The organism is Hydrocarboniphaga sp., assembly GCF_028291725.1.
Lineage (GTDB): Bacteria > Pseudomonadota > Gammaproteobacteria > Nevskiales > Nevskiaceae > Hydrocarboniphaga.
Genome location: NZ_JAQGNT010000025.1, coordinates 1 through 57671, shown reverse-complemented (window position 1 = coordinate 57671; position 57671 = coordinate 1). Strand labels below are relative to the sequence as shown.

At 65.1% G+C, this 57671-nt stretch carries 49 protein-coding genes and 1 pseudogene (1 of these 50 running past the window's edge); 25 read left to right on the top strand and 25 right to left on the bottom strand.

Annotation, left to right across the window (positions count from 1 at the left end; all coding sequences use genetic code 11):
- The 14 genes from JWQ90_RS06715 to JWQ90_RS06650 form a co-directional block, all read left to right on the top strand.
- Nucleotides 1–4735: the 3' portion of a type I polyketide synthase gene (locus tag JWQ90_RS06715; protein WP_299691095.1), read on the top strand. The gene continues 2651 nt to the left of window position 1, outside the view; the window shows 4735 of its 7386 coding nt (coding positions 2652–7386); the start codon falls outside the window, past its left edge; it ends in the stop codon at nt 4733–4735.
- Nucleotides 4736–4745: 10 nt separating this feature from the next.
- Entirely contained in the window at nt 4746–9143 is a 4398-nt protein-coding gene (locus JWQ90_RS06710; RefSeq protein WP_299691093.1) for a beta-ketoacyl synthase N-terminal-like domain-containing protein, read from the top strand.
- A gap of 16 nt (nt 9144–9159) precedes the next feature.
- Nucleotides 9160–9459, top strand: coding sequence for a phosphopantetheine-binding protein (locus JWQ90_RS06705; RefSeq protein ID WP_299691091.1), 300 nt, complete (start codon nt 9160–9162; stop codon nt 9457–9459).
- A 190-nt stretch (nt 9460–9649) separates the two neighbouring features.
- Nucleotides 9650–10831: a glycosyltransferase gene (locus tag JWQ90_RS06700; RefSeq protein ID WP_299691090.1), complete on the top strand. Its 1182-nt coding sequence runs from the start codon at nt 9650–9652 to the stop codon at nt 10829–10831.
- A gap of 4 nt (nt 10832–10835) precedes the next feature.
- Entirely contained in the window at nt 10836–11630 is a 795-nt protein-coding gene (locus JWQ90_RS06695; RefSeq protein WP_299691087.1) for an alpha/beta hydrolase, read from the top strand.
- Nucleotides 11627–12961, top strand: coding sequence for a hypothetical protein (locus JWQ90_RS06690; protein WP_299691083.1), 1335 nt, complete (start codon nt 11627–11629; stop codon nt 12959–12961). The genes JWQ90_RS06695 and JWQ90_RS06690 overlap by 4 nt, the downstream gene beginning before the upstream one ends.
- Nucleotides 12958–14172, top strand: coding sequence for an efflux RND transporter periplasmic adaptor subunit (locus tag JWQ90_RS06685; RefSeq protein WP_299691080.1), 1215 nt, complete (start codon nt 12958–12960; stop codon nt 14170–14172). The genes JWQ90_RS06690 and JWQ90_RS06685 overlap by 4 nt, the downstream gene beginning before the upstream one ends.
- Nucleotides 14169–14861, top strand: coding sequence for an ABC transporter ATP-binding protein (locus JWQ90_RS06680; protein WP_299691077.1), 693 nt, complete (start codon nt 14169–14171; stop codon nt 14859–14861). The genes JWQ90_RS06685 and JWQ90_RS06680 overlap by 4 nt, the downstream gene beginning before the upstream one ends.
- Nucleotides 14861–16027 (top strand): ABC transporter permease, encoded by a 1167-nt coding sequence (locus JWQ90_RS06675; RefSeq protein WP_299691074.1) that lies wholly within the window; start codon nt 14861–14863, stop codon nt 16025–16027. The genes JWQ90_RS06680 and JWQ90_RS06675 overlap by 1 nt, the downstream gene beginning before the upstream one ends.
- Nucleotides 16028–16184: 157 nt before the next feature.
- Nucleotides 16185–17357 carry an ABC transporter permease gene (locus JWQ90_RS06670; RefSeq protein WP_299691071.1) on the top strand — a complete coding sequence of 391 codons (1173 nt, stop codon included), beginning with the start codon at nt 16185–16187 and terminating at the stop codon, nt 17355–17357.
- Nucleotides 17338–18567: a hypothetical protein gene (locus tag JWQ90_RS06665; protein ID WP_299691069.1), complete on the top strand. Its 1230-nt coding sequence runs from the start codon at nt 17338–17340 to the stop codon at nt 18565–18567. The genes JWQ90_RS06670 and JWQ90_RS06665 overlap by 20 nt, the downstream gene beginning before the upstream one ends.
- A 26-nt stretch (nt 18568–18593) precedes the next feature.
- Nucleotides 18594–19988, top strand: a complete 1395-nt coding sequence (locus JWQ90_RS06660) for a TolC family protein (RefSeq protein ID WP_299691067.1) — start codon at nt 18594–18596, stop codon at nt 19986–19988.
- Nucleotides 19989–20168: 180 nt separating this feature from the next.
- On the top strand, nt 20169–21404 hold the full coding sequence (gene waaA, locus JWQ90_RS06655; RefSeq protein ID WP_299691064.1) for a lipid IV(A) 3-deoxy-D-manno-octulosonic acid transferase: 1236 nt from the start codon (nt 20169–20171) through the stop codon (nt 21402–21404).
- 13 nt (nt 21405–21417) lie between these two features.
- Complete coding sequence (locus tag JWQ90_RS06650) at nt 21418–22401, top strand: ligase-associated DNA damage response exonuclease (protein ID WP_299691061.1); 984 nt, start codon at nt 21418–21420, stop codon at nt 22399–22401.
- A gap of 71 nt (nt 22402–22472) precedes the next feature.
- Here the strand turns inward: JWQ90_RS06650 and rarD are convergent, their stop codons facing one another.
- Entirely contained in the window at nt 22473–23426 is a 954-nt protein-coding gene (gene rarD / locus JWQ90_RS06645) for an EamA family transporter RarD (RefSeq protein WP_299691058.1), read from the bottom strand.
- 161 nt (nt 23427–23587) lie between these two features.
- Here rarD and gcvA point away from each other — a divergent pair, with 161 nt between their 5' ends.
- The 4 genes from gcvA (at nt 23588) to JWQ90_RS06625 (ending at nt 27471) form a co-directional block, all read left to right on the top strand.
- The gene (gene gcvA, locus JWQ90_RS06640; protein WP_299691055.1) at nt 23588–24520 is read left to right on the top strand and encodes a transcriptional regulator GcvA; all 933 of its coding nucleotides are present in this window, start codon (nt 23588–23590) and stop codon (nt 24518–24520) included.
- Between the two features lie 97 nt (nt 24521–24617).
- Complete coding sequence (gene csrA, locus JWQ90_RS06635; protein ID WP_299691052.1) at nt 24618–24830, top strand: carbon storage regulator CsrA; 213 nt, start codon at nt 24618–24620, stop codon at nt 24828–24830.
- Between the two features lie 18 nt (nt 24831–24848).
- Nucleotides 24849–25841 carry an enoyl-CoA hydratase/isomerase family protein gene (locus tag JWQ90_RS06630; RefSeq protein ID WP_299691049.1) on the top strand — a complete coding sequence of 331 codons (993 nt, stop codon included), beginning with the start codon at nt 24849–24851 and terminating at the stop codon, nt 25839–25841.
- Nucleotides 25842–25947: 106 nt separating this feature from the next.
- Entirely contained in the window at nt 25948–27471 is a 1524-nt protein-coding gene (locus tag JWQ90_RS06625; protein ID WP_299691046.1) for an NAD(P)/FAD-dependent oxidoreductase, read from the top strand.
- Nucleotides 27472–27495: 24 nt separating this feature from the next.
- Here the strand turns inward: JWQ90_RS06625 and JWQ90_RS06620 are convergent, their stop codons facing one another.
- The 6 genes from JWQ90_RS06620 to JWQ90_RS06595 all read right to left on the bottom strand — a co-directional run bounded on the left by JWQ90_RS06620 (nt 27496) and on the right by JWQ90_RS06595 (nt 35356).
- Entirely contained in the window at nt 27496–28053 is a 558-nt protein-coding gene (locus JWQ90_RS06620) for an isoprenylcysteine carboxylmethyltransferase family protein (RefSeq protein ID WP_299691043.1), read from the bottom strand.
- A 14-nt stretch (nt 28054–28067) separates the two neighbouring features.
- Nucleotides 28068–29078 (bottom strand): hypothetical protein, encoded by a 1011-nt coding sequence (locus tag JWQ90_RS06615; RefSeq protein ID WP_299691040.1) that lies wholly within the window; start codon nt 29076–29078, stop codon nt 28068–28070.
- Nucleotides 29071–29685: a DJ-1/PfpI family protein gene (locus JWQ90_RS06610; RefSeq protein ID WP_299691037.1), complete on the bottom strand. Its 615-nt coding sequence runs from the start codon at nt 29683–29685 to the stop codon at nt 29071–29073. Before JWQ90_RS06610 ends, JWQ90_RS06615 begins: the two co-directional genes overlap by 8 nt.
- Nucleotides 29682–30326, bottom strand: coding sequence for a LysE family translocator (locus tag JWQ90_RS06605; protein WP_299691035.1), 645 nt, complete (start codon nt 30324–30326; stop codon nt 29682–29684). Before JWQ90_RS06605 ends, JWQ90_RS06610 begins: the two co-directional genes overlap by 4 nt.
- Nucleotides 30327–30670: 344 nt before the next feature.
- A complete protein-coding gene (locus JWQ90_RS06600; RefSeq protein ID WP_299691033.1) occupies nt 30671–33565 on the bottom strand; it encodes an FG-GAP-like repeat-containing protein in 2895 nt (964 codons plus the stop codon).
- Nucleotides 33566–33955: 390 nt separating this feature from the next.
- The gene (locus tag JWQ90_RS06595; protein WP_299691031.1) at nt 33956–35356 is read right to left on the bottom strand and encodes a glycerophosphodiester phosphodiesterase family protein; all 1401 of its coding nucleotides are present in this window, start codon (nt 35354–35356) and stop codon (nt 33956–33958) included.
- A gap of 130 nt (nt 35357–35486) precedes the next feature.
- On the opposite strand from JWQ90_RS06595, the gene JWQ90_RS06590 reads away from it, so the two are divergent.
- The gene (locus tag JWQ90_RS06590) at nt 35487–35909 is read left to right on the top strand and encodes an HIT domain-containing protein (RefSeq protein WP_299691029.1); all 423 of its coding nucleotides are present in this window, start codon (nt 35487–35489) and stop codon (nt 35907–35909) included.
- 27 nt (nt 35910–35936) lie between these two features.
- Here JWQ90_RS06590 and JWQ90_RS06585 read toward each other — a convergent pair whose 3' ends face one another.
- The 4 genes from JWQ90_RS06585 to JWQ90_RS06570 all read right to left on the bottom strand — a co-directional run bounded on the left by JWQ90_RS06585 (nt 35937) and on the right by JWQ90_RS06570 (nt 40431).
- Entirely contained in the window at nt 35937–37046 is a 1110-nt protein-coding gene (locus tag JWQ90_RS06585) for a metallophosphoesterase (protein WP_299691027.1), read from the bottom strand.
- A gap of 406 nt (nt 37047–37452) precedes the next feature.
- Complete coding sequence (locus JWQ90_RS06580; protein WP_299691025.1) at nt 37453–38907, bottom strand: M20/M25/M40 family metallo-hydrolase; 1455 nt, start codon at nt 38905–38907, stop codon at nt 37453–37455.
- 78 nt (nt 38908–38985) lie between these two features.
- The gene (locus JWQ90_RS06575; protein WP_299691022.1) at nt 38986–39255 is read right to left on the bottom strand and encodes a DUF2277 domain-containing protein; all 270 of its coding nucleotides are present in this window, start codon (nt 39253–39255) and stop codon (nt 38986–38988) included.
- 219 nt (nt 39256–39474) lie between these two features.
- Entirely contained in the window at nt 39475–40431 is a 957-nt protein-coding gene (locus tag JWQ90_RS06570; RefSeq protein ID WP_299691019.1) for a PHB depolymerase family esterase, read from the bottom strand.
- A gap of 274 nt (nt 40432–40705) precedes the next feature.
- On the opposite strand from JWQ90_RS06570, the gene JWQ90_RS06565 reads away from it, so the two are divergent.
- Nucleotides 40706–41686: a transglycosylase SLT domain-containing protein gene (locus JWQ90_RS06565; protein ID WP_299691017.1), complete on the top strand. Its 981-nt coding sequence runs from the start codon at nt 40706–40708 to the stop codon at nt 41684–41686.
- Between the two features lie 82 nt (nt 41687–41768).
- Here JWQ90_RS06565 and JWQ90_RS06560 read toward each other — a convergent pair whose 3' ends face one another.
- The 3 genes from JWQ90_RS06560 to JWQ90_RS06550 all read right to left on the bottom strand — a co-directional run bounded on the left by JWQ90_RS06560 (nt 41769) and on the right by JWQ90_RS06550 (nt 43425).
- Nucleotides 41769–42236 (bottom strand): N-acetyltransferase, encoded by a 468-nt coding sequence (locus tag JWQ90_RS06560; RefSeq protein WP_299691014.1) that lies wholly within the window; start codon nt 42234–42236, stop codon nt 41769–41771.
- A gap of 101 nt (nt 42237–42337) precedes the next feature.
- Nucleotides 42338–42571, bottom strand: coding sequence for a hypothetical protein (locus JWQ90_RS06555; RefSeq protein WP_299691011.1), 234 nt, complete (start codon nt 42569–42571; stop codon nt 42338–42340).
- 95 nt (nt 42572–42666) lie between these two features.
- The gene (locus JWQ90_RS06550) at nt 42667–43425 is read right to left on the bottom strand and encodes a VOC family protein (protein ID WP_299691009.1); all 759 of its coding nucleotides are present in this window, start codon (nt 43423–43425) and stop codon (nt 42667–42669) included.
- Between JWQ90_RS06550 and JWQ90_RS06545 the strand changes: the two genes are divergently transcribed.
- From JWQ90_RS06545 to JWQ90_RS06535, 3 genes are all read left to right on the top strand, one after another.
- Complete coding sequence (locus JWQ90_RS06545; RefSeq protein ID WP_299691006.1) at nt 43424–43606, top strand: hypothetical protein; 183 nt, start codon at nt 43424–43426, stop codon at nt 43604–43606. The genes JWQ90_RS06550 and JWQ90_RS06545 overlap by 2 nt on opposite strands.
- 121 nt (nt 43607–43727) lie before the next feature.
- Nucleotides 43728–46811 (top strand): ligand-binding sensor domain-containing diguanylate cyclase, encoded by a 3084-nt coding sequence (locus JWQ90_RS06540; RefSeq protein WP_299691003.1) that lies wholly within the window; start codon nt 43728–43730, stop codon nt 46809–46811.
- Between the two features lie 262 nt (nt 46812–47073).
- The gene (locus JWQ90_RS06535) at nt 47074–47631 is read left to right on the top strand and encodes a hypothetical protein (protein WP_299691000.1); all 558 of its coding nucleotides are present in this window, start codon (nt 47074–47076) and stop codon (nt 47629–47631) included.
- Nucleotides 47632–47726: 95 nt separating this feature from the next.
- Here JWQ90_RS06535 and JWQ90_RS06530 read toward each other — a convergent pair whose 3' ends face one another.
- The 3 genes from JWQ90_RS06530 to JWQ90_RS06525 form a co-directional block, all read right to left on the bottom strand.
- Nucleotides 47727–48119 (bottom strand): hypothetical protein, encoded by a 393-nt coding sequence (locus tag JWQ90_RS06530; protein ID WP_299690997.1) that lies wholly within the window; start codon nt 48117–48119, stop codon nt 47727–47729.
- An 84-nt stretch (nt 48120–48203) separates the two neighbouring features.
- On the bottom strand, nt 48204–48458 hold the full coding sequence (locus JWQ90_RS29135; protein WP_366919454.1) for a choice-of-anchor tandem repeat GloVer-containing protein: 255 nt from the start codon (nt 48456–48458) through the stop codon (nt 48204–48206).
- A 589-nt stretch (nt 48459–49047) separates the two neighbouring features.
- Complete coding sequence (locus tag JWQ90_RS06525) at nt 49048–49824, bottom strand: SHOCT domain-containing protein (protein WP_299690994.1); 777 nt, start codon at nt 49822–49824, stop codon at nt 49048–49050.
- A gap of 137 nt (nt 49825–49961) precedes the next feature.
- On the opposite strand from JWQ90_RS06525, the gene JWQ90_RS06520 reads away from it, so the two are divergent.
- Complete coding sequence (locus tag JWQ90_RS06520) at nt 49962–50786, top strand: HDOD domain-containing protein (protein ID WP_299690991.1); 825 nt, start codon at nt 49962–49964, stop codon at nt 50784–50786.
- A gap of 130 nt (nt 50787–50916) precedes the next feature.
- Here JWQ90_RS06520 and JWQ90_RS06515 read toward each other — a convergent pair whose 3' ends face one another.
- Entirely contained in the window at nt 50917–51105 is a 189-nt protein-coding gene (locus tag JWQ90_RS06515; protein WP_299690988.1) for a hypothetical protein, read from the bottom strand.
- A 333-nt stretch (nt 51106–51438) separates the two neighbouring features.
- Here JWQ90_RS06515 and JWQ90_RS06510 point away from each other — a divergent pair, with 333 nt between their 5' ends.
- Entirely contained in the window at nt 51439–52155 is a 717-nt protein-coding gene (locus tag JWQ90_RS06510) for a hypothetical protein (RefSeq protein ID WP_299690985.1), read from the top strand.
- Between the two features lie 324 nt (nt 52156–52479).
- On the opposite strand, the gene JWQ90_RS06505 is transcribed toward JWQ90_RS06510, so the two are convergent.
- The 7 genes and pseudogenes from JWQ90_RS06505 to JWQ90_RS06480 form a co-directional block, all read right to left on the bottom strand.
- The gene (locus tag JWQ90_RS06505) at nt 52480–52830 is read right to left on the bottom strand and encodes a HigA family addiction module antitoxin (RefSeq protein WP_299690982.1); all 351 of its coding nucleotides are present in this window, start codon (nt 52828–52830) and stop codon (nt 52480–52482) included.
- Nucleotides 52831–52841: 11 nt separating this feature from the next.
- Nucleotides 52842–52967, bottom strand: a pseudogene (locus JWQ90_RS29130) (type II toxin-antitoxin system RelE/ParE family toxin); the annotation flags it as partial.
- A gap of 150 nt (nt 52968–53117) precedes the next feature.
- Nucleotides 53118–53732: a PIN domain-containing protein gene (locus JWQ90_RS06500; RefSeq protein WP_299690979.1), complete on the bottom strand. Its 615-nt coding sequence runs from the start codon at nt 53730–53732 to the stop codon at nt 53118–53120.
- Nucleotides 53733–54290: 558 nt separating this feature from the next.
- On the bottom strand, nt 54291–54632 hold the full coding sequence (locus JWQ90_RS06495; RefSeq protein WP_299690976.1) for a hypothetical protein: 342 nt from the start codon (nt 54630–54632) through the stop codon (nt 54291–54293).
- Nucleotides 54633–54868: 236 nt separating this feature from the next.
- A complete protein-coding gene (locus tag JWQ90_RS06490) occupies nt 54869–55126 on the bottom strand; it encodes a helix-turn-helix transcriptional regulator (protein ID WP_299691119.1) in 258 nt (85 codons plus the stop codon).
- A gap of 92 nt (nt 55127–55218) precedes the next feature.
- Nucleotides 55219–55545: a type II toxin-antitoxin system RelE/ParE family toxin gene (locus JWQ90_RS06485; RefSeq protein WP_299690973.1), complete on the bottom strand. Its 327-nt coding sequence runs from the start codon at nt 55543–55545 to the stop codon at nt 55219–55221.
- 789 nt (nt 55546–56334) lie between these two features.
- Nucleotides 56335–57195 (bottom strand): GIY-YIG nuclease family protein, encoded by an 861-nt coding sequence (locus tag JWQ90_RS06480; RefSeq protein ID WP_299690970.1) that lies wholly within the window; start codon nt 57193–57195, stop codon nt 56335–56337.
- Nucleotides 57196–57671 lie beyond the last annotated feature (476 nt).

The following is a 57671-nucleotide window of genomic DNA, read 5'->3' as shown; positions in this document are numbered from 1 at the left end:
CGATTTTCTGATGTTCTCTTCGGTCGGCGCGCTGTCGCCGAGCGGCCGCTGCCGCTCTTTCGACAACAACGCCGACGGCATCGCGCTCGGTGAAGGCGTCGGCATCGTCGTGCTCAAGCGCCTGTCCGACGCCGAGCGTGACGGCGACCGCATCTACGCGCTGATCGACGGCGTCGCCGGCTCCAGCGACGGCAAGGCCCTGGGCCTGACCGCACCGCGCAAGGAAGGCCAGAAGCGCGCGCTCGATCGCACCTATTGGCAGGCGGGCGTGCTGCCGGCCGAGATCGGCCTGATCGAAGCGCATGGCACCGGCACCGTCGTTGGCGACCGCACCGAACTGAAGACGCTGACTGAAGTGTTCAACACTTACGGCGGCGTGCCGGGCCAGGCCGGCCTGGGCTCGGTCAAGAGCCAGATCGGCCACACCAAGTGCGCGGCCGGCGTCGCCGGCCTGATCAAGGCCGCGAAAGCCCTGCATCACCGCGTGCTGCCACCGACCGGCGCGATCACCGCGCCGAACGCCTGGTATCGCAGCGACACCAGCCCGTTCCAACTCAACCGCGCGCCGACGCCCTGGCTTGCGAATGGCAGCAAGGCACGCGCCGCGGTCAGCGCTTTTGGTTTCGGCGGTACCAACTTTCACGCGGTGATGTCGGCCTATCCGGCGCATCACAATGCGCTCGGCGCGCTCCAGTGGCCGGCCGAGCTGTTCGCGGTGCGCGGCAGCAACGCGGCCGAAGCCGAGACAACGCTGCGCAAGCTCGCGAGCTTCGCATCGAAATCCGACGCGCCGGTCGCGCTGCGCGATCTCGCCGCAGCGGCCTGGAACGCCGGCAGCGGGCCGGTACAATTCGCCTTCGTCGCCACCGACCGCGCGAGCCTGTCACAGCGCATCGCCGCCGCGCTGGAGCACCGTAGCGGCGCCGGCATCAGCTATCGCGCGGCCGATGCGGCAAGCGGCAAGCTCGCCTATCTGTTCTCCGGCCAGGGCAGCCAGTACACCGGCATGCTGCGCGAGCTGTTCGTCTACTTCCCGGCGCTGCAGTCGCTGCTCGCCAGCGGCAGCGAATACCTGCCCGTGATGTACCCGCCGACGGCCTACGACGAGACCACGCGCACGCGCCAGCAGCAGCGCCTGACCGACACCCGCAACACCCAGCCCGCGCTCGGCCTGGTCGAACTCGCCGCGTTCGAATGGCTGCGCGGTGTCGGCCTGCAGCCGGACATGGCTGCGGGCCACAGCTATGGCGAACTCGCCGCGCTGGCCACCGCCGGCGCTTTCGACGCGACGACGCTGATCGCGCTGTCGCGCGCGCGTGCCGAGGCGATTCTGGCTTCGGTCGGCGAAGACAGCGGCGCGATGGCCGCGGTGCGGCTCGACGTCGAAGCGCTCGGCCCGCTGCTGGCCGGCTTCCCGAGCGTGGTCATGGCCAACCAGAACAGCCCGGTGCAGACCGTGATCTCGGGGCCGACCCAGGACGTGCACGCGGCCTGCGCGCTGCTCAAGCAGCATGCGGTCGGCTACAAGCTGATCGACACCGACTGCGCGTTCCATTCACCGCTGATGGCCGCCGCCGAGCAGCGTTATGCGCAGGTGCTGGCTGATCAGTCCATCGGCGCGCTGCGCTGGCCGGTGTATTCCAACATCAGCGCTGCGCCGCATGTCGAGGACGCGGACACGCTACGCAGCAGTCTGGCGCGCCACATCGTCAGCCCGGTGCGCTTCGTCGCCGAGATCGAGCGCATGTACGCCGACGGCGCGCGCGTGTTCGTCGAGATCGGTCCGCGCAAGGTGCTGACCAGCCTGGCCGCGCGCATTCTCAAGGATCTGCCGCATACCGCGCTGGCGATCGATCCGGAAGAACGCGGCCTCGCCGGCCTGCTCGAAACCCTGGCGCAGCTGGCCGTGCTGATGCCGAACCTGGATATCGCTGCGCTGTTCGCGAACCGCAGCGAGACGCTGGACCTGGCCGCGCCGCGCATGCTGTCGGCAACCACCTGGTGGGTCAACGGCGGCCGCGCCTGGCCGCTGCGCGGCAAGGCGCCGACGCATGGCGCCGCAGTGGTACTCGAGCCCGTGGTCGATCTGACGGTCGCTGCGAAACCGATCGCCGCGTTGCCGGCGGCATCGCTGTCGGCCGGCGAACAGGCCATCGTCGGCTACCTGTCGAACATGCGCGAGATGGTCAACGCGCAGCGCGATGTGCTGCTCGGCTACTTCGGCGCGCCGGCCGCTACATACGCCGCTACATACAGTGAAGATCGGCGACGCCCCGCTGTGCTTCCCTCTCCCTCCGGGAGAGACCGCCGCAGCTTCATAGCAGCCGGCATGAGTCCCGGAACCGGCCAGCTCCTTCCCCCGCTTGCGGGGGAAGGTTGGGATGGGGGCGCGACGACAGCGCCGCGCCTTCCGCCCCCACCCCAGCCCTCCCCCGCAAGCGGGGGAGGGAGTGGTTCCTTGGAAGCACCGACGCCGGCCGGACCCGACGCACGCAGCGCGCTGCTGCAGATCGTCAGCGAGCGCACCGGCTATCCGGCCGACATGCTCGACCTCGATCTGGACCTGGAAGCCGATCTGTCGATCGACTCGATCAAGCGTCTGGAAATCATCGGCGAGCTGTCGCAGCAGTTGGCGATCCGCAACGCCATCGGTGCCGGCGCCGACGTGCTGCTCGAACAGCTCGCAGCGCAGAAAACCCTGCGCGCGATGCTCAGCTGGCTCGCCGACAAGCTGCCGTCGCAGCCGGTGCCGGTATTGGCTGCCGTGGCAGCACCAACCGCGGCACCGGCGCTGAATGTCGCCGAAGTGCTGCTCGACATCGTCAGCCAAAGCACCGGCTATCCGCCGGAAGCGCTGGATCTGGATCTCGATCTCGAAGCCGATCTGTCGATCGATTCGATCAAGCGTCTCGAAGTCGTCGGCCAGCTGGCCTCGCGCCTGGGCATCGATGGCGGCAGCGACAAGGACGCGATGCTGGAGCGCCTGTCCGGCCTGAAGACATTGCGCGAGATGATCAGCTGGCTGGTGTGCCGTCCCACAGATTCGCACCATCATTCGACGCGTCTTTTGTCGCCCGGCGGCGTTACTCCTTCTCGCCATAGCGACGGCTATGGCTCGTCGTCGCGCCTTGCCGGACACCAAAATCCGCTGTCGACTGATGGCGCGAACCTGTGGGACGGCACACTGCAGCGCGAACACGCGGCAGCCGCACCGGCCACGGCGAGCGCAGCCGTCGTCGAAGACCGGATTCCGCTGGAGCGCTACGTGCTGCGCCGCCAGCAGATTCGCGCGGCGATGCCGGGCGATATCGATCTCGCCGGCAAGCAGTTCCTGATCACCGACGACAAGCTCGGCCTGGCGCCGCTGGTGGCCGCGGCGCTGCAGGCGCGCGGTGCGCTGCCGCGTATCGTCGAGTTCTCCGGCAGCACCGTCGTCGCAGGCCTCGACCAAGTTGACGGCCTGATCCATCTGTGGAGCCTGAACCCCGACAGCCTGGTGATCGACGTCAAGCATTTCTTCGCGATGGTGCGCGAAGCCCTGCTGAAACGCGCGCGTCATCTGCTGGTCGCCAGCAGCCTCGGCGGTGATTTCGGCGTCGCCGGCGGCACCGGCACAGGCTCACAAGCCGGCCGCGGCGGCGGCTTCGCCGGCATGGTCAAGTCGGTCATCAAGGAATTCCCGGAGCTGCGCGCGCACTGGGTCGATCTCGATCTGAACGAGTCGCAGGAACTGCTGGCGCGCTGCATCGAGCAGGAGCTGGTCGCCACCAATCCGGTGCCCGAAGTCGCCTACCAGGCCGGCCTGCGCTATGCGCGTGAAGTGGTGCCGGTGGAATTGCAGCACAGCTCGCTAGCCGGCCTGGCGCTGACCGCCGACAGCGTCGTGCTGCTGACCGGCGGCGCGCGCGGCATCACCGCGCTGATCGCCACCGCACTGGCGCGGCGCTATCGCTGCCACATCGAAATGCTCGGCCGCTCGGCGCTGCCCGAAGGCGACGAGAGCGCGGTGACGCGCGGCATCGATGATCCACGGCGGCTGCGCCAGTTGCTGCTGCAGGCCGAGCCTACGCGCAAGCCGGCCGAGATCGAGCGCCTGGCGCGGCGCATCCTCGCCGAGCGCGAAGTCCGCGACACTTTCGCGCAGCTGCGCGCGGCTGGCAGCAGCTTCAACTACACCCAGCTCGACGTGCGCGACAGCGAGGGCTTCGCGCAATTCATCAAAGACGCCTACGCGCGGCGCGGCCGTATCGACGGCGTGATACACGGCGCCGGCGTGGTCGAGGACAAGCTGGTGCGCGACAAGACCGACGAGAGCTTCGGCCGCGTGTTCGACACCAAGGTGCATGGCGCGCTGATCCTCGACAAGCTGATTCGCGACGACGTCAAGTTCGTGGTGTTCTTCTCCAGCGTCGCCAGCGCTTTCGGCAACCGCGGCCAGGTCGACTACGCCTCCGCCAACGATGTGCTCGACAAGCTCGCGCACAGCTGGCAGACGCGCATCGCCGGCCGCGTGCTGTCGGTGAACTGGGGGCCGTGGGCCGACACCGGCATGGTCTCGGAGTCGCTGAAGAACGAGTACCAGCGCAAGGGCATCGGCCTGATTCCGCAGAACGAGGGTGTCGACGCGCTGTTGCGCGAGCTGTCGACCGGCGCCGGCGATTCGCAGGTGGTGCTGATGTGCGGCAAGCCCGACAGCTTCGGCGCCAGCTCCGGCAGCCGCCTTGCGGAAGCTTGAGGCTCTGACCATGCCCGAACCTGCAATGCGTACCGCGATCATCGGCCTGGCCTGCGTCTTCCCCGGCGCGCCGGATCTGCAGCGCTTCTGGCGCAATATCGTCGACGGCGTAGATGCGATCGGCGAAGTGCCGGCCGCGCGCTGGGACGCGAGTTTCTACGATCCGGATTCGAGCGCGATCGATCGCTTCTACTGCCGCCGCGGTGGTTTCGTCGACGACTACGCCGACTTCGATCCGCTGCCTTTCGGCATGATGCCCAAGGCCACCGAGGCCGGTGAACCCGATCAGCTGCTGACGCTGAAGATCGGCTACCAGGCGCTGCGCGACGCCGGCTACGAGCACAAGCCGTTCGCGCGCGAGCGCACCGGCGTGATCGTCGGCCGCGGCAACTACGTCAGCGCCGGCGTGCTGCGGCTGGAGCAGCATGTGCGGCTGCTGCCGCAGATGCTGCAGACGCTGCGCGACCTGTTTCCTGATCTGTCGGAAGCCGCGCTCGACGCCGCGCGCACGCGCCTGCAGCAGTCGTTCTCGTACTACGGCCCCGACGTCGCCGCCGGCCTGATTCCGAACCTGATCGCCTCGCGCCTCTCCAACCGGCTCGATCTGCACGGCCCGGCCTACACCGTGGATGCGGCCTGCGCCAGTTCGCTGATCGCGATCGAGCAGGCCTGCGCGGCGCTGCAGCGCCGCGAGACCGACATGATGCTGGTTGGCGGCGCACACCTGAGCCACGACCTGACGTTCTGGGCCACGTTCTGCCAGCTCGGCGCGCTGTCGCGCAGCGGCACCGTGCGACCGCTGTCGAAAGACGCCGACGGCATCCTCGCCGGCGAAGGCGTCGGCATGGCGGTGCTGAAGCGTCTCGACGACGCACTCGCCGACGGCGACCGCATCTACGCGGTGATCGAAGGCAGCGGCTCGTCCAGCGACGGCCGCAGCGCCAGCCTGGTCGCGCCCTCGGCCAGCGGCCAGCGCATCGCGCTGGAAAAAGCCTGGGCCAAGGCTGGCATCGATCGCGACGGTATCGGCCTGGTCGAAGCGCACGGCACCGGCACGCCGACCGGCGACGCAGTCGAACTCGAAACCCTGGGCGGCTTCTTCGGCGCGCATCAGGGCCAGCGCGCGCGCGCGGTGGTCGGCTCGGTGAAGTCGATGATCGGCCATGCGATGCCGGCCTCGGGCATGGCCAGCCTGATCAAAACGGCGCTGGCTATCTATCACGGCGTGCTGCCGCCGACGCTGCATTGCAGCGAGCCGCATCCGCTGCTCGCCGACACGCGCTTTCGCGTGATCGACCGCGCCGAAACCTGGCAGCAGCCGCCGGCGAAACGCATCGCCGCGGTCAATGCTTTCGGCTTCGGCGGCATCAACGCACATCTGGTGCTGCGCGGTGTGCCGCAGCCTGGGACGACGGCGGTCGCGGCATCGATACTGCCGCCGGTGCTGCTGCTCAGCGCCGACAGCATCGACGCGCTGCTGGCGCGGCTGGATCGCGGCGAACACGATGTGCGGCCGCAGCCGGGACGCTGCCGGCTGGTGCTGATCGCGCCCGACGTCAAGCGGCTCGCAGTCGCGCGCAAGGCCGTCGCATCGGGCAAGCCCTGGCAGGGCCGCCAGCGCATCTGGTTTTCGCCGGACGGCCTGCTCGGCAGCGGCGGCAAGCTCGCCTTCGTCTTCCCCGGCGTCGACAGCAGCTTTCAGCCGCAGGTGGCCGATCTCGCCGCCTACTTCGGTCGGCCGCAGCCGCTTTACTGCGAGCCGCTGGCCGCAGGCGAGTCACTGGCCAAGCAGGTCATCGGCCTGCTGGGCTTGAACCGCTTTCTGTTCGACATCCTGGTCGAACTCGGCATCGAGGCCGACGTTTACGCCGGCCACAGCGTCGGCGAATGGAGCGCGATGCTGTGCTCGGGAATGATGGACCAGGCGCTGTCGGACCGCACCAACCAGGGCCTGGATGTCGACGCGGTCGAGTTCCCCGACGTGCTGTTTCTCAGCGCTGCCTGCAGCGAAGAGCGTCTGCTGCAGGCGATGCAAGGCCTGGAGCGGATCACGCTGTCGCACGACAACTGCCCGCACCAGGTCATCGCCTGCGGCCAGCGTTCGTCGATCGAGACGCTGGCCGAACGCCTGCACGCGGCCGGCGTGTTCGCGCAGCTGCTGCCTTTCGTATCCGGCTTCCATTCGCCGCTGTTTGCCGAGCACATGGGCTGGTATCGCGACTTCTTCGGCAATGCCGAATTGCAGGAACCCAAAAAACCGGTGTGGTCGGCGACCAGCGCGCAGCTGTTCCCGGCCGCGATGGCCGAGAAGCGCCAGCTCGCCCTCGATCATCTGACGCAGCCGGTGCGCTTCCGCGCGCTGACCGAGGGGCTGTACGCGGAAGGCTACCGCGTGTTCGTGCAGGTCGGCACCGGCTCGCTCAACGGCTTCATCGACGACACGCTCAGCGGCAGGCCGCATCATGCGATCCAGAGCCACCACGGATCGCGCAGCGGCCTGGAACAGCTGCAGCAGCTGTGCGCGGCGCTGTGGGTGGAAGGCGCCGAGTTCGACACGCGGCTGCTGCAGCACGATCCGGCGCCGGCGATCGATTCTGTCGCCGCGCAGACGCAGCCGGACGCCGCCACCGCCAGTACGCGGCGGCTGTCGCTGGGCGTGCCGCTGCTGCGCGTGCATGAACCGCTGGCAGCGGAGCTGTTGCCGACGCGCTTCATCGGCGGCGGCGAACTGCCGGCCGTCGCGGCCAACGACGCGGTCGGCCTGCTGATGCGCGACACGCTGGCCGACATCGAACGCAGCGGCCGCGAAGTGCTGGCGCTGTGGCAGCGTCATCGCGCGGCGCCTGCTGCGCTGCCTAGCGCGCAGATCAGCAAGCCCGGCCAGGTCAGCCAGCGCGTGCAGCGCCGGCTCGATCTGGACAGCACCATCCCCTACGTGCGTGACCACGAGCTGTATCCGCAGCGCGAGCACTGGCCGATCGTCGCCGACCGCCATCCGGTGGTGCCGATGACGATGGAAGTCATGCTGGTGCGCGAGGCGGTCGAAGAAGTGCTGCCCGATCTCAAGGTGATTGAGGTCGCGCAAATCCAGGCCTACAACTGGCTGGTCGTCAGCGAGCCGCTGACGGTCGAGATCAATCTTCAATCGATCGACGACACCACGATCGAGGCCGAGATCGTCGGCTACTTCAAGGCGCGCGTCATCATTGCGGCGCAGTATCCGGCGGCCGAACTCGCGGCTATGCCGGCGCTGGCCGGTGCGCGCGATACCGAAGTCGATGCGGCTTCACTGTATCGCCAGCAGTGGATGTTTCATGGCCCGGCTTATCAGGGCGTCAGCGCGTTTCGCGGTATCGCCGACAACGGCATCGACGGCGAACTGCGTGTGCCCAGCGGCAAGGGCGCGCTGCTCGACAACATGGGCCAGCTCGCCGGCTACTGGGTCATGGAGCAGCCGCAGGACTGCCTGGCGATGCCGATCGGCGTCGACCGCATCCGCTTCTTCGCGCCCGATCCGCTGCCGGGCGAAACCCTGCAGGCGCAGGTCCGCATCCAGCTGCTCGATGCGCTGAATTGCGTCACCCATCATCAGCTGCGCGATGCCGACGGCCGCTTGCGCATCGCCATCGACGGCTGGCGCACGCGGCGCTACCAGATGGACAAGGCATTCTGGGTCGGCAGCCGGCTGCTGTCGCAACATGAAGTCTCGCAGCGCGTGCCGCCGAACGTCGCGCTGTTCGACGACCGCTACGACACCGCGATCCTGCGCGACTACATCAGCCGCCGTTATCTGACGGCCAGCGAACGCGCGGTCTACGACGGCCTGGCGCCGCGCCGCCGCCGCCAGTGGCTGGCCGGCCGCGTCGCCGCCAAGGACGCGGTCCGCGCCTGGCTGCGCGAACACCGCGGCATCGCGACGATCTATCCGCAGGAGCTGCGCATCGAGAACGATGCGGCCGGCGCGCCGAAAGTGTTCGCCAACGTCACAGCCACGCTGCCGCAAGGCCTGCACATCTCGCTGGCGCACAAGGGCTCGCTGGCGGTCGCGATCGTCGGCGAACAGCCGGTCGGCATCGACCTGGAAACCATAGAGCCGCGCGAAACCAGCTTTCTGGCACTGGTGTTCGACGACGCCGAGCGCGCGCTGCTCGACGGCGCCAATGCCGACGCCGAGTACGCGCGCGGCTGGGTGGTCAAGGAAGTCGCGGCCAAGATCGGCGGCACCGGTCTGCGCGGCCGCCTGCACGATTACCGCATCGAGGCGCGCGACGGCGACTGCTTCCGCGTCAACGGCCATTGGATCGTGACCCACCCGCTGCGCGACTGCATCGTCGGCTGGAGCCTGGTGCAGCAAGCCGCACAGCAGTCGGCGACGCAGTCGATGCCGCGCGCCGCCGTCATTCACTAATCCGCAAGAGAGACTCATGAGCAGCCGTAATGACGAAGTGCTGGACCTGGTGATCGCGAAGATCCGCAGCACCATCAACGAAGACTGGATCCAGGATTTCGAGATCGAACCCGAGACTCGTTTCAACGACGATCTCGAACTCGAGAGCATCGAGTTCGTGAAGATCGCCGACGCGATCCAGGCGCACTACGGCACCCAGCTCGACATCGTCGGCTGGCTGTCGGGCAAGAGCATCCAGGAGCTGATCAGCCTGTCGGTGGGCGAGCTGGCCGAGTTCATCAGTGGTGCGGTTGCCGGGAGCGGTGTCGATGCCTGATGCAAGGTTCGACGCGGAACCGGCCAGCTCCTTCCCCCGCACGCGGGGGAAGGTTGGGATGGGGGCGAGACGACAGCGCCGCGCCTTCACGCCCCCACCCGCGTTTGGCCCTCGGCCAGGAGTGACTCAATGTCACTCCTGGCTAAGCCAAACGCCCTCCCCCGCAGGCGGGGGAGGGAGAGCTTAAGACATGGCCCGCATCCTGTTCACCGTGCCGCCCTTAACCGGGCATCTGAACCCGGCGCTGGCCGTGGCCGATGCGCTCGAGCGCCAGGGGCACCAGATCGCCTGGGCGGTGCACGCGGCGCAGATCGGCTCCAAGCTGCCGGACGGCGCGCGCGTCTATGCGCTCGACGACGGCGAGCCGGCAGCGGACCTCGGCAGCAGCACGCCGCAGGTGCGCGGGCTCGAAAGCGTGCGCGTGTTCTTCGAGGACTACGCGCTGCCGCTGGCGCAGCGCATGCTGGCGCCGATGGAAGCGGCGGTGCGCGACTTTGTGCCGGAGGTGATCGTCGTCGACCACCAGATGCTCGGCGGCGCGCTGGTGGCGCGCAAGCTCGGCCTGCCCTGGGTCAGCCTGGTCACCACCACGGCCTCGATCCTGCGCATGTCGCCGGTGTTCGACGCCTGGGTCGCCGAGCAGTATCAGGCGCTGCAGCAGCGTTACCTGCCGGCGTCGCTGCACGTCGAGCGGCCGGATTTCTCGCCGTATCGCGTGCTGGTGTTCTCGGTGGACGTGCTGGTCGGCAACACGCATGCGCGTATAGCTGCGCCGTATGCCTTCGTCGGCCCGGCGCGTGGCGAAGGGCGTCGCGGTGTCGAGTTTCCCTGGGACTGGCTGCGCCCGGAGCGCCGCAGGATTCTGGTGTCACTGGGCACCGTCAGCCGCGACCGCGATACGCGCTTCTTCGAAGTGATGATGGCGGCGCTGCGCGAACTGCCGCAGCTGCAGGCGGTGATGGTGGCGCCCGCGCATCTGTCCGCGCAGGCGCCGGACAATGTGCTGGTGCGCGACTACGTGCCGCAGACCGAGCTGCTCGATCGTGTCGATGGCGTCGTCTGCCACGCCGGCCACAACACGGTCTGCGAAAGCCTGAGCCGCGGCCTGCCGATGATCGTGGCGCCGATCCGCGACGATCAGCCGGTGATCGCGCGCCAGGTCATCGACGCCGGCGCCGCGCTGTTCATGCGCCACGGCAAGGTCACGCCGCCGACCGCGCGCACGCTGATCGAAAAGCTGCTGGCAGACAGCACGCTGGCAGACAACGCGCGGCGTCTGTCGCGCGAACTGCTGGACGCGCCGGGCGCGGCCGGCGCTGCGCAGCTGATAGCGACGCTCGCGCTGGCACCGGCGCTGGCCGAGGTCGCCTGAACCCATGCACCACACCATCGCCGTGAACGGTGCACAGCTGTCATCGCTGGCTCTTGGCGCCGGCGACGGCACGCCGCTGGTGATGCTGCACGGACTGATCTCCGGCAACATGGCGAGCTGGTATTCGGCCTACGCGACGCCGCTGGCGCGCGCGCGCCGCGTACTGCTGTACGACCAGCGCGGACACGGCGACAGCAGTCTGCCGAGCGGCGGTTTCGATCTCGATGCGCAGGCCGCCGATCTGCTCGCGGTGCTGGCGCATCACGGCCATGCCGACACAGCGGTCGACATCGTCGGCCACAGCATGGGCGCGCTGATCGCGTTGCACTTCGCGCTGCGTCATCCGCGGCGCGTGCAGCGCCTGGTGTTGGTCGACGCGCCGATGCCGGCACGTGACCACGTCGCACCCAGCCTGCTGGGCGTGACGTCGCCCGAAGCGCTGGCCGCCTATGTCGACGCCGAGCTGCCGGCCAGCGGACGCCGCCGTGAGCGCCTGCTGAAACGTCTGAGCGCGCTGTTCTTCGGCTCCACGCTGATGCAGGACGTGCTGGCGATGAACGCCGAGCCCGACGCTGCGCTGGCCGCGCTGGATCTGCCGGTGCTGCTGGTCTACGGCCGCCGCTCGCCTTGCCTTGCGGCCGGGCACCGTCTGCAGCGCCTGCTGCCGCGCGCGCAGCTGGAACTGATCGACTGCGGCCATTACATCCCCGAAGAGGCGCCCGCGGCATTGCGTGCGCAACTCGATGCCTTTCTCTCCGTTGCGGTTCCCACCGCAGTTCCCGCCGAAGCCCTCGCATGAACGACTCGATCTCCCATTTCACGACCACGGTCACGGCCGCTGTCACGGCCACCGCGCCGGCGTCCGCGACCATCGATATCCCGAGTGACACACCGCCAAAGAAAGCCGCGCGCTATGTGCGGCCGGTATCGCCGCTGGAGCGCTACTCGCTGGTGCTCAACGAGGCCTACCGCTACCACGTCGACGGCATCGTCGAAGGCAGCGGCACGGTCAGCCGCGAGCAGCTGCAGCAGGCGGTCGACCGCGCCGCCGCAGCCAACCCGGCGATCCGCGTGCGGCTGCGCGGCTGGCTGCAGTATTCGCGCTGGGTCGACAGCGGCATTGCGCCGCAAGTGCGCCTGCTACCGACCAGCGAATGGGACGGCGGCAGCGAGCAGAACGCGCCGTTTCTGCTGGAACGCCTGCAGCCGATGCGCGGCGGCCCGGTGGCCGACGTGCTGATCGTGCCCGGCCGCGACGGCAAGACGCGGCTGGTGTTCCGCACGCTGCACGCGGCGATCGACGGCCGCGGCTTTCTGCACTGGGTCGCGGAGGTCTGCCGCGCGATGCGCGGCGAGCCGCTCGGAGGCTCGAACTCGGCACTGATCGACATCGACATCCAGCAGCAGCATGCGGACAAGGTGGCGCCGGAGCCGCCGGCAGCGCCGGCGCTATGCATCCCGGTGCTGGCGCCCTCGGTGGGCGGGCGGGCGCCGCTGGGCTATGTCTGGCGCCGCCTGGTCATCGACAACAGCGTTTCGCAGCTGCTGCCGAAAACCGCGGTGTTCCTCGCGCAATGGGCACGCCGGCGCGAACCCGGCGACGTCGGCTTCACGGTTCCGGTGGACTATCGCGGCCTGCGCACGCAGGAGATGGGTCTGGGCAATCTGACCGGCTACGTGCGCCTGACGGTGCCCGAGGATGCAACGCCGCGCAGCCTGATGCTGCAGTTCGGCCACAGCCTGCGCGCCTACGCCGACTGCCGCCAGATTCCCGGCATCCGCCTGCTGCTGAAGCTGCCGGTCTGGTACATGCTGCGCAAGGGGCGGCCGAACGTCGACAAGGCGCTGTACACGGTGACGCCGTCGGTGCCCAGCGGCGGCATCGTGTCGATGGGCAATGTCAGCGGCGACACTTATTCCTTCCCGGGCTTCGATGCGCGGATGATCTACGGCATTCCCGGCGCGGTCGGCAAGCTCAACGTGGTGTTCCTGAACTATCCGGACTTCACCGTGATCTCGTTTGCCGCGCCCGCCGCCTACAACCACGAAGGCCAGCTCGACGAGCTGATCGCTGCCTATTCCCGGCACTTTTCGAAGCAGTCGCCTGCGAACACGGAGCGTAGCGCTTGAACGAACTCGACCTGGGCAAGCTGCGCGTCGATCGCAGCGGCATCGCCCCCAAAGCCGGCAAGCGCCGCAAGTTCGACCGCCGCTATCTGTGGCTGCTCGGCGGCGCGCTGGTCGTCGGCTTTCTGGTACTGAAACCTTCGGTCACGCCGGTGCAGACCACGCAGGTCGTCAGCGCCTGGCCGTCGCAGCAATACCTGCTGCTGAACTCCACCGGCTACGTCGTCGCGCGGCGCAAGGCCGCGGTCGCGCCCAAGGGCACCGGCCGCGTCGAGTGGATCGGCGTCAGCGAAGGCGATCACGTAACCGCCGGCACCGTTGTCGCGCGGCTGGAGAGCCGCGACGTGCAGGCCAGCTACCAGGCCGCGACCGCCAACGCCGCGGTCGCGGCCGCCCAACGGCTAAATGCGCGCAACGATCTCGAAGATGCGCAGCGCAACCTCGACCGCGCCGACAAGCTGTTCGCCAAGCATCTGGTGTCGCTGCTGTACCTGCAGGAGGCCAAGTCGCGATACGCGCGCGCCTCGGCCGGCAGCGCCAGCGCCGCGGCGGCCGTCGACGCCGCACGCGCCAACGAGGCCTATGCGCGCAGCGGTGTCGATTACACGCAGATCAAGGCGCCGTTCGACGGCGTGGTGATCTCGCGCTCGGCCGACGTCGGCGACATCGTCACGCCGCTGTCGTCGGCGGCCGATGCCAAGGGCGCGGTGCTGGTGCTGGCCGACATGAGCCGGCTCGAAGTCGATGCCGAAGTCTCGGAATCCTCGCTGGCCTCGGTACATGTCGGCCAGCCCTGCGAGATCGTGCTCGACGCGTTTCCGGATCGGCGCTATCGCGGCGAAATCGCGGTGATCGTGCCCAAGGTCAACCGCGCCAGCGCTACCGTGACCACGCGCGTGCGCATCCTCGACAGCGATCCCGAAATCCTGCCGGACATGAGCGCGCGCGTCAGCTTCCTGTCGCAGCCGGCCGATGCACAGCAGCAGGCGGTGCTGGCGGTGAACCCGCAGGCGATCACCCAGAGCGACGGCCGCAGCTGGGTCTACGCGCTGGCCGACGGCGAGCGCGTGCGCGCGGTGCCGGTCACGGTCGGCGCGCTGCTGGGCGCGGTGCGCGCGGTCAGCGGCGAGCTGAAAGCCGGCGACGCCGTGGTGCTGGCGCCCGGCGCCAAGCTGCGCGACGGCGCGCGCATCAAGCGGACCGACGCGCCGTGACCGAGGCGCTGATCAGCATCCACAACCTGAGCAAGACTTATCGGCGCGGCAATCAGCCGGTGCCGGTGCTGCTCGGCATCGATCTGCAGATCGCGCAGGGCGACTACGTGTCGCTGATGGGGCCATCGGGCTCGGGCAAGAGCACGCTGCTGAACCTGATCGCCGGCATCGACAAACCCAGCGGCGGCACGCTGTTGATCGGCGGCGTCGACATCGCCGCGCTGGAGGAAGACGAGCTCGCGGCCTGGCGTGCCGGCAACGTCGGCTTCGTGTTCCAGTTCTACAACCTGATGCCGGTGCTCGACGCTTTCGAGAACGTCGAGTTGCCGCTGCTGCTGACCCATCTGAGCAAGGCCGAGCGCCGCGAACACGTCGAAATGGCGCTGGCGATGGTCGGCCTGCCCGACCGCATGGATCATCGCCCGAACGAGCTTTCCGGCGGCCAGCAGCAGCGCGTCGCGATCGCACGCGCGCTGGTCACCGATCCGACGCTGATCGTCGCCGACGAGCCCACCGGCGATCTCGACCGCAAGTCCGCCGACGACGTGCTCGATCTGCTCGACCGCCTCAACCGCGAACTCGGCAAGACCATCGTCATGGTCACGCACGATCCGCGCTGCGCGGCGCGCGCGCGCACCCGCATCCATCTGGAGAAAGGCGTGCTGCTGTCCCGCGGCGCCGAACACTGATGCAGGCCGTCTACGTGCTGCGCCTGGCGCGCAAGAACCTGTGGCGTCACCGCCTGCGCAGCCTGCTGACGATCGCCGGCATCGCGGTGGCGATCGTCTCGTTCGGGCTGCTGCGCACCGTGGTCGACTCCTGGTACGCCGGCGCCAGTCTCAGTTCGGCAGCGCGGCTGATCACGCGCAGCGAAGCCTCGTTGAGCTTTCCGCTGCCGGTCACGCACGCCGCGCGCATCCGCCGCGTCGCCGGCGTTGCCGCGGTGAGCTGGGCCAACTGGTTCGGCGGCGTCTATATCGACGACAAACATTTCTTCGCGCAGTACGCGGTCGACGCGGACAGCTACCTGGAGCTGTATCCCGAGTTCGTGCTGCCGCCCGAGCAGCGCTCGGCGTTCCAGCGCGACCGCCGCGGCGTGATCGCCGGGCGCAAGCTGGCGCGCAAGAACCACTGGCAGATCGGCGACACCATCGCGCTGAAGGGCACGGTCTACCCGGGCAACTGGAGCTTCATGCTGCGCGGCATCTACGACGGTGCCGACAGTAAAGTCGACGAGAACCAGTTCCTGCTGCACTGGGACTACGTCAACGAAACCATGCGCGCGCTGTTGCCCTCACTGGCCGACGGCGTCGGCGTGTTCGTGGTCAACATTCATGATCCCTCGCAGGCGGCCGAAGTGTCCGCGGCAATCGACAGCACGTTCCGCAACTCGCTGGCCGAAACCCGCACCGAGACACAGAAAGCCTTCCAGCTCGGCTTCATTTCGATGGTCGACACCATCCTGCTGGCGATCCAGACCGTGGCCTACGTGGTGGTGCTGATCATCATGGCGGTGATGGCCAACACCATGTCGATGGCGGCGCGCGAACGCACCCGCGAATACGCGACGCTGAAGGCGCTGGGCTTCGGCCACGGCTTCGTTTCGATGGTGATCCTCGGCGAATCGATGACGATGTCGCTGGTCGGCGGTGTGCTCGGCATTGCACTGACGTTTCCGGTCGCGCAGGCTTTTTTCAGCGCGACCCGCGACCTGTTCCTGGTGTTCCAGGTAGAGCCGCTGACGGTGCTGCTGCAGCTGGGCTCGGCGCTGCTGATCGGCCTGTGCTCGGCGATCGCACCGGTGGTCAACAGCCGGCGGTTGGTGATCGTCGATGGTTTGCGGGCGGTGGCATGAAGAAGCTGGCCCCGTGCTCACGAACCCTGAACCCCGGTAGGGCGGGAGGAGCGAAGCGTATCCCGCCTTTCGTGCCCGCCCCTGGCCGCGAAAGGCGGGATGCTCCCGCCCTACGTGGGGCGGAGAAGGGACTGGGCTGCTTGGTAGCGCCACTCGCATGAAGAAAGGTCTCTCACTCTCCTACGTCGCGCGCAACCTGGTCGCGCGCAAGCTGACCACGATCCTGACCGCGGCCGGCATGGCGCTGGTCGTGTTCGTGTTCGCAACCGTGCTGATGATGGCCGAAGGCCTGCGCCACACGCTCGGCGGCACCGGCTCGTACAACAACGTCGTCGTGATCCGCCAGGGTTCGCAGACCGAGGTGCAGAGCACGCTGACGCGCGAACAGGCGCGGCTGATCGAAACCCTGCCCGGCCTGGCCACCGGCGCGCACGGCGAGCCGCGCATCAGCCGCGAAATGCTGGTGCTGGTGAACCTGCCGCGCAAGAACTCGACCAGCCTCGCCAACGTCATCGTACGCGGCACCACGCCTACCGGCCTGGAGATGCGGCCGCAGGCCAGGATCGTGCAGGGCCGCGCGTTTCGCGCCGGCTCGTCCGAGATCGTCGTCGGCTCGGGCATGGCGCGCGGCAGCTTCGGCCTGCGTGTCGGCGACCGCATTGCCTTCGGCCTGCGCCAGTGGAACGTGGTCGGCGTGTTCGATGCCGGCGGCAGCGGTTTCGACTCCGAAATCTGGGGCGACGGCGAGCAGCTGATGCAGGCGTTCCGGCGCCAGGCCTATTCTTCGCTGATCGTCGGCCTGCGCGACAGCGGCAGCTTCGAGGCACTGGCCGAGGCGGTCGCGCGACAGCCCCAGCTCAAGGTCGACATCAAACGCGAGACGCAGTTCTACGCCGACCAGTCGGAGAACCTGGCCAACTTCATCGGCGTGCTCGGCAAGACCATCACCATCGTGTTTTCGATCGGCGCGATCATCGGCGCGATGATCACGATGTACGCCAGCGTCGCCAACCGCACGCGCGAGATCGGCACGCTGCGCGCGCTCGGCTTTCGCCGCGGCAACATCGTCTGGGCGTTTCTGCAGGAGGCGATGCTGCTGGGCCTGGCCGCTGGCCTCAGCGGCCTGGTCGCCGCGGCCTTCATGCAGCTGGTCGAGATTTCGACGACCAACCTGCAGACGTTTTCCGAAGTCGTGTTCAGCCTGATCCTGACGCCTCAGATCGCGCTCGACGTCCTGCTGTTCTCGGTATTCATGGGCGTGCTCGGCGGCGCGCTGCCCGCCTTCCGTGCTTCGCGACTGGAGATCGTCGATGCCCTCCGCTCAGTCTGAAATCCTGCCGGCATTGGCGCCGATCACGCAGATCGCGCGGCCACTGTCGACCGTCGAGTATTACCACAGCTGCGTCGGCCGGCATCCGCGCACACTGGAAGTGCAGCGCGAAATCTTCTTCGTGTTCGAAGGCGAAAACGATCTGCCGCCCGAGCGCTGGCAGCAGGCTCTCGATCTCGCGGCGGCGGCGAATCCCGGCACTCGCCTGCGCCTGCAGGGCGAGCGCCGCCGCGCTCGCTGGAGCAGCGACGGCCCGCCGCCGCGCCTGCGCGTGGTCGAGGCATGCCACTGGGACGCGCGCTCCTCGCAAGGCGCGGAGTTTCTGCGTGCGACGCCGCTGTCGCTGGAGGATGGCCCGAGTGTGGAGCTGATTCTGGCGCCGCGGGCTGGACTGAGCACGCTGCTGGTGCTGCGCACACCGCACGCGATCATGGACGGCCTCGGCGCGATGCATTTTCTGCAGGAGATGTTCCGCGCGCTGCGCGGCGAGCGTCTGCTGGGCAGCAACGCCGGCTACAGCGACGTCGAGCTGATGCGCAGCACCGGCGCGCGCGAATCGACGTCGAAACACTTTCGCACCTGCTGGCTCACCGGCGCGCCGCAGGGCACCGAGCAGGGCGACGACTGGCGCCGCATCGCGCTGGGCCGGCCGCAGAAAAGCCAGCTCGGCAAGCTGGCTGCGGCGTTCGCCGAGTTCGCTCATCGCCACAGCGATCTGCCGGCGCTGATCGCGGTGCCGGCGAGCCTGCGCCGGCACGCGCCGGGCCTGCTCTCGACCGGCAATTTCAGCAACATGATGCTGGTGCCGCTGGCCAAGGGCGATGGCGCAGACGCCTTCCGCACACGGCTTGAAGCGATGCTCGCACAGCGCATGGACGCGGTGTATCCGCCGATACTCGAAGCGGTGCGCTATCTGCCGCTGTCCTGGCTCGACCATCTGGTGTCGCGTACGCCGCGCAACTACCGCAAGCGCAGACCGATGGAGACCGTGGTGATCTCCAACCTCGGCCGCATCGATTCGGCCGACTACAGCGCGCCGGGCTTCCGCGCCGCAAGCCTGTGCGTGCTGCCGCTGGCCGGCAGTGCATTCGCCATTCTGACCTGCATGGACGGCCAGACCGAAATCACGCTCAATCTGCCGCGCGTGCTGTCCAGCGGCGGCCGCTTCGACGCGCTGGAAGCGCATCTGCGCGAACGTTTCGCCGACTGATCCTCAACCGAACTCAAACAACACTCATGCGTACCTTTCTTTACCTGATCTTCGTGTTGCTGCCGGTTGCGGCGCAGGCCGGCGACCTGCTGCGGCTGTACGACATGGCACAGCGCAACGACGCCGCGTTCAACACCGCGCAGCACGTCCGCGACGTGGCGCTGGAAAGCGAGCCCGCCGCGCGCGCGCTGCTGCTGCCGCAACTCGGCGCCAGCTACGACATGACCTTCAACGACTCCGATACCACGGTCAGCTATACCGATCCGACCCTCAACATCCCGGTGACGCTGAACCGGTCGAACCACGGCACCGACCGCAGCCTCAGCGTCAGCCTGAGCCAGCCGCTGTTCAACCTGGAAGCCTGGCGCCGGCTGCAGCAGGCCGGCGAGCAGACGGCGCTGGCGCAGCTGAGCTACCGCGCCAGCGAGCAGGCGCTGCTGCTGCGTGTGGCCAAGGCCTACTTCGCGCTGCTGTCGGCCAACGACGGCCTGCGTTCCGCAACGGCCGAGAAGGACGCGCTGCGGCGCCAGCTCGATCTGGCGCAGCAGAATCTCGAAATCGGCTCGTCCAGCTTCACCGATGTGCAGGACGTGCAAGTGCGCTACGACCTCAGCCTGGCCTCCGAACTCGACGCCGACCAGGCCCTGACCGAGGCCAGCGCCGCGCTGGAGGAGATCACCAAGGAGCCGCTCAGCCATATCGACGAAGAGCGTGTGCGCGTGGTGCCGCTGGCGGGCACCGAGCCGCCAGCGCCGCGGCTGGCCGCTCTGCGCGAGGACTTTCCGCTGCCGGCGCCGCAGCCGGCCGACGTCGAGCAATGGGTAGCGAACGCCACCATCGGCAACCTCGACGTGACCAGCGCACTGCTCAACTTCAACGTCGCCGCGCGCGGCATCGACGTGGCCAAGGCGCGCTATCTGCCCACGCTCGGCGCCAAGCTCGCCTATTCCGACTTCAAGACCGCCTCGGGCAGTTTTCCGACCGAGTCCAACGGCGCCGCGGTGACCGTCGGCCTCAGCGTGCCGCTGTACTCGGGCGGATCGGTACGCTCGGCAGTGCGCGCCGCCGAGGCGCTGCGCGATCAGCGGCTGTCGGAATACGACGGCGCCCAGCGGCTGGTGGAGCGCAATACCCGCAGCGCGTTCAAGGGCGTGCTCACCGGCGCGGCGCGAACCCGCGCCTACCAGCGCGCCGTCGCATCCAGCCGTTCGGCGCTCGAGGCCAGCCAGACCGGGCTGGAGATCGGCACGCGCAGCGCCATCGACGTGCTCGACGCCCAGCAGCAGCGCTACCGCGCCGAGCGCGACTACGAGCGTTCGCGCTACGACTACCTGCTTTCCATCCTGAAGCTCAAAGCGGCCGCCGGCTCGCTGAGCCAGCACGACCTGGCCGAAGTCGACGCGCTGCTGGTGTCACGCTGAGGAAGTCGCGGTAACTACGCATCATCCCGCCGGCGTGTAGGTTGGGGTGAGCGCAGCGAACCCCAACATTCGTCCGCGCTGATGTTGGGGTTCGCTGCGCTCACCCCAACCTACGCGGCTATCGCATATCGCGCGAGCGCGCTGCTTGCCGATTCCGGCGCGCCCTCGCATGCTGGCCGGATGCGTCTGCTCTACACCGCCCTGCTGTACCTGATCACGCCGCTGGTCCTGTTGCGTCTGCTGTGGCGCAGTCGCGATCTCGCCGACTACCGGCGGCGCTGGAACGAGCGCTTCGGCTTCGTTGCACCCGCGGACGAAGGCGTCGCGGTCTGGGTGCATGCCGTGTCCGTCGGCGAATCGCTGGCCGCGCTGCCGCTGATCCGCGAGCTGATCGCGCGGCACGGCGAGCGCTCGGTCTGGGTCACGACGACGACACCGACCGGATCGGCACGCGTGATCGCCGCGCTCGGCGAGCGCGTGCGCCATTCCTATGCACCCTACGATCTGCCCGGCGCCGTGTCGCGGTTCCTGCGCCGCACCGCGCCGCGCCAGGTCGTGGTCATGGAAACCGAGCTGTGGCCGAACCTGTTCCATCAGCTCGGCAAGCTCGGCATTCCGCTGATCGTGGCCAATGCGCGGCTGTCGCCGCGCTCGATGCGCGGCTATTCGAAAGTGCGCGGCTTCGCCGCCGCCACGCTGGCGCATTGCCGGGTCGCAGCGCAGAGCCCGGAGGACGCCGAGCGCTTCAAGGCGCTCGGCGCGCAGCGCGTATCGGTGATGGGCAACATCAAGTTCGACCAAGCGGTGCCCGACGCGCAGCTCGCCGCCGGCAGCGAGCTGCGGCGACGCATCGGGCCGCGCGCGGTGTGGATCGCGGCGAGCACCCACGAGGGAGAAGAAGAGGCGCTGCTGAAGGCCCATGTCGAGTTGCGCCGGCACCAGAGCGACGCGCTGCTGATTCTGGTGCCACGCCATCCGCAGCGCTTCGACGCGGCGGCGCGCAGCATCGAGCGCGCATCGCTGAGCTACGTGCGACGCAGCAGCAATGCCGATCCGGCAAACGCGGCGGTGCTGCTCGGCGACAGCATGGGCGAGATCTTTCTGTACTACGCGGCATCGGATGTTGCTTTCGTCGGCGGCAGCCTGATGCCGATCGGCGGGCACAATGTGCTGGAGCCGGCCGCGATCGGGCTGCCGGTGGTGTTCGGTCCGCACATGCACAACTTTCTGCCGGCACGCGACCTGTTGATCGAGCGTGACGCGGCGATTCAAGTGGAAGCCGAAACCGCCTTGGCGCCGACGATCCATCGGCTGCTCGGCGACACCGCGCTGCGGACACGCATGGGCGAAGCCGGCCGCGCGGCGATCTCCGCCAACCGCGGCGCCTTGCAGCGCCTGCTGCAACTGCTCGCGTAAAGCTCGACGCGAAATGGATCTGGTAGTCCCCACCGACAAGGGCCTGTACTGCCCCGCTGGCGACTTTCATATCGACCCTTCGCGGCCGGTGGAACGCGCGGTGATCACGCATGGCCATGGCGACCACGCGCGCTCGGGATCGAAGCGCTACTGGGGCGCGGCGCCGGGCCTGGGCCTGCTGCGCGAACGCATCGGCTACGGCGCCGGCATCGTGCCGCTCGCCTACGGACAGTGCGTCGACTTTGGTCCGACGCGCGTGTCGCTGCATCCCGCCGGGCATGTGCTCGGCTCGGCGCAGGTGCGCATCGAACACGACAACCGGGTCTGGGTCGTGTCCGGTGACTACAAGCGCGATCCCGACCCGAGCTGCGCGCCGTTCGAGGTCGTGCGCTGCGACGTGTTCGTCACCGAAGCGACTTTCGGCCTGCCGGTGTATCGCTGGCAGCCGACGTCGGAAATCGCGCAGGAGATTTTCGACTGGTGGCAGGACTGCAAGGCGCAGGGCCTGTGCGCGATCCTGCATTGCTACGCACTCGGCAAAGCGCAGCGCATCCTCGCCGAGCTGATGCGCCACAGCCATGAGACCGTGTATCTGCATGGCTCGATGACCAAGCTGGTCAAGCTCTATCGCGACGCCGGAGTCGCGATGCTGCCGACCGACGCGGTCGGCAACCAGCCGAAATTCTTCGACTGGAGGGGCCGCCTGCTGCTGGCGCCTCCGGGCGCCGGCGGCACGCCATGGATGCGGCGCTTCCGCCCGCATTCAACCGCGCTGGCATCGGGCTGGATGCAGGCGCAGAACTCGAGCCGTCGCCAGGCCTACGACCGCGGCTTCGCCTTGTCGGATCACGCCGACTGGCCGTCGCTGCTGCGCACCATCCAGGAAACCGGCGCCGCGCGCGTGCTGGCCATGCACGGCAATACCGAGGCACTGGTGGCCTGGTGCCACGAGCAGGGCATCGCGGCCGCGCCGCTGCAGACCCACGTCAACACGTAGGTCGGCAATCCCTTGCCGACGTGAGGCCGCGATTGCGCATCGGGCATTCAAGTCGGCAAAGGATTGCCGACCTACGAGCCTGCCTCGGCCGCGACGATGGCCGATAGCGGGCGCGGAGTCCGGCCGCGCCACAAACCGTCGATCGCGAAGATCACCAGGCCCAGCCAGATCAGGCTGAAGCCAATTGCCTGCACCTGCGTGAACGGCTCCTTGAACACCAGCAGCGCGGTCAGCAGCTGCAGGCTGGGCGCGAAGTACTGCAACAGGCCGATCGTGCTCAGCTGCACGCGGCGCACGCCGAACGCGAACAGCACCAGCGGCACCGCCGTCACCAGGCCGCTGGCGATCAGCAGCAGATCGAGTTGCAGACCATAGTGGCCGAACACCGAGGTGCCGCGCACATACTCGAAAACCAGCCAGGCGAGCGCGAACGGCAGAATCATCACGGTCTCGACGCCGAGCCCGGCCACCGCGTCGACGACCACTTTCTTGCGCACGAAACCGTAAAGACCGAAGGACAGCGCCAGCACCAGCGCGATCCACGGCGGGCGCCCGACCTGCCAGGTCAGCCAGGCCACGCCCAGTGCTGCGAAACCAACCGCGGTCCACTGCTGGCGGTTCAGGCGCTCGCCGAGGAAGAACACTCCCAGCAGCACCGACACCAGCGGATTGATGAAATACCCGAGGCTGGATTCGACGACGTGGCCAGTGCCGACCGCCCAGACGTAGGTCAGCCAGTTGATCGTGATCAGCAGCGCCGAGGCGAACAGACGCGTACGCGTGCCGGCATCGCTCAGCGCACGGCGTACCTGGTGCAGCTCGCCGCGGACACCCAGCCAGCCGAACACGAACAGGCAGCACCAGGCGACGCGGTGGGTCATGATCTGAAACACCGGTGCCTGGTGCAGCATCTTCAGATACAGCGGCAGCAGGCCCCACATCGCGAAGGCGCCGATAGCGGAGAACAAACCACGCCGATCGGTGGCAGTTATTGCAGTAGCGGTGACGGGCTGACTCTGGCTCATTGACATCGCCTCTGCCGCGATTCGCGGCGAGTATCGGAAAGCTGGCGGGGCTTTCCTGGGCGCGCATTGTGGATGGGCCGCAGCAAAAGCGGAATCGAAGCTTGCTGGCCTGCGCCGTGAGTGGAATTCACAGAACCCGAGCGCGCGCTATGCTTGGCGCCATGTCCCTGCGCCTTCCTCCCCTGCAGGCGCTGCAGGCTTTCGAAGCCGCGGCGCGCCACCAGAGCTACACCCGAGCGGCGGAAGAACTCGCGCTGACCCACGGCGCGATCAGCTACCAGATTTCGGCGCTGGAAGACCGCGTCGGCACCAAACTGTTCCGCCGCGAACGCAACCGCATGCTGATGACCGACGCCGGCCGCCTGCTGCTGGCGAACGTGCGCCAGGGCCTGATGCTGCTGGAGCGCGCCTTCGACACGCGCGTGCCCACCGAGCGCCGCGTGTCGCTGACGCTGAGCACGCTGCCGTCGCTGGCGCGCTGCTGGCTGGTGCCGCGGCTGCTGGACTTCCAGTGCGCGCATCCGGACATCGACCTGCTGGTCGACCCCAGCGGCGCGCTGGTCGACCTGGAACACGACGGCGTCGACATCGCGATCCGCTACGGTGGCGGCGGCTGGTCGGGCGTGCAGCAACAACTGCTGATGGACGAAGAACTGTTCCCGGTCTGCAGTCCGCGCTATCGCGGCGGGCATCTGCCGCAGACGCCGGCCGATCTCGCCGACTGCCATCTGATGCACAACCCCTGGCAGCCCTGGGAGCCCTGGTTCCATGCTGCGGGCCTGTCGCTGCGCGAGACCGCGCGCGGCGTCAGCTACACCGACTCGGCGCTGCTGCTGGACGCGGCCGCGGCCGGACAGGGCATCGTGCTGGCGCGCCGCGCACTGGCCTGGCGCGATCTGGCGGAAGGGCGGCTGGTGCGGCTGTTCGAGGTTTCGATTCCGGATACCAGTCGGTATTACCTGCTGTGGCGCCACGATCATCCGCGCCTGGCGGACGTGCTGCGCCTGCGCGATTGGCTGCTCGCACAAGCCACCGCCGCGGACCCGCCCCTGGCATCGGTTTCGTTATTTTTACCGGGCGCGCCGGCGACTTAGAGGTGCCATACTTGACCGGGGTGTGGCGTTCGTATTGAAACGCCGCCGGGGAAAGCGGCAACGGCGATAGACCGATGTCCGTCGACAGGAAAACAGTATGCTGATTCTGACCAGACGAGTGGGCGAGAGCGTCATCATTGGCGAGGACGTCGAGGTGTCCGTGCTCAGCGTCAAGGGCAGCCAGGTCCGTATCGGCATCAAGGCTCCCAAGGGCATCGCCGTGCATCGCCAGGAGATCCTGACGCGAGGCGTCACCGACCATGCGCTGCCCGCCGTTGCCGGCGACAAGGTCACGCCGAAAGGCAGCTAGTTTCCCTCGCCCGCCCTCATGCGCCTTATCGATCCGGATCAGGCCAGGGCCTTGATGGGCGATCCGGCGGCGATGCCGGGATCGCTGTCCGGTGCTCCCTACCTGCTGCTCGATCTGCGCCAGGCGGGAGCCGCCGCGCATTCCGAAATCGCCGACTGGCTGACGACGCTGCCCTGCCCGGTCATCGGCATCGGCGATCCGCTCGGGCAAGCCGCTTCGGAGTTGGCGAGCGCCTGCGATGTGACGCTGGAAAGCGAGCCCGAGGCGGCAACGCTGATCGGCAACATCCAGCGCTGGCCGCTGGCCTCCACGGTGCTGGTGCAGGTGCTGCGCAGCATCCAGACGCTGCCGCTGGCCGCGGCACTGGCCGTCGAATCCCTGGCCTACGGCTGCCTGCAGCAGGGCGCCGAATTCCGCGGCTGGCTGGCCGCGCGATCACCGGTCGCGATGCCGGCCGCCGAGCCCGGGCCCGCCGTCGAGATCGATCGCGACGGCGGCGAAGTGCGACTGATCCTGAACCGTCCGCTTCATCACAACGCGATGTCGGTGGAGATGCGCGACGCGCTGGTCGAAGCGCTGCGATGGATACGCATGGACGACAGCGTGATCCGGGTCCGGCTGAGCGGCCGCGGCCGCTGTTTCAGCACCGGCGGCGAACTGGCGGAATTCGGCACGGCACCGGACCCGGCAACGGCGCACAGGGTCAGAAGCATCGCGCTGCCGGGCCGCGAACTGGCACTGTGCCGTGATCGCGTCAGCGTCGAGGTACACGGCGCCTGCATCGGCTCGGGCATCGAATTCCCGGCTTTTGCTGCAGACCTGCAGGCACGGAGCGACGCCTTCTTCCAACTCCCCGAACTGCGTTATGGGCTGATCCCGGGCGCTGGTGGCTGTGTCAGCATCAGCCGCCGCATCGGCCGCCAGCGCACCGCCTGGATGGCGCTGTCGGGGCGCCGCGTGTCGGCAAGGCAGGCCAAAGACTGGGGCCTGATCGACCGGCTGATCGGCTAGCTGCCGAGCCCGCCTGCGCTGTCGCTGCGATCTTGACATCAATCGTTGTCACAATTAGTGTGACATCAGACGTTGTCAGTTTCCGCACGGCCTGAAGGAACGCACCATGGGCATTTCCGAAACGCTTTCGAACCCGGCTCCGATCGGCTCCCAGCCCGACTACGAGACCGCGATTGTCGGCACCGGCTTTGGCGGCCTGGCCATGGCAATCAAGCTGCGCGAAGACGGCCAGAACAGCTTCGTGGTGATCGAGCGCGGTGCTTCGGTCGGCGGCACCTGGCGCGACAACCAGTACCCCGGCGCCGCCTGCGACGTGCCCTCGCACCTGTATTCGTTTTCGTTCGCGCCCAAGGCCGACTGGTCGCGCGTCTACCCGACGCAGCCCGAGCTGCACGCCTACCTGCGCAAGATCGCCGACGAGCATCGGCTGCTGCCGAACATCGCGTTCGACAGCACGCTGACCGGCGCCGCCTTCGACGAGGCCCGCCAGCTGTGGCGCGTCGAGGTGAGCTGCAACGGCGTCACGCGCCGCTTCACCGCGCGGGCGCTGGTGCTCGCCAACGGCAGCCTCGCCGAGCCCAAGCTGCCGGATGTGGCCGGCGTCGAGAAGTTTGCCGGCAAGACCTTCCATTCCTCGCGCTGGGATCACCACTACGATCTGGCCGGCAAGCGCGTCGCGGTGATCGGCTCCGGTGCCTCGGCGATCCAGTTCGTGCCGGAGATCGCGGACGGCGTCGGGCATCTGGACGTCTACCAGCGCACGCCGAACTGGATCATCCCGCGCCCCGACCGGCCTTACTCGGAGCGACTGAAAGCGCTGTTCGCGAAACTGCCGATGCTGCGGCGCGTGTATCGCAGCTTCATCTACTGGGCGCATGAGGCGCGCGTCTTCGGCCTGGTGCTGAACCCGCAGTTCATGAAGCTGTTCCAGAAAATCGCCCAGCGGCACATCAATCGCCAGGTCCGCGATCCGGCGCTGAAACGCAAAGTCACGCCGGACTATCTGATCGGCTGCCGCCGCATCCTGATCTCCAACGACTGGTATCCGGCGGTATCGCGTGCGAACGTCGACCTGGTGACCGAGGGCATCCGCGAAATCCGCGAGCACTCGATCATCACCACCGACGGCGTCGAGCGCGAAACCGATTGCATCATCTTCGGCACCGGTTTTTACGCCACCGAAAACCCGATCGGTGCCGTCATCCACGGCCGCGGCAATGCGACGCTGGCCAGCGAGTGGAGCAACGGCGAGGAGGCCTACCTCGGCACGCTGGTGAAGAAATTCCCCAACCTGTTCCTGATCGTCGGCCCCAACACCGGCGTCGGCCATACCTCGATGGTGTTCATCATCGAAAGCCAGGTCGCGATGATCCGCCGCCTGCTGGCCCGTCTGCGCCGCAGCGGCAGCGGCACGCTGGAAGTCCGCGCCGAAGTGCAGGACGAATTCAACCGCCGGCTGCAGGCGCAGCTGAGCAGATCGGTGTGGTCCACCGGCTGCAAGAGCTGGTACCAGCACCGCAGCGGCAAGATCACCGCGCTGTGGCCCGGCTTCACCTTCAGCTTCCGCCGCCGGACGCAAGCCGTCGGCGAACGCGACTATGTACTGGAGAAACCCGTCGCCATCGCGTAGGTCGGCAATCCCTTGCCGACGTGCTCACCAGATCCCGGGAATGAGCCTTCTGGTGCGAGCGGCATACCCAATGTAGGCCTCGCCCAGCGCCGATGTCAGCGCGGCTTCCTCGATCGCGATGCGGCGCAGAAACATCCCGGCAATCGGCAAGGTCACCAACGCCAGCGAAATCCAATTGCCGAGCGCGATGCCGTAGCCGACGAAGGCCAGCAGCGCACCGGAGTACGAGGGATGCCGGACCCAGCGATACGGCCCGCTGTCGATCACCCGGTGATCGGTGGCGATCGCGACATTCACCGTGAAGAAACGGCCCAGGTACAGGATCGCGTACCAGCGCAGCGCCAGACCGAGCGCGAACAGCCCGATGCCGAGCACATGCCAATGCAGCAGCAAGGGCGACTGCAGCCGCGGCGCTGAATATGCGACGGTGATGCCGGCGAATACACAGCTGCCGATTCCCGGCCACAGCCAGACCAGCGATTGCCGGTCCGCGTCGCGCGTGGAGCGCCCTGCCCGCTTGAAGATCAGCAGCCCGAGTTCGGACAGCCCGTAGATCATTCCCATCAGATCAAGAATGCGCACGGCGAGCCTCGTCGCTATCCCCGGCCCGTCGGGCGTGAAACCGGCAGCCGCGCCTGCATCCCCAAAGGCAGTCGGCGCAGCACGAACGCGCGACTGCGATGCCAGAACGCCGACAGCAGCAGCAGCGCCGAGCCGATCGCCAGCGCGGTCACCGCAAAACCCAGGCTGACCACGCCGTATTCCTTGAGCAGGGCGCTGAAGGTGTATAGCACGTAGGCCAGCGCGGAGACCATCAGCGCACGCCGATCGATCGCCAGCGACACCAGCGCGATGAACACGTACAGCGCCACGACCGCCACCGCCTGCACCAGCTGCGTATGCCCGCTGGCCACACCCAGCGCGGTGAACACCGGATGCACCAGCAGCGGCGCCGCCAGCAGATGCAGCCAGAACGCGACGTCGGAGCGCCGCGTCAGCCGCCGCGTGTCGGCCGCGTCCCAACGCATCGCCAGCGCGAACACCGCGATACCGGCGACGAACAGCAGCAGCGGCAACAGGCGCTCCGCGCCCGGCACCGTGAGCATCAGCGCGACGACCATGCCGGTCGCCACCGCGGCGGTGCCGGCGGCCACCGTGATCGGCACCTGGAAGCGCCACCAGTGCAGCAGTGTCGCGACCGCAGTCACCGCACTGGCGACGCCGAAGCTCATATTGTTCTGGCCGAGTACCGCCGGCACCGCGATGAAGATGCCGAACACGAACGCCAGCAGCAACACGATCGCCGGCAGTGCCATATGCCGTTTGCGCACGAAGAATTCGGCCAGCAGCCACGCGAGCACCGACATCGCCAGGCCGCCGAGTGCCGGCATGCCGATCGTTGCGGTGATCCACTTCACCGATGCCAGTAACAGCACGCAGGCAATCACGACGAAGATGTCATTGAAGCCAGTGACGAGCCGGAACTGCTCGTCGTCGGCCGCCGCCTCGACATTGCGCTGCGCCGCATGCGCCCGAAACGCGGCGGCGGTTTCGGCGCTGATCACACCCGCCTCGATCGCCGATGCCAGATCGTCTTCGCTATACATGGTGTGTGTCCGCCTCGGGTGATGGATTCTCAGTCCAGTCGAAATCCAGCTGCCGCGCGGTCCTGATAGCCAGTTCGCGGTTCGCCAGGCGCTCGACCAGATGCAGGCTCATGTCGATGCCGGCCGAGATGCCCGCAGAGCTGACGATACGGCCATGGTCGATCCAGCGTACCCCTTCCTGCACATCGAGATTCGGGAAAGCCGACCGCAGATCGGCAATGTCTTCCCAGTGCGTCGTCACCTGGCCACCGCCGAGCAGACCGGCTTTCGCCAGCAGGAAGGCACCGGTACACACCGAGGCCGTGATCCGAGTCATCCGATAACAGTCGGCGATCCAGCGAATGATCTCCGGCTTTTCCAACTCGGCGCTGACGACACCGCCGGGGATGATCAGCAGATCGATGGCCGGATGCGCGGACAGCGCATGGTCCGGACACACCAGCAGCCCGGCACGCGCGCGTACCGGCTCGTCGCTGGCGGCGATCGTGAACACCTCGAACAGCGGCGCTTTCGCGACTCGCGCGGCGGTGGTGAACACCTCGTAAGGCCCGGCGAAATCCAGGACCTCGACGTTCTCGAAAATAAAAATGCCGACGCGGATCGTCATCGCGGCGCCAGCGCGAGCTTGATACCGAAAGACACGAACAGCGCACCGATCAGGCGATTGATCGTCTGCGTAACGAAGGCGCTGACGCGGATGCGCTGGCTCGCCAGCGCGGTGAACACCGCCAGAAAGTGACACCACAGCATGCCATTGAAGTTGAAGATACAGCCGAGCACGACGAACGCGAGCGCCTTGTTCGGCGCATCGTGTTCGATGAACTGCGGCACGAACGCCAGAAAGAACAGCGCGACTTTCGGATTCAGCACATTGGTCAGAAAACCCTGCAGATAAATCCGGCGATACGGCAGCGGTGCCGGCGCCACTGCAGGCGTCGCGGTGCTGGCCGCGCTGCCACGCTTGCGGCTCAGCAACATGCCGAGCCCGACGTACAGCAAGTAGGCGGCGCCGATCATCTTGACCACGGTGAACGCGGTAGCCGAGGTCGCCAGCACCGCGGACAGACCCAGCGCCGCACCGATGATATGCACGAAAGTACCACTGCCGATGCCCAGCGCAGCAGCCGAGCCGGCACGCCAGCCCTGGCCCGCGCTGCGCGCCATGATCAGCAGCGAATCCGGCCCCGGCGCGATATTGAGCAGCAGCCCGGAGACGATGAACAGCGCAAGGTCATGGATGCCGAACATGGCGAAAGCTCTCGAGGGCAAGGCGGCAGTATGCCATCGAGCCCGGCAGCGGCAGGCGCAGGCGAACCGGACGGCGCTGGCGAGAACCTATCGATTCCAACAACGCAACAACACCGTCATTCCCGCGAAGGCGGGAATCCAGCGGCCCGATTACCGAACTGAGCCCCGTAGGCTGGGTTGCAGCGCAGCGGAAACCCAGCATCTGGTCGACATACCACCAGCCGGGTTTCGTTCCTCAACCCAGCCTACTCGCTCGACCCCTCACTCAACCCGATGCAAGTTGCTGACATTCGCACCAAGAGGACGCGAGGAAAGCAGAACACACCACGCTTCCCCGCCCCTGCTCAGGGTGCCGTCGTCACACTGAACGTCGCAGCAGTTCCTCCCACATTGACGGTGGTCGAAGTCGTGGTCGCCGGCGTCTTGGAAGACTTGACCCGGACCTGGATCTTGTCGCCCGGAGACATCGAGCCTGCAACATCGGTCCAGGCGCCGGCTACGCCGCCAGTAGTGATCCGATATTGACCGCCGGTGATTGACACCGACGCCGTTGCGGTGTAGCCGGTGGGCGTGACTGTGTTGGAAACTACTGAGGTGTTCAACGCCACGTTGGTTTTTGGCGGGAAGCTAAAAGCGTCAGGTGAAATGTCATCGTCGTCCAGGATCTTGCCGTTTGCGCTGCTATTGCTCAGCGCTGCTGTGCTGCCAGGGGCGTTTAGCAGGACGGAGACAGTGTTGCTGCTGTAGTTCGCGACCGCGAGATCGGGGTGACCGTCGCCATTGAAATCGGCGGCGGTGATAGACATCGGTGTGATACCGGCACCATAGTTCATAGTAGCGCCAAAGCTGCCACCACCAGTGTTGAGCAGTACCGAGAAATTGTCGGCTTGGTTCGCGATCGCAAGGTCAGGGCGGCCATCACCATTGAAGTCGGCAGCTGAAACAGACTCGGGGTTGCCGCCTGCCACGTAGCTCACGGCATCGGCGAAGCCGCTGCCAATGTTGAGTAAGACATAAACGTATTCGCCTGCCACCGCGAGATCAAGGTGACCGTCGCCATTAAAGTCGGCAGCGGAGCTGGACCGTGGATAAGGACCAGCGCCATAGTTCACTGCAGAGGCGAATTTGCCGTTACCCTTGTTGAGAAGGACAGAGACGTTAGCGCTGTAGTTGTTCGCTACGGCAAGATCAGGGTACCCATCACCATTAAAGTCTGCAGCGGTGACAGACTTAGGATTGGAGCCTACAGCGTAGTTCTTGGCAACGGCAAAGCTGCCACTGCCGGTATTCAATAGAACAGAGACATTGGCACTTTCGAGGTTCGCGACCGCTAGGTCCATCCGGCCGTCGCCGTCGAAATCGGCGGCAGTGACAGACTGAGGATTGGAGCCCGCGTTGTAAGCCACGGCTGCAGTAAAGCTGCCTTTTCCAGTATTGAGCAGGACGTAGACGACCTCGCCCGCGACCGCGAGGTCGGGGTAGCCGTCGCCGTCGAAGTCGGCGGCGGTAACGAAGATTGGGCTGAATCCCGCGCGGTAGGTCCCAGCCGGAGCGAAGCTGCCGCTCCCTGTGTTGCGCAGGACCGAGACGCTGCCGCTGGTCTGGTTTGCGACCACAAGGTCGGGGCAGCCATCGCCGTCGAAGTCGACGGCGGTGACAGAGTGAGGGCTAGAGCCCACAGGGTAGTTCACCGTGTCTGTGAAGCTACCATTACCAGTGCTGAGCAGGATCGAAACGTTGCTATTGCCATAGTCCGCAACCGAGAGGTCGAGGTGACCATCGCCGTCGAAATCGGCAGCGGTGACGGATCTGGGAAGGGGCCCGGTGTCGTAGTTCACGGCGACGGCGAAATCGCCGCTGCCTACGTTGAGCAAGACGGAGACGTTGTTGCCGTCATAGTTCGCGACCGAGAGGTCGGGATGTCCGTCGCCATTAAAGTCAGCGGCAACGACGGACTGGGGATTGGAGCCCGCACCGTAGTTGACGGCGGCGGCGAAGCTTCCGCTGCCTGTATTAAACAGGACGGAGATGTTTCCACCGGCGGCCGCCAGATCGGTGTAACCGTCCCCGTTGAAGTCGGCAGCGGTGACGGAGGAAGGGCTGGTGCCCGTGTCGTATTTCACGATGGAGGCGAACTTGCCGTTCCCCTTGTTCAGCAGGATGGAAACGTTGGCGCTGTCAGAGCCTCCGCTGTTCGCGACGGCAAGGTCGAGGTGTCCGTCGCCGTTAAAGTCAGCCGCGGTGACGGATTGAGGATGGGAGCCTGCGTCGTAGTTCACAGAAGCAGCAAATTTACCGCTACCCTTGTTGAGCAGGACGGAGACATTGGCGCTGTCGCTATTCGCGACCGCAAGGTCGGGGCGGCCATCATCGTTAAAGTCAGCCGCGGTGACGAACTGGGGATTGGAACCCACGCCGTAGTTGACGGCGGCGGCGAAGCTTCCGCTGCCTGTGTTGAGCAGGACGGAGACATTGTTGCCGTCATAGTTCGCGACCGCGAGGTCGGGATGTCCGTCGCCATTAAAGTCAGCGGCGATGACGGACTGGGGATTTGGGCCCGCACCGTAGTTGACGGCGGCGGCGAAGCTTCCGCTGCGTGTATTGAGCAGGACGGAGATGTTTCCACCGGCGACCGCGAGATCCGTGTAACTGTCCCCGTTGAAGTCAGCAGCGGTTGTGGAGATAGGGCCGGGGACACTATACATTGGCGCAGCCAGAAACTTCGCCTCCGGATCATAGGCCACAGGCTGGCCCAGTTTCAGCTTCACCGTTTCATCGGCTTCGAGGTCCGTATCGCCCTTCACCGGCACACTGACGATGCCCTGGATAAATCCGGCCGGGATTCTGAGGCTGGCGTTAGCGGGTGGTGCGGTGTAATCGGTACCCGGCGTCGCGGTGCCTGGCTTGATGGTGTATGGCACGACGATGTTGCTGCTGCTGTCGCCGCTGCGCACCACGGCGAAGTCGAGGTTGGTCGTACCGCTATTGCCCTCCTTCACGGAGGTATTGTTGACACTGAGTTGCGCTTCACCCGCCAGCACGCTCAGCGGCAACAACAAGCCCGCGGCGAAAGCCAGCAGGCTTCGGGCCTTTCGATTCGCTGACCTGTGAACAGTGCACGTCCGGCCCAAGACGAACATCAAGAGGGGACTCAGCCAAGTTGCACGTCGCGTCGGGGCTCCGGGCAATGCGGCTTTATCGACAACGATAGGCCAGCGACCACCATTGACGATAGACATCCGGCGCCCCATTTTTTCCTGCCAGCGCCAAAGATTGGCGCTCAAGGCAAGAAAGGTACGGGCTCGGCATTACATGGCGCAACTTTTTGTAACACTGTGATGCTTGATCTTTGTGGATTACCTCTCACTACCAGCTCGCTTTACCGGTTTGGCATTCGAAACCAAGGGCGAGCAAGTAACTGGTTCGTCTGCCAGTTGCGCGGCAGCGTCCACGTTGGATTTAGCAGTGTCGCGACCGAAGCCGACCGCGGAGGGGGCGTGAAGGCGCGGCGCTATCGTCCGCCCCCATCCCAGCCTTCCCCCGCAAGCGGGGGAAGGAGCAGAAAAATTGCATCGTCGTGTCGGAGTCAATGTGTCGCCGTATTGGGTAGGCGATGAACCGCTGCCGCTTTAGTTCCCGACTTCGTCCAGATACTCCGCTCGCGCCGCGAAGCCGGTGTTGGCGAAGTCGGTGAATACGCCGTCGATGCCGGCCTTGAAGAACTGGATGAACTCGGCTTTCGGGTCGCCCATGTACGCGCCCGGCAGATAGCGGGTCTCGTCGCGGAAGGTGTAGCTGTGCACGAACAGGCCGGCTGCATGCGCGTCCGCGATCAGGCGGGTCGGCGTCACCTTGTTGACGTCGGCGAGCGTGCAGTTGAATGGGGTGCCGTCGGCGCCGGTCGCCGGGAACGGCGAGATCGTCCAGGACATTACCTGCGGCTTCCAGGGGCCGATGCCGTCGGCATAGGTCTTGATCTCGGCCAGGCCCTCGGGCGTCAGCATCACGCCGAAATAGCGCGGGTCGCCGGCCAGCGTCCAGCTGTACGGACGGCCGTCGACGAAGTTGTAGACGTCGTCGGTCTGGTAAATCATCGCGCCGGTCTTGTAGTCGACCGCGTTGCCGTCGACCAGCTGCACCAGCCGCGTCTTCAAACCCGCCGAGCGCAGATACTTCAGGCTCGCCGGATCGAAGCTCTGCACCATGATCGGCGCATCGACGCTGTTCAGACCGTTGTCGTTGATGATCTTGACGATCGCGTCTTCGAACGGATGCGTGCTGCCGGCAGCGCCGCAGCCATTGGCCAGCGCCTGCTGGTTGTTCCAGTACGGATTCTTGCTCTCCGGATACACCGTAATCGTGCGCTTCAGCGAGCTGCTCTTGGCCTTGGCGATGTCGATGATCTCCTGGAAGCTCAGCACCGGGTAGACACCATTGAGTGCGGTCGGGCGCTCGGCGCGATCATCAAAGGTGGTGCCGTATACCCACTGCTTGAGTTCGGCCAGCGTGAAGTCGGTGATGGACCAGTCGCCGGTGTGATCCTCGCCGTCAACGATCAGCGATTTCAGCACGGATTTCGGATCGGCCGGATCGGTGAGGTCGCTCAGGTACTGCGCCGGGCCGCCGTACACCGCGACGTCATAAGTCACGTTGACCAGCACGCCGGGCACGGTGCGCTTGCGCGCGGCGACTTCGGGCACCGACTCCGCGACTTCGGCGATCGTGGTGTTGTCGCTGAGCCAGGGATTGTGGCGCGCGACCAGCACACAGTCCTTGCTCAGGTGCAGATCTTCTTCCAGCGAATCGGCACCGGCATCGGCCGCGTTCTCATAGGCCGGCTGCGTCTCTTCCGGATAGAGCCCGGGCAGGCCGCGGTGACCGATGACCAGCGGCACCGAGCCGTCGAGCGTCGGCAGCGGCGCGGTATCGTCGCCGCCGCTGCCGTTGTCGTGGCAGGCGGACAACAGGCTCACAGCAAGCAGCACGGCTGCGGTGCCGCACAACACAAAATGCTTTTTCTGAAGGCTCATGCGTCTTCCCTGGCATAGTTGGCCGGGGCACTCTACGAAGCACGCTTGACGGGCAGATGACGGCTGCGCATGGTGTCGACCGGCGTCGCCCGTCGCAATAAAAACTCCCCACCATCAGAGCTCGGACATCATGACCTACGACCCGCAGAACCCTTTCGCCAAAATTCTTCGCGGCGAGCTGCCCTGCTTCAAGCTGTACGAGGACGAGCAGACGCTGGCCTTCATGGACATCATGCCGCAGTCCGACGGCCATGCGCTGATCATCCCCAAGGAAGCGGCGGTGACGATCCTGGAGCTGTCCGAGGCCAGCACGATGGCCTGCATCAGGGTCACTCGACAGATCGCATTGGCGGTGCACAAGGCGCTGAACTGCGCCGGCATCCAGGTCATTCAAGCCAACGGCCCGGTGGCCGGCCAGACCGTGCCGCACCTGCACTTCCATGTGATCCCGCGCTACGAGAAGACACCGCTGGTGATGCACGCCGCGAAGATGGGCGATCCGGCAAAGATCAAAGCGCACGCCGAGAAAATCATCGCGGCGCTCCAGGCCTGAATCGAAGGCTGATTCGAACCGGCACGCCTACTGGCAGCTCGTCAGCGGGTCGGTGCAATAGGGCACGTTGGTCCAGCTGAAGACATCGGCGCTGCGCGGGTCGATGGTCAGCCGCAGCCATTCCGAGGGCGCCGTGGTGGAACCCTGCACGGTGATCCGCGTGAGGTTGGGCACCGGCTGCGTATCGTGGATCATGCCCGTGGTGCTGGTCGGATCGGCCAGCGGCTGGTCTTCCTCGTAGACGTGCGTGTCGCCATTGAGCAGCAGGACCGGGCGACCGAAGCTGACGCTGAGATCGGCCAACTCCTGCACGAACGGCGTGTACTGATCGAGCCCGGCGCCACCCGAGGCGGTGGCTTCGGGGTCCCACATATTCGCCTGCAGTATCACCACAACAGCGCTGGCATGGTCCGCAATCGCGCGATCGAAGCTGTACTGCAGCCAATGCATGTCGGCGGCGCTGCGCTCGGCGACTTCCTGCGACTGCGCGGCCGGATCGGCGAAGATGCCGGTCCACGGCACGGTGTCGTTGTTGGAGCCGCCCGGCATGTTGAACGTGGCGAACACCACGTCGTTGTCTTCCCACATCACATTCTCGACGTAGTGCGCGTCGCTGGGGTAGGCCGGGTCGTAGTGCTTGGCCTGGCTCAGCACCTGCTTCTCATGCTGGCCGAGCGTGCTGCCGGCCTTGGCGAAGAACAGGCTGCGCACGCTCGCCAATTCTTTGAGCGGCGCGCCGCTGCTGAACTGCTTGCTCTTGTGGCAGTCGGTCCACTCGTTGTCGCCGGGCGTGTAAACAAACGGATCGTTGAACTGCTGAAACTGGTAGTAGATCGTCTGGTTCCAGCCCGGGTTCGACGTCGTGATCGGCGGCAGGATGCCGGCGCTGGTGCAGGCCATGCTGCCGGAGTGAATGTCGCCGACATGGACGACCTGACTGACGGCTTTGTCGGAGTTGATCGAGTTGATCAGCAGCGGCGCGTTGTCGAGCAGCAGCTGGTTGTAGGGCCAGTCGCCGAACACCGCGATGGTGATCGGACGCTTGGAACGTGCCTCGTTCTGGGTGCCGGCGGGTTGTGCGGCGTACGCAGATGCGGCGCTGGCGAACAGCAGCACTGCGGTGAGTATTCTTTTCATGGGTGGCGCTCCCTTCGAGGTCGGCGCGCGACCGTAAGCCGGGCTTATTTCAATTCCGTGAAATCGGCGCAGCGATCTCCCGCGCGCGCCGCCATGACGCGGCGCGCCGGATCGAGAGGTGGCAAAAATTAATTTTTGGCAATGCAGCGAATCAGGCTGGCTGGCGATACGCCGCTGCGCAGCGGCGATTAAGGCTTAGGCGAGCCTTGTGATCCTTTTCGCTGCGTTCGATGCTGCCTCGAAGGGGCGGATGAGGGACTTGGAATCCGCGCAAACCTCAGCCCTCATCCCTCCATGAACCTTGCACAGACCGTAGGGCGGGTCGTGACCCGCCGTTTTGATGTCCCCGAGGAAAGCGGCGGGTCACGACCCGCCCTACGGTCTGCGCTTGCGCCGCGAGTTGCGCCTAACGCCCCTCGATCGGCGCGCGGTCCAGCGGCTGCGGCATTTCGGCGAGGTAATACGCGAGCACCGCCAGCACCGCGGTCTGCCGGCGCAGCGCCTGCGGGTCGATCTTGTCGAGCGTGTCGGCGGCGGTGTGGTGCAGATCGAAATAATGGCGGCCATCGACCAGCGGCGCAAAGCCCGGCACACCGGCGATCTGCAGCGGTGCGATGTCCGCGCCCGCTTCGCCGCCGCGCGTGTCCTGCACGCCGGCGCCGATACCGCGCAGCACCATGCCCACCGGTGCCAGCAGCTTCATCTGCGCATCGCTGATCGCGCCGCTGATGCCGAGCGGGCCGGCCAGGCCGAAGTCGCTTTCGATTGCGGCCGACTGCGTCGCGATGCTGTCCTTCACCGATTCGAAATAAGCCTTGCCGCCGCGCCCGCCGTTTTCCTCGTTCATCCACGCAATCGCCCGCACCGTGCGGCGCGGCGTGATGCCCAACGACTTCAAGACCTGCACCGCGCCCATCGCCGCGGCCACGCCCATGCCGTCGTCCATCGCGCCGGTGCCCAGATCCCAGGAGTCCAGATGGCCGGACACGATCACGACTTCATCGGGCCGCTCGCGGCCGGGCACGTCGGCGAGCACATTGTGGCTGTCGGCGTCGGGCAGCGTCTTCGGCGTCAGCAGCAGCTTCATCGTCACCGGGCCCTGTGCGGCGAGACGTTCGATCAGCATCGCATCCTCCGCGCTGAGCGCGGCGGCCGGGATCTGCTTGCCGCCGTCTTCCCACTTGGTCGCACCCGTATGCGGCAAGCGATAGTTGGCGCCGCCGACCGAACGCACCAGCGTCGCCGCGGCGCCGAAACCGGCCGCCACCGCCGGCCCGATGAAGCGCGGCTCGCCCGCCTGGCCATAGGCCTGGCCGGACTGGCCGTTGTCGGCGAGGTTTTGATCGAAGGCCACGCTGATCAGCACGATCCTGCCCTTGGCTTCTGCAGCGCGCGTCTTCAGCTCGGCGACGCTGTGCACGATCAACACCGGCGCGACCAGGCCTTTGGCGGGCGTCGCGGACGAGCCGCCGAGCGCGGTCAGATGCAGCGGCTGGGTGATGCCTTGCGGCCGGCCTGCGTATTCGACGAGTTCGGCGCGCTCTTCGCCGCGCACCCAGTGCGGCACCTTGACCGGCTGCAGTGTCACGGTGAGACCGGCCGCCTTCATCGCGTCGGATACCTGCGTGACGGCGGCCTCCGCACCCGCGGAACCCGACAGACGTGGGCCAACCTTGTCGGCAAGATTCGACAGCGTCTGCCAGGCGAAGTCGCTGCTCATCGCGGCGTCGCGGATGCGTTCCAGCGTCGCGATGTCGACGGCCGGCGCATCGGCAGCTGAGGTGGTTTGCGCGAGCGCCCCGCCCGAACCGGCGGCCAGCAAAACAGCAGCGACAGGCGACAGCAGACGATTCAGATGCATGCACTACTCGCAATGAGGTTCAAGAGGCGGAGTGTGTCGCAAGGCCCATACCCGGCCAAACGCAGCGGAGGCATCGCCTTAGCGTACAAATCGCTTCGCCGATTCCGCCGCGGCGCGGGCGCGCTCGATCTCGCGATCCTTGGGCGGCGCCAGCGTGATCAGCGAGCGGATCAGCGCTTCCGCCGCCGCGCTGACCTGGTCCACCGCGTGATTGAACGCGGCTTCGTTGAGCTTCGACGGCGCGTTGAAGCCGCTGAGCTTGCGCACGAACTGCAGCGATGCAGCGCGAATCTCGTCGTCCGTTGCCGGCGGCTCGAAGTTGAACAGGGTTCGGATGTTCCGGCACATAAAAATCTCCTGTAGACCAACACGCCGATGCTGGTTGTCGTGCCGACCGAAGCCTGCATCACGCGACGAATGCGAATGGCTCAACAAGGCAGTAGGTTGGGGTGAGCGCAGCGAACCCCAACATCGGCGCGGACTTCATGTTGGGGTTCGCTGCGCTCACCCCAACCTACACGCTACACGCCGGCGGGATGATGGGTAGATGCGCTGCTATGTCTGCCATCACTTCGGATGCGCCTGGAAAAACGCCCAGATCAGATCGGTCGCATTCAGGGACTGGCTGGGCGTGTCGCCGCGACGGCTGCCGGGCTGGCCTCCGGGCCAGGCGTGGCCGTTGTCCTTGACCAGGTAGAGCTCGACGGCCTTGCCGCCCGGGCACGTATACCGCCACTGCGTGGTCGTGGCCTGGTCGATCTGTTGCGGCGGCGAGGCGCAGGCATCGGCTGCTGCCCAGAACCTGGCTTGGTCGAGCATCGGTCGCGCCGGCATTCCATCCCAGGCGCTGGCGCCGCGCCCGCCGGGGGCGCCGCCGGCGTTCGGCACGTTTTGGTCGAGCGCCCCGTTGATCATCAGCGCCGACAGCGGACCGGCGGGCTGCGGCTCGTCGCCGAATACAGTCGCGACCACGGGCACGATCGCCGCCAGCCGGCCGGAGAGGGCGATGCCGAGGCGGTGCGTCATCATGCCGCCGTTGGACATGCCCGTCGCATAGATGCGCCCGGTGTCGATCGGGTAGCTCTGCGTGAGCTTGTCGATCAGCGCATTGATGAAGCCGACATCGTCGACCTGCTTTTCCATCGCGTAACCGCAGCAATGCACGGCGTTCCAGGTCAGCAGCCGGCCCTTCAGCCGGCCGCTGCCTTCGGGATAGGCGACGATGAAGCCCTCCTTCGAAGCCTTGGCGGTGAAGCCGGTCATGGTTTCGGCGTTGTCGGCATTGCCGCCGCCGCCGTGCAGTACCAACACCAGCGGTACGCGCCCTTTGTCCGGCCTCAGGTCGGCGGGCACGCGCAGCAGGTAGTGCCGCTCGATGCCGTCATGAACCAGGGTCTGTCGTCCCGCAGAGGCCTGCTCCGCCTGGCCTGCGGCCGGCGCCGCGGATGCGAAGTGCGGCAGCAGCGCCGCCGCGATTGCGATCAAAACCGGCATTCCGAGCCGTCGCATCCGGATCATGCTCATGTCGATGGACGTCCTATTCCACGCGGTTTTTGAACTTTACCTGGGTGCGGCACAAAAGTCGGGTGCTGGCACAGTGTTTGCGGCCGGCTGAACCCACAACTTATTGCTGCATCGATCGCCGCACCCAACGATGGGCGTGGCGAACACCCGGACGAAGGCGTCTGGCCCGAGGTTTTTCCTCGGACCAGACGCCTTTTTTGTTGCGCCGCCCGGACCGATCGCAGTGCTCCCCCGCTGTGTACGAGGGAGACATCGGGGCTTTAGGGAAGCGGATATGGACACGGAACCCAGTTACCCACCTATCCACCGGTCGATGGATCTCGAGGTGGACACGCGCGGGCGCTGGCTGGTGCGGTGGACCACGGTCGTGATCGTGTCTGGCAGCCTGCTGTGCACCCAAACCGTGCAGGATGCGCTGTCGCGCCTGGCGAACCTCGATTGGACTTGCCCCGGCGCGTCCTGCGCGCCGCCACCGGGCGTCGTGCACAGCAGCTTCCAGGGCGACGTGCGGCTCCTGCTGCCGCAGTACCGCGATCATTTTCGCGAAGCGGCCGAGCGCTCCGGCGTCGATTGGCAACTGCTCGCGGCGATCGGTTACCAGGAGTCGCGCTGGAACCCGCAGGCCGTCAGCCCCACCGGCGTACGCGGGCTGATGATGCTCACCAACGAAACTGCGGCCCTGCTGAAAGTGGACGATCGCGAAGACGCGGTGCAAAGCATCCACGGCGGCTCGCGCCTGCTGGCGCTGATCTTGCGCCGGTTGCCGCAGCAGATCCGCGGCCCGGACCGCATTGCGATGGCGCTCGCCGCATACAACCAGGGCCTCGGGCATCTGCTCGATGCGCGCACGCTGACCGCGATGCGCGGCGGCGATCCCGACCGCTGGGCCGACGTCCGCGACACGCTGCCGCTGCTCGCCGAGCCGCGGTGGTATTCACAGACGCGCTATGGCTACGCCCGCGGCGACGAGGCGGTCGGCTACGTCGCCGGCGTGCGCCAATACTACGAAGCCCTGCGTTCGGCGACCGATGAGCATGTGACGAAGCTCGCCAGCCCTGTTCTCGTGCAAACGCCGGCGAAACCGATCCCGATGCGACGCGCCGCCTCCCGCAACAAACTCAGCGCCTGCCTCGATCTGAGCCACATCGGCATCGCTCCCGCCCCGCGCACACCCGGGACCGATGGCAAATCGGCGGACCCGGCATCGTTCATCTGCAGAGTTCAAGTTGCCAGTGCGGAGCAGGCATCCCGATAAGCAGCGGCCAGAACGGCACTGCCTTGACGGGAACCGCTCGTAGGTCGGCATGCCTTTGCCGACGTGTACCTTCGACGCGTAGTCAGGGCCTGACGTCGGCAAGGGCATGCCGACCTACGGGCGTGAGCGCGGAAAGCTCCTTCTTCATGAAGAATCGCGAAAAACCTTCCGGGTAATTCGGCAGTTCGCCGAAGCAGACATAGCCGATACGTTCATAGAACGCGCGCGCCTGAAACTCGAAGGTGTCGAGCCATGCACCGTGGCAACCGCGGGCGGCGGCTTCGGCCTCCGCGAGCCGTATGATCTGCGTGCCGACTCCCTGGCCACGCAACTCTGTCGGAACGACAAGCAGCTGGGTGAAGAGCCAGCCATAAGCCGTGCTGCCCCACAAGCCGCCGATCGCAGCGTTCGCGGAGTCTCGAACCACAACGACGAGCGGACGGCCCTGGCTCGGGCCGGCCTGGCTTTCGTTGTAGGCGACCAGCGGCGCAACGATCGCCTTGCGAATGTCTTCATCCGCGACATCGGTAACAGCGAGTGAGTAATCCATGCGCTTTACTTGGGCAGGCTTTCAGGGGCAGGCGTCGATACATCATGTTCGCTCGTCCACAGCCGGCGGATCGGATGCCGCCACACTGCGGTGCCGACACACTACATGGTCGTTGACGCCACGGTGATGGCCACGAGTATCACACCGATCGCCACGGCGATGAGCACTCGGTACGACAACGGAACGGAATCGAATGCTGTCAGGGATGTTGCGGCCAGGCTGCCGGATTTTGTCGCGGTGTCGCGTTGGATCGTCATGTTGGTTCTGCCGAATCTGCTGAGGGGATGATGCCGATACTGGCGGTACCGGGCGCCGCCGGCATTGATCCAGATCATTTGATCATCCGCGCCGGCATGCTCGAACGAGTAACCGCGCTTTCAGAGACCAGCTGTAGGCCAACGGACGAAGCGTGCGGGCCGGCGGGGCCATCTCATTTCTCAACAGCAGCCAGGCCGAGATTGAACACGACACCATAGGGGTCCCGGATATAGCAACGCGGGACAGAGGCGTCTTCTTCGAGAACCGAGCAACCGGCAGACAGCAGCATGCGCTTCGCCGCTTGAACGTCATGCACGAGAAACTCGAACACCGGCCCATGCCGGTCTTCACCCTTTTCAAGGTAGAGGCAGAAAGCACCCGTCTCGAAGCCCATCAGCGCTTCGCCCCGATGCGTAATCGGAAGGCCTAGAACCGAAGCATAGAACTCCGTCGCCTGCTTCCAGGCATCAGTCCTGACAACAACATCGCGAGACGCTTTAAATGAAGCCGATAGCACCGCGGTTTTTTTTACCGCCGGCTTGATGAACTCCACGCGCCGGAAACGCAAAGCCGACCAGTCTTCATCGATGGCAACGGCCCGAACCGTATCGAAACCCGCGCGACGGATGACGCTCCATCCGGTGTCCCGGTTGAAGTCGCACTGGTAGTTCTTGGACGTCCCTTTCGGATAGGCAAACCAAAGCAGGGCATCGCCTTGAGCTTTGTCGGCAAGAGCCTGTGAGAGGCTGTCGACTTCCGTCTGCTTGACTGCGAACACCAGCGCGAAGTGCACCGCTTTTGCCTTCTTGAGATCACGCAGCACGCGGATCCCTTCGAGCGCCGTCAGCTCGGCCTCGAAGGAAGGCGGTGGGTTGACCACCACGATCTCGCAATGTTCTTTAAGGTTTAACTTCTCAAAGATTGAGCTCATGTCGTTCTCCGTTCAATGCGTCTGCCGCGGCATCGCCTGCTTCCCGATAAAGCTGCACATGTTCACCCTCGTCAACGAAGCGGCGATCGTCATCCCCAGTCCAGCACCAGCCGGCACCGCTGGTCAATTCCACGAGACCAATCCGCGGCTCCAATCGAAGGCTTTGCACCTCGGGACATAGCATGGGCGCGGACGCCGGCACGCTATGGCAGAGGCGTACGGTATTGAAGTTCCAGAGTCGGACGCCGCTATCGTGGAACGGCCCGAAGTTCTGAGGTCAGGTTCGCGCACGCTGGTTGCTCATGTCCGTCCCAAGACGCTGGTTTCACTGCTTGCTGACGGTGGTGTGGATATTCCCTGCCGCCGCCCTGGCCGCTCCCGCAGCGGACGCAGCGCCGTGGGCCGGGCTGTCGGACACCCTGTTCACCAACTACACGGTACCGGAGGCGGGGGCCGGCACCGCGCTGGCGCAGGACGGCAGCGGCTTCCTCTGGGTTGGCACCCAGGGCGGGTTGGCGCGCTGGGACGGTTATCACTTCCGCCGCTACACGGCCGACCCGCAGATGCCCGGCTCGCTGCCCGACAGCTTCATCCTGGCGCTGCACACTGACGATCGCGGACGCCTCTGGGTCGGCACCAGCGCCGGTGGCCTGGCGCGCTATGACGCCGAGCGCGATGCGTTCGTCGTCGTCGCCAGCCCCTCGGGACTGGGTGACGTCGCGGTGTGGGCGATTGCCGACGACGGCGGCGGCGGCTTGTGGGTCGGTACCGGCGCGGGCCTCGATCACGTCGATGCCAGCGGCGGCCGGCAGCGGACACCGGCCGGCGAGCCGCTGCCCCAGGGGCTGCCCGACGGCGGCGTGCAGGCGCTGCTGAACGATCGCGACGGCACGCTGTGGGCCGGCACACGCCACGGCCTGTGGCGGCGCGAGCGCGGCGCTCTGGCGTTCTCCGCGGTGCTGCTGGGGAGCGCGGAGGAAGCGGCGCCGGCCGTGGTCCAGCTGTACCAGGACAGCGCCGCGCGCATCTGGGTCGGCACCCGCCCCGGCGGCGCCTTCGTCATCCAAGCCGGCGATGTCCGTGCAGTGCGTGAAAGCGAACCGGTTTCGACTTTGCACAGCGATGGGGTGGTTTCGATCGTCGAGGCGGCACCCGGCCAAATGTGGCTGGGGACCGATGGTGGCGGCATCGTCACGGTCGATATCCAGAGCGGCACCACGCGGCGCATCCGCCACGCGCCGGACACACCGACGAGCTTGAGCGACGACGAAATCTGGGCGCTGTACCGCGATCGCAGCGGCCTGGTCTGGGTGGCCACCGGTACCGCCACCAGCCAGCACGATCCGCAGCAGCGCGCCGTCGCCACGCTGCTCGGCGGCCCCGGGCGAACCAAGGGCATCAGCAACGCGAATGTGTACGCGCTGCTGCCGCTGCCCGACGGCCGAGTCTGGCTGAGCGCGGGTGCCGGCATCGACATCGTCGACCCACTGCTCGGCCGCGTCGGGCAGCTGCGTCCCGACCCGGCGCACGCCGGCACCGCGCTGCCCAAGGGGCGCGTCCAGGCGCTGGCCAGCGACGGACTCGGCTCGGTCTACATCGCGACCCAGCAGGGCCTGTACCGCAGCGATAGCGCCGGCCAGCACCTGCTGCGCCTGAACGTGCCGGGGCGCAGCCCGACCGCGGGAGTCCGGGCGCTGTGCTTCGACGCGGGCGTGCTGTGGCTGGGCGGCGCGCTCGACGGCCTGTGGGCGCTGGACCTGCGCGCCGGCGACGGCAAACCGGTGCTTCTGCGTCATGAGGCGGGCACCGCGCTCGGCGATGCGCGCGTGACCAGCATCCAGCGCGGCAGGGACACGGCGCTGTGGGTGGGCACTCGCAGCGGGCTCGCCCGGCTCGACACCGCCTCCGGCGCGATCGAACGCCTGCCCGCCGATCCGGCCGATCCGAGCCGCCTGCCGAACGGCTTCGTGTCGTCGACCCTGGTGGATCGCCGCGGGCGTTTGTGGGTGTCCACGTTCGGCAGCGGCGTCCAGGTCGAGCAGCCGCGCGCCAGCGATGGCGGCTGGCGTTTCCGCCGGCTCGGCGTGCGCGATGGGCTGCCGCAGGCCGGCGTCGACAAGCTGCTGGAAGACGCGCATGGCGATATCTGGGCCAGCACCGACAATGGCCTGGCGCTGATCGACGCGGACAGCTTCACGATCCGCACTTTGCAACAGCCACAAGGTGTCGGGATGGGCTCGTTCTGGACCAACTCCGGCGCGGTGGGCGCCGCCGGCGAGCTGCTGTTCGGCGGCACCGGCGGCCTCGTCGTCGTGTGGCCGCAGCGCATGGCGCCGCAGGCGTATCGTCCGCCGGTGGTCATCACCGAAGCACGCAGCCGCACCGCGAGCTTGCCGGCCGGACGCTTCAACCAGACACGGAGTTCATCGGCTCCGCTCGAGATTGCGCCCGGCGACCGCGCGCTCAGTATCGAGTTCTCCGCGCTTGATTATTCGGCCCCGGCGCGCAACCGTTACGCCTACCGTCTGCGCGGTTTCGACGCCGACTGGGTCGCGACCGAACCGGACAGCCGGCTGGCCAGCTACACCAACCTGCCGCCGGGCAAGTACACCCTGGAGCTGCGCGGCTCCAATCGCGATGGTGAATGGTCGGAGCCACTGCGGATGCCGGTCCGCGTGTTGCCGGAGTGGTACCAGACCTGGTGGTTCCGCGCGGCTGCGGGCTTCTGCGGGCTCGGGCTGCTCGGCGCACTGGTGCAGGCGCGCACCTTCTACCTGTTGCGCCGCCAGCGCGAACTCCGGGTACTGGTGACAGAACGCACTGCCGAGCTGGAGCAGCGCAGCGAGGAGCTGCGCGAGAGCCAGCGCCAGCTGGAAAAGATCGCCTACGCCGACTGGCTGACCGGTCTGCCCAACCGGCGCAGCTTCGAGGAAGCCCTACGCCGGTGCGTTGCACAGGCTTTGAGTGACGGCAAGCCGTTCACGCTGCTGCTGATCGACCTGGACAGTTTCAAACAGATCAACGACACGCTCGGCCACGACGCCGGCGACGCCCTGCTGATGGCCACCGCGGCCCGGCTGAAGCTCGCGCTGCGCGAAGCCGACCACCTCGCGCGCATGGGCGGCGACGAATTCGCCTTGCTGCTGACGCGGGCCTGCGAACGCGAGACCGTCGACGTGGTCTGTCGCCGCATCGTGACCAGCCTGGCCGAACCGGTGCCGTTCAAAGGCGCGGTGATGCAGATCAGCGCCAGCATCGGCTGCGCGCAGTGCCCCAGCCAAGGCGCCGACGCTTACGCGCTGTACAAGGCCGCCGACATCGCGCTCTACGATGCCAAGAGCAGCGGCCGCAACACCTGGCGCTGCTACGGAGAGTCCGGGGCATGAGCCGCACGTAGGTCGGCAATCCCTTGCCGACGTGTACCCTTCGATGCGCACCCGGGGCCTCACGTCGGCAAGGGATTGCCGACCTACGACTTAGTCGTCCGAGGCCCGGACGGAATCCGAGCCGTTCGACCTTTTGCTAACCTCGTCCTCCGTGAAACCAAACAAGGTGGCACTGGTGCCTGATGCTCATTCGCCGGACGGGCCCGTTCGTAGCTGGCGCAGCTTTTTTTCCCATCTATTCATCACGACCGTTGGCCTGCTCATGGCATTGAGCCTCGACGGCATGGTCGAGTGGCACCAGCATCGCAGTCTGGTACGCGACGCCGAAGCCAGCTTGCGTGGAGAAATCACGCGCAATGCCCAGGGGATGGACCAGGCATTAGCCGATCTGCAGAAGACCCGGGAGTCGCTGGCGCGCGATGTCGGGATTCTCAAGACCGTGATCGCCACCGGGAAGCTGCCTGCCGACAGCAAGATGGAGATCGCCAGCGGAATCCGCGTGCTCGAAAACGTCAGCTGGAAGACCGCGCAATCGACCGGCGCGCTCTCATACATGACGTACGAACAAGCCAGAAAATACGCCAGCATCTACGCGACTCAGGACTTGCTGATCGACAGCGAACAGCAGGCCGCGCGCGACGCCATCATCAGCGTCGCCCCGTTCCTGAACACGCAGGACGGCGACGCCGATCCGAGCCCCGAGCAGGCCGACGCCATCAAACAGAAGATCGAAGTGCTGCAGGGGCAATTGCTACTCGTCGGCTCGCTGATGCAGAGCCTGGACAGCGAATACAAAGCGTTCCTGGCTGCCCATCGCTGACAGGGCACTACGGCTGCAGCCTGGTCGTACCGGCTGCTTTTTTGAGAATCGGAGCGACGAAGAATAGATGGTTCCGAGCCTCGACTCTCGTCGGTTCAGAGCAGCTTTTCCCGAAACTGCACCACGTTGCCCTCCGGGTCGTAGCCATCACAGGCCCGGAATCCGCGGGCTTCAAACTCCTTCTTCCTGGGATGGAGCCCACCGCCGAATGCCTTGGCCTTAGCCCGAGCGGCTTCGATGCTGGCCACGGGGAAGATCAACTTCATCGCAGCGTTTTCACGAAGCGCCGGCGGCGACGTGATGTCGATCGACCTGGCGATCTTCGCCGGGATTCCATGAACGACGAGCTGAAAGTCCGCCGAATCCAGAACGATGAGTTCAGACTCAACATGGGTAACGCTCATGGGCACGATTTCTTCATAGAACCGCGCGATCCGAGTTACGTCCTTTGCAAACAGCACGGCGCCCGGCTTTTGCTGATCAGACATCTGCTCCCCTTTCTCTCCAAGCTCTACCCTACATGCGCGCCCAGCTTAACCCGCTGCGCTCGCAGGACCGCCACGACTGCGAACTTAGGGGGCTACCTCGAAAACATTGCCGTCGCCATACGTTCCTCCTGCTGACGTTGTTCCGTATAGATTTCCCGATGAATCAAACACAAGGCTGGCTGAGGGTCTTTCACCATTCTCGCCGTTGAAACTGGTGAGCTTGGTAAGCGCAGCAGCGAATGCCGGATTTCGAGACGAGATGGCTACAAGACAAAAGACAACTACCAATTTATGACAATTTACGGGTATTCGTAGAACAAATTTTCTGATTCCTCTCATTCCGGCTTGCTCCTGCCAATATCAAACTACCCAAGGCTTTACTTCGATGAACTGTCCAAACCAGCAGCAATTCGTGTGCCCAACGAGAACGTAGAAAACGCCAACTATTCGCGATTCGCCGCATCTAAATCTCGTATGCCTGGGGAACGTAAACGCAAGCCCTCAGCGACAGGATCAGGAATGCCGATGTCGCCGGGTGTCTGCAATCCCTAGCCAATCTTTTTGCGGGAAGCCTTTTGCGGAGTCGGCGCCACCAAAAACGTTTGAGAAAGCTCCCAAATCCGCCGTATGAGCTGGTCGGGCTGCCAGCCTTGCTCGGCGACGAAGCGCGCCGCTATCGCCTTGGGCGGTATCGCGGCTCGCGCCTGCCTTCGGATGCCTGGCGCGAAGCACTCGGCCGTCGCCGAATTCATCCGTGACGATCTTCCTTAGTACCTCGGTTCCCAAGTACGGTCACGAAGGCGCACGCGGAGTTTTGCCACTGGCAAGGCGCGACGACGAGGCATAGCCCGCTATGGCGAGGAGTCGCAACGCCGCCAGGCGCGAAAATCCGCCGCGGATTCGTGACCGTACTGGGGAAACGAGGCACTTAGATGCGGTTCAGCAACTCGCTTTTCTTGCTGTTGAATTCGTCGTCGGTCAGCGCACCCGCGTCGCGCAGGCGCGCAAGCTTTTCGATCAGGCCGATGATGTCGTCGGTCGACGAACCGCCGAGGCGCGGGCTTGCTACCGGTGTCGGAGCAGACACAGCGGCGTCGTTGTAAGCCGGAATGAAGGCCGGAGCGGGTGCGGCAAAATTGTTCTGCGGCGGCGCAGCCAATCCGGGCCCGGAAACGATCGGCAGGCTGTTCACCGAAACCGATCCATACTGGCTGCTGAAAGTCAGGGAAGTGTCGCCGCCCTGCTGCTGGCTCACGCCGCCAATGCTGTGGCTCAGCGTGTCGTAGACCGTGACCTGGCCGTTGGATTCCACCGCGAGCCGCTGCGGGAACACGGCGTAGCGGATGTTGTTCTGGCCGCCGCTGCTGAAGGGGCTGCCGAGGCCGGCAGGCCACCACTGATTGCTGCCGACGGAGCCGGCCGGCGCCGCAGGGAACATCTGCAGGTTCGCCAGTGCGTTCGACAGCTCGTTGCACAGATTGTCGACGGTGTTCTTGAGACCGTAGTTGAACATATCGCCGACCATGGTCATGCCGCCGCGCATCCACTGGCCGCCGCCACCGAGTTCGGGACAGTAGAACTGCGCCATCGTGCCGCCGCCGTTATTGACGGCTACCAGCATATGCACCACCGCGCCCTGGCTAAGGCCGTAGCGGCGCGCCAGATCATCGACGACGTTCTGTCCTGCGGAAGTGAGCTGCTGCATGAGGTTTTGCCTGGGAAATGCGACGGGGGGCGCATCTTACAGGCCCTTTGTCTCAGGAAATGCAGCGGTGACCAAAGAAGCGCTAAAGGTTCCTGGACTTGCGGCCGACAAGGCAATACGTGCCACCGGAGTGCATGATGTCCAGCCAAGCGAGTCTGTTCGAACAACTCAACCAACTGCCGCCGATTCCCAAGGTGGTGCGCGATCTGATCGCCGCCTTCGAAGCGCCTGAGGTCGACATCGACCGTGTCAGCAAGCTGGTCAGCGTTGATCCGCTGCTGTCGACGCGCCTGCTGCGCATGGCCAACTCCGCTTTCTATCGCCGCTCGGGCTCCGTCAACCGGGTGCAGGACGCGGTGATTTTTCTGGGGATGAACACCGTGCGCAACCTGGTGCTGGCTTCCGGCATGAGTACCAGCGTGCGCTTCCCGGCCAACTTCCCGTCGCGCCCGTTCTGGCGCTATTGCCTGCACACGGCGGTGGCTTCGCGCTACCTCGCCCGTAACTCGCGGCTGGACCCTGAAGTCGCCTTCACCATCGGCCTGATCCGCGCCGTCGGTGAGCCGCTGATCTATGGTGCACTCGGCGACGAAGCCGGAGCCGTCGATGCGATGGCGCCGTTCTACGACCGTGGGCGCGCAGCCTTCGAGCATCAGCGCTTCGGCCTGTCGTTCATCGAATTGGGCGCCGAGCTGGCCAACCGCTGGCATTTTCCCGAAGCGATGACGGCCGCCCTGCGGCAGTCGCAGGCTCCGCAAGAAAGCGATTCGAGCTTTCGCATGGCCGGCGTGGTACAGCTCGGCGCCTGGGCCGCCGGCGACCTCGAAAGCGGCGACACCGCCGCCCCGGAGCCGGCCACTGTGCGCCTGATGCAGCGCCTGGGGCTACCACTCGAAGTGTTGGTCGACATGCCGCCGCTGGCACAGCTGTCCGAGGGCCTGGAGTCGCTGGTCGCCGCCTGAGGGCCACTCGGGGCTGCGCGTGGTTCTTCAACCAACCGTGGCACGTCCCCGATTACGCCACTTTAGCGTTCCACAAGCCAACGGCGCGAAGTTCGTTCGCACCGTTCACCACGTTGACGCTACAACTTGATCATCTGCTGACCAGCACCGCAACCTGATTGTCATTGCGCAAGCCCGCATCGCCGAAAGCGTCGGTTTGGATCTTGTCGGATGGCACAACGGCATTGATCAACGCTTGACGAACGTTAACGACCCGGTCGGCCTTGGCACCATCGATTGCGAGCCGGGAGGACGGATTCTGACCGACGTAAGACGCCACGTCCTGCGCCTTCTGGTAGTCGGATGTCGGAATTCTGTCGCTGCTGCCACTGAACGTGTAGTCCCGGTAAGAACTCCAGCTGCACCCTAATCGTACGTGACGATTCGTACAGAGCTAACGCACTACAATCGGACGGGTCGGTACGCTGGAGCACATGCTGCAAGCGAGAAAAAAAGGGGGCGCACCCTGAGGTATCCCCACAATTTTCTTCACAAGCAGCGGGTGGATCACAGAGATGGCGCGCAGCCTGAGCCGGCCGCTGCCATCCGAGCCACACGATAGATATGCATCGGTCCGCATCAATGCGGGGGGCGATAGATGATATTCGGTTTCATGAGCGGTGGTCTCAGCTACGATCCGGCGACGGTGGTGGCGAACACGTCGCAGAATCTGGTGTGGGTGCTGGGTGCCTGCATCGTCTCGTTCATCGGCGCCTACATGCAGTATTTTGGCGCGATCCAGATGGGCTTCAAGCACAGGACCCACTCGATCCCGCTAGTTGGCAACCTCTGGTTCTTCTCCCACGACACCACGTACGTGATGAACTTCCACCACTGGTTCAACGAAGTGGATTTCTGGCTGGTTCGCGCTTTCTGGGTTGCGCTGCTCGTCTTTGCCACTTGCGAATGCGTGGTCACCTACCAGATCCTGCGTTTCTCGCGTCGCGACTTGTTTCCGGGCATGAGTCTGCCCCAGGCGCTGACCCGTTATGTCGGCCTGCAGTTGTTCACCTACGGCCTGTTCTGGTGGTTCATGTCCATGATCAAGGACCCGTATTATTTGCTGTCGTTCACGACTACGGTCGTGCTGGCGCCAATGTTCAACATTGCGATGATGCGCGCGCGCGGCAGCCGCAAAGGCTTCTCGCCGTTCTTGCTGACCGGTTTCGTGCTGCTGACGGCGGGCTTCTGGGCGTGGATGTTCCTCAGTGATCCGTATTTTCTGCAGCCGTTCTTCTGGCTGGTGGCGATCGGCAATATCGGAATCAGCGTCGCGGCGATTTTCTACTTCCGCAAGCTGCCCGAATACCGGGCGCCAGCGACTAGCTGACTCGACATACGGTGCCGGCACCGCAACGGCGACTACTGCGGGCGCCTGAGTTGCAGGCCGCTGCGCCTGTCCTCGACTGGCGTGACACGACGCCCTTCGGCTTGAAGGTGGTTTTTAGGCCAATCGGAACTGCGCCTGGTTCTTCAAACAACGCTGGTAGGTCCGCGATTACACGCGGACTCCGACACCACCGCTGATTCTGCTGGACCTCATTCCCGATCCGAGGTCGGTGGGAGGTGCCGCGGCAGATCCCATACGCGAATCATCGCGAAGCCGCAGCGGGACGATGTTAGCGCTGCCTTCACCAAGGCCCAACGCCAGCGCTCAGCCGCGTTTTTGCCGCAGCGAAGCGGAGGCGGAAACGGCTGGAGCGCCTAGTTGGACGGCGGCCGACCACGGCCTGATTTTAGCTAGCTCGCTACTCAGGGCACGTTCTGCCACCTCGGTGTCATGCGCCACCTGGGCGCGAAGCCAATATCCATTGGACAGCCCGAAGAATCGGCAAAGCCTGAGGTCCGTGTCGGCCGTGACCGCTCTCTTTCCGAGAACAATATCTCCGATTCTTTGGGCAGGAACGCCGACTTCCTTTGCCGGCCTGTACTGGGAGATGCTCATTGGTTTGAGAAACTCCTCGGCGAGAAGCTCTCCTGGTGTAATCGGCTTGAGTTTCCGCACGGTCTCGATCCTCAGTGATAGTCCACTATTTCGACGTCTGCAGCCCCGGATGGTGTCCATTTGAAGCAGACGCGCCACTGATCATTGACCCGAATACTGTGCTGCCCGGCGCGACTTCCTTGTAGTGCCTCCAAGCGAGCGGCGGCTCTGCCGACAACCTACTCTCTCCGATTGAAGCAGACTTCCGGCGGCAGAGACGTCCGCCTGGAACGCCTGGTTGGGCGGCGCCGAAGCGGCAATCTGCTCTGTATGCGTCGTGCCATGGCTTTCACAACTTCTGCGCACGCTTAGAAGGCATATGTGATGGTGGTTCCGTTCTGAGAGATTTTCCCGGCGTCGATCATCGCGGCGATGATGTGCTCGATTTCATCCTTACCGATTTTCTTCTGAAACATCGAGCTGATCGATTGCGTGAGCGTCTTCCTTCTCCGGGGCCTGGACTTCTTCTCAGACTTTCCGAGCACTTCAAGCACACGTCCATAGTTGGACGAATCCGTTACGGGTTTCGCAGCCGGCTTAGGCGTTGGCGATTTAGGCGTCGGAGGTCTGGGTATTGGCAGGCTTCCGATGCGCTTGCATGTCACTCCGACGCTGTTGAGGTGACGGAGCAAGGGATCGAAGCCCTTATCGTTCGACAGAACGGTACAGCTGGTCCCGTTTCCTAGGGCCTGGACCCGTCCGAGTTCGCACGCAATGAAGAAATCGAGGGCATTGTGGCCACTCGCGTCTACCCTACGCCACTCCAAGCGATCACCGAGCCGCTGCGCTGCCGTAACCAGATCGATTGGAACCGATTTCTGTGAGGCCCCTGTGAACACGATGACCTTGCACCCGCTGCCTATCTGACCCAGATCAACAGTAGGTACGTTCTCGAAATCAACCAGGATAAGCTCATCCGTCATCTTCTCGCACCAGGATATATGTCAACTACGCCATATTCTGCCGCAGAAGCCATGGAGCCGCGGATTCAGAGCTACCGCATTAAAGCCGCCCAACGCCTAAAGCTCAGCCACGTCGGCTGAAGCGCCTTGTTGGGCCAGCACGCACTCACTGTAGAAAGCCCTCAAGTATTGCCCTGGTGCTGCCCTGCCGAGGCCATGACTGAACACCAAGGCGTAGCCACGCATTGCGTAGGCCCGCTTCGGACTTGCCCGGAAACTGCGCCAAGAATTGACTTAGCTCCATTAACACTGCGGCCCGCTCTGACGGGCTGAGTTGGACCAGATACGCGTGACCACCAGATGCAATGTCAGGAAACATGAGCGAGAAGTCCTGATGGAACCACGCCGCGAACTTTTGTAGCGGACTGCAGCCAGCGGGAAGAAAACTTTTCACTTTAGGCCCAACGCACAAGCTCAGCCGACTTTTTGCCGCGACGGCAAACTCTGCTGAAACCAACCGGGGCCGAGCAGCAAAAGGGTCAGCCGGAGCGCCTTGTTGGGCATAACCTGAATGAATTTTTAGAGGCCGGGAAACTTTCTGTTATACAGCGCGCCTAGGACAATGGCGAAAGCTGCCCACACTTTTGACGTAACGTCCTGAGCGCCTTCAAGCGCGGCATAACCTGCCTCAGGGTTTCCATGCGCAGGGAAATGAAAGAAGTGCTCGTAGAAGAACCAAATTGGCGGGCCGAGCGCCCAGAGTCCCAGCATTAGTAGTGCGAGGTTTTTTGCCCTGTTGCCTCTGAACTTAGGATTGCCAATAAACCAGGCGCAACCCAGAAATACGATGACGGCAAGGGAGCCGAAAACGGGAATAGATAAAGCACATTCAAGATAAAGCGGCGGGGTAACGATAGACATGGAGTGCTCCGAGAAGGCGTGCTTAACGATTAGTGAGACGTCTCTGTTATGCCCAACGAGGCTGTAGAAAAATGTTCGAGCGCCCGCCCGAACTGCCAGAAAAGCGGAAACCTATACGCCTACATTGAATTCTGACGCGCTCGACTTCAACGAGTCGATCAGAACTCGCGCAGGGAGGGTTTCTCGCTCGACTTTCAGTGCCCGATTTCATTTTTCTACAGCCTCAACGCCGAGGTTCAGCCGCGGCCGCGCCGGAGCGCCAGCGGAGGCGTGGACGTCGGCTGGAACCTATTGTTGGACCGGGAACTCCGAACAAACTTGAGTTGCAGCTCGCAACCCACAGCCTCTGCATATCGCTTGAGCGTGTCAATGGATGGCGAGTGCTTGCCGCTACCCAATGAGGACTCTAGCCGGGTGATTGCCGGCGCCTGAGTGCCCATACGTGCCGCTACATCAGCTTGGCTCAAACCCGCTTTGGTGCGCGCTCCGAGCATTTGCCGAAGTAGCTCAAACTCAGGGCCAAGAGCCTCATACTCTGCCTTCACTCCTGGCCGAGCGAGTGCCGTTTTCTTGAGATCGCTGTGCTTCATGATTTCTTTACCTCCGCCAGCCGCTCTCGGGCCAGCTTCAACTCTTTGGGTGGTGTCTTGTCTGTCTTTTTGACAAAGCCATGGAGCATGACGATTCGCTGGCCGATGAGCGTGCAATAGAAGACGCGCGCGATTCCTTCTTTACCCTTGATTCGAAGCTCAAAGAGACCATCGCTCATGGCGCGAGTGTGGGGCATGCCGAGATTAGCCCCGAACTCCAGCATCATCTCTGTGAGTTTCAAATACCGCGCCAATAGCCCATCAGGCAGCCCCAGTACGAAGGACTCCACGGCTTCAGTGTGGTACGCGATGTTCCATGCCATGACACCAATGGTAACATATATGTTATGTGCGCGTCAGTCCTCACCTCTAGGTCCAACGCTAGGTTAACGCGCGGTCCAACGCCCGAGTTCACCGGTGGATTTGCCGGAGCGCAGCGGAGGCAAATACGTCCGGTGGAACGACCTGTTGGGCCGAGTAGGCTTGGTTAACCATAGACTCTTCTCAAAATTGGCCTTGACCGGCCGGCGATGAACAAGCGAATAAAGATTTTACGTCCCGCAACGACATCGTGGCTCGTGCTGAAATGGCGTTGCTCACGGAACTGCATAGTGATGCTCGAATGCGCGTTAACCCTGATGTCTCCGTAGTCTTCTCCCGGGTTGTCAAGGCTTGATTCTTTCCATCTTGGAAAGTGTCGCTCTCGCCAGACGAGCTCCCAGTGAGTGATCATGAGCGGAACAGCGCCAAGATTCCGAATTATTATTTCGTTTCCTATGTCTTCGTTATCGGTAAAGCTGGGGTCAATTTCTATCCGGAGGCGCGCTCTCCAGACCTCCGACAGCTTTATGGCTGCGAGGAGTGTCGACAGGATAGCTCCCCATAGTGCAATAGGGCTTGAGTCAGCCAATAGTGCGCTCATTCTTCTTTGGCCCAATACCCGGGCTCACCCCCGGATCTGCCGTAGCGAAGCGCAGGCAAATACGTCGGGTGCAGCTCGTTGTTGGGCCATTTTGCGCCGACCATTGATTAGCAAGCCTCGAATGCCGTGTTGCTACTGCTCTGGTGGTTAAGCTGAGGTTGGACATGCTGCGCTCAATCTGGCTGTGGTGCTAAGCCGCACCCAGCAGCTTCACAGTTGCCACGCTGTATTTACGTGTCCGATGGGAAACAGTGCGACAACCGAGTTCGATCTTCACCTTGGCATTAACCAGTCCGGAATCCTCTGCCTTCTTATAAAAAGTCTCCCAGTCGTACCACCCCTCCGGGTGCGTTGTGTGGCCGAGGCGCTCTCCGATATTGGCGACCACATCTCCCATTGGCCCTAGCAAGTTTTCCAAGAGGGTGATGGCAAAATCGACGCAAGGATATGCACTGGCCTTGTTGTTCAACCTGCGCATTTGTCTTTGTGCGTCGTCCCATGATCCGCCAGCAGTACAAGTCAAACCGTCCGTGGTGAATCTGTACTCAGGAGGGTCACCAGCTTGGATAGCCTTCTTCAATATGAAGTCCACATTGGGTGTTAGAACCATAGAGCCTATGCAAGAGTTTTTACCTAGAGGTATCGAGCCGGCGAACAGGCCCGAACTTTCGGCCGAAAGCCAGCTATCGACCTTAAGGGTGGCGTTTTCCGCTAGCCTTGATTCTCCCGAATTCCCGAAATTAGTTGCGTCTATGAGAGGAAACAATGTCTCCAAGCGGATCAAAACTTTTACAACTTCTTGGAACGGCACCCGAAAAAATTCTCTATTGCCGCTGACTCTGAGGGCTTTCTGCGTGAGAAGTTGGTGAGCGCGCTGTTCTGCGACAACACAATCCGACACCTCGATCGAATACCCGACCATGAAGGGTGTAGGAACGCCGGTAACCGATGAAAGCTCCTTCGCACGCTCGTCCGGATTACGTGTGGTATGTCCCACCTTCACCACGTCTGGCATGGAAGGATTGATAAGCGCGTAGACGTAACCCCTCATGGGAACCTCACGAGTAAGAGATTTTCGGGCTGACTTATTAGCGGATATATGGTGGCTGCTCGACGTTTATTCTTTGCTACGAAAGCCAGATGTAAAACTCAATCTCCCGATTACGAGCATTGCCACCCGTTTTTATAGCCCAACGCGGGAGTTATGCCGCGCCGACGGAGCGAAGCGTAGGAGGGAACGACCGCCGAAGGCGGGCGCGTCGGCATGAACTCCTGGTTAGGACCTCGGACACAACGTCGGTTCGACGGTTCAAAGTCACTCTCTCCCTAAAAAGCGCCGAGCTCGCCGCAACAGACGCTCCCTACAAAGCTTCAAAATCCGGTCCGCAAGAACTTGTTTTGCGGACCGGATTTTGAAGCTTTGTAGTAGCACGATTGCGTCTGTTTATACAGCCCGCTTTTCGCTTTACAGTTTCCGATTTCATTTTAAAAGTTTCTAACTGCCCTTTTTTACGGGGTCCTAACGCC

Coding starts and splice junctions, on each gene's coding strand:
- JWQ90_RS06485 (WP_299690973.1), bottom strand. CDS start 55,545: ATGGCATGGAACATCGCGTACCACACTGAAGCCGTGGAGTCCTTCGTA.
- JWQ90_RS06510 (WP_299690985.1), top strand. CDS start 51,439: ATGAGCGGTGGTCTCAGCTACGATCCGGCGACGGTGGTGGCGAACACG.
- JWQ90_RS06705 (WP_299691091.1), top strand. CDS start 9,160: ATGAGCAGCCGTAATGACGAAGTGCTGGACCTGGTGATCGCGAAGATC.
- JWQ90_RS06625 (WP_299691046.1), top strand. CDS start 25,948: ATGGGCATTTCCGAAACGCTTTCGAACCCGGCTCCGATCGGCTCCCAG.
- JWQ90_RS06570 (WP_299691019.1), bottom strand. CDS start 40,431: ATGAGCATGATCCGGATGCGACGGCTCGGAATGCCGGTTTTGATCGCA.
- JWQ90_RS06565 (WP_299691017.1), top strand. CDS start 40,706: ATGGACACGGAACCCAGTTACCCACCTATCCACCGGTCGATGGATCTC.
- waaA (WP_299691064.1), top strand. CDS start 20,169: ATGCGTCTGCTCTACACCGCCCTGCTGTACCTGATCACGCCGCTGGTC.
- JWQ90_RS06605 (WP_299691035.1), bottom strand. CDS start 30,326: ATGTTCGGCATCCATGACCTTGCGCTGTTCATCGTCTCCGGGCTGCTG.
- JWQ90_RS06525 (WP_299690994.1), bottom strand. CDS start 49,824: ATGCAGCAGCTCACTTCCGCAGGACAGAACGTCGTCGATGATCTGGCG.
- JWQ90_RS06690 (WP_299691083.1), top strand. CDS start 11,627: ATGAACGACTCGATCTCCCATTTCACGACCACGGTCACGGCCGCTGTC.
- JWQ90_RS06575 (WP_299691022.1), bottom strand. CDS start 39,255: ATGTGCCGGAACATCCGAACCCTGTTCAACTTCGAGCCGCCGGCAACG.
- JWQ90_RS06615 (WP_299691040.1), bottom strand. CDS start 29,078: ATGTATAGCGAAGACGATCTGGCATCGGCGATCGAGGCGGGTGTGATC.
- JWQ90_RS06490 (WP_299691119.1), bottom strand. CDS start 55,126: ATGCTCGGAGCGCGCACCAAAGCGGGTTTGAGCCAAGCTGATGTAGCG.
- JWQ90_RS06595 (WP_299691031.1), bottom strand. CDS start 35,356: ATGAGCCTTCAGAAAAAGCATTTTGTGTTGTGCGGCACCGCAGCCGTG.
- rarD (WP_299691058.1), bottom strand. CDS start 23,426: ATGAGCCAGAGTCAGCCCGTCACCGCTACTGCAATAACTGCCACCGAT.
- JWQ90_RS06495 (WP_299690976.1), bottom strand. CDS start 54,632: ATGTCTATCGTTACCCCGCCGCTTTATCTTGAATGTGCTTTATCTATT.
- JWQ90_RS06585 (WP_299691027.1), bottom strand. CDS start 37,046: ATGAAAAGAATACTCACCGCAGTGCTGCTGTTCGCCAGCGCCGCATCT.
- JWQ90_RS06675 (WP_299691074.1), top strand. CDS start 14,861: ATGCAGGCCGTCTACGTGCTGCGCCTGGCGCGCAAGAACCTGTGGCGT.
- JWQ90_RS06600 (WP_299691033.1), bottom strand. CDS start 33,565: ATGTCTATCGTCAATGGTGGTCGCTGGCCTATCGTTGTCGATAAAGCC.
- JWQ90_RS06520 (WP_299690991.1), top strand. CDS start 49,962: ATGTCCAGCCAAGCGAGTCTGTTCGAACAACTCAACCAACTGCCGCCG.
- JWQ90_RS06580 (WP_299691025.1), bottom strand. CDS start 38,907: ATGCATCTGAATCGTCTGCTGTCGCCTGTCGCTGCTGTTTTGCTGGCC.
- gcvA (WP_299691055.1), top strand. CDS start 23,588: ATGTCCCTGCGCCTTCCTCCCCTGCAGGCGCTGCAGGCTTTCGAAGCC.
- JWQ90_RS06555 (WP_299691011.1), bottom strand. CDS start 42,571: ATGATCTGGATCAATGCCGGCGGCGCCCGGTACCGCCAGTATCGGCAT.
- JWQ90_RS06700 (WP_299691090.1), top strand. CDS start 9,650: ATGGCCCGCATCCTGTTCACCGTGCCGCCCTTAACCGGGCATCTGAAC.
- JWQ90_RS06545 (WP_299691006.1), top strand. CDS start 43,424: ATGTCGTTCTCCGTTCAATGCGTCTGCCGCGGCATCGCCTGCTTCCCG.
- JWQ90_RS06500 (WP_299690979.1), bottom strand. CDS start 53,732: ATGACGGATGAGCTTATCCTGGTTGATTTCGAGAACGTACCTACTGTT.
- JWQ90_RS06560 (WP_299691014.1), bottom strand. CDS start 42,236: ATGGATTACTCACTCGCTGTTACCGATGTCGCGGATGAAGACATTCGC.
- JWQ90_RS06535 (WP_299691000.1), top strand. CDS start 47,074: ATGGCATTGAGCCTCGACGGCATGGTCGAGTGGCACCAGCATCGCAGT.
- csrA (WP_299691052.1), top strand. CDS start 24,618: ATGCTGATTCTGACCAGACGAGTGGGCGAGAGCGTCATCATTGGCGAG.
- JWQ90_RS06630 (WP_299691049.1), top strand. CDS start 24,849: ATGCGCCTTATCGATCCGGATCAGGCCAGGGCCTTGATGGGCGATCCG.
- JWQ90_RS06550 (WP_299691009.1), bottom strand. CDS start 43,425: ATGAGCTCAATCTTTGAGAAGTTAAACCTTAAAGAACATTGCGAGATC.
- JWQ90_RS06670 (WP_299691071.1), top strand. CDS start 16,185: ATGAAGAAAGGTCTCTCACTCTCCTACGTCGCGCGCAACCTGGTCGCG.
- JWQ90_RS06710 (WP_299691093.1), top strand. CDS start 4,746: ATGCCCGAACCTGCAATGCGTACCGCGATCATCGGCCTGGCCTGCGTC.
- JWQ90_RS06480 (WP_299690970.1), bottom strand. CDS start 57,195: ATGAGGGGTTACGTCTACGCGCTTATCAATCCTTCCATGCCAGACGTG.
- JWQ90_RS06530 (WP_299690997.1), bottom strand. CDS start 48,119: ATGTCTGATCAGCAAAAGCCGGGCGCCGTGCTGTTTGCAAAGGACGTA.
- JWQ90_RS06590 (WP_299691029.1), top strand. CDS start 35,487: ATGACCTACGACCCGCAGAACCCTTTCGCCAAAATTCTTCGCGGCGAG.
- JWQ90_RS06695 (WP_299691087.1), top strand. CDS start 10,836: ATGCACCACACCATCGCCGTGAACGGTGCACAGCTGTCATCGCTGGCT.
- JWQ90_RS06650 (WP_299691061.1), top strand. CDS start 21,418: ATGGATCTGGTAGTCCCCACCGACAAGGGCCTGTACTGCCCCGCTGGC.
- JWQ90_RS29135 (WP_366919454.1), bottom strand. CDS start 48,458: ATGAGAGGAATCAGAAAATTTGTTCTACGAATACCCGTAAATTGTCAT.
- JWQ90_RS06540 (WP_299691003.1), top strand. CDS start 43,728: ATGTCCGTCCCAAGACGCTGGTTTCACTGCTTGCTGACGGTGGTGTGG.
- JWQ90_RS06665 (WP_299691069.1), top strand. CDS start 17,338: ATGCCCTCCGCTCAGTCTGAAATCCTGCCGGCATTGGCGCCGATCACG.
- JWQ90_RS06660 (WP_299691067.1), top strand. CDS start 18,594: ATGCGTACCTTTCTTTACCTGATCTTCGTGTTGCTGCCGGTTGCGGCG.
- JWQ90_RS06610 (WP_299691037.1), bottom strand. CDS start 29,685: ATGACGATCCGCGTCGGCATTTTTATTTTCGAGAACGTCGAGGTCCTG.